The sequence below is a fragment of the Stenotrophomonas maltophilia group sp. RNC7 genome (assembly GCF_030910085.1).
GTDB classification, from domain to species: domain Bacteria; phylum Pseudomonadota; class Gammaproteobacteria; order Xanthomonadales; family Xanthomonadaceae; genus Stenotrophomonas; species Stenotrophomonas sepilia.
Window position 1 is genome coordinate 1 of sequence record NZ_JAVFVN010000291.1, and the last position, 55383, is coordinate 55383.

Consider the following 55383-nt stretch of genomic DNA (forward strand, 5'->3'; position numbering starts at 1 on the left):
GGGGGGGTGGGTTTTTGGGCGGGTGGTGGGCCCGATTGTGGTGGGTTTTTGGCGCGCGGGGGGGCGGGGCGCCGGCCCGGGCGCCCGAATGCATTTCCAACCGCCGGGGGGGGCGGGCCCCGCCGCTACCGGCTGAACCCACAGTCGCAGCGCGGATTTCGTACACTTCTGGGTCTTGTTCCCCACAGTCCAGGCCGATGCAACCCAACACCAAGCTGCCCAAGGTCGGTACCACGATCTTCACCGTGATGTCCCAGCTCGCCGCCGAACACGGCGCGGTCAACCTGGGCCAGGGTTTCCCGGACTTTTCAGCGCCGCAGCGCCTGATCGATGAGACGGCCAGGGCGATGGCCGCCGGGCTGAACCAGTACCCGCCGATGACCGGCGTAGCCCCGCTGCGCCAGGCCATCGCCCAGAAGGCGCTGGACTGCTACGGCGCGCAGGTGGATGCGGACAGCGAGATCACCGTCACCAGCGGCGGCACCGAGGCCATCTTCAACGCCATCCACGCCGTGGTGCGTGCGGGCGAGGAAGTGATCGTGCTCGACCCGGCCTACGACTGCTACGAGCCGGCGATCGACCTGGCCGGCGCCAAGGCGGTGCATGTGTCGCTCGATCCGCAGACTTTCGCCGTGGATTGGGATCGCGTGCGTGCAGCGATCTCCCCGCGCACCCGCATGTTGATCGTCAACACCCCGCACAATCCGTCCGGCGCGATGCTGTCGGCGCAGGACATGCAGGCGCTGGCCGAACTGCTGCGCGGCACGCAGATCTACCTGATTTCCGATGAAGTGTATGAGCACATCATCTACGACGGCCGTCGCCATGAGTCAGCGCTGCGCTACCCGGAACTGCGCGAGCGCGCGTTCGTGATCTCCAGCTTCGGCAAGACCTACCACTGCACCGGCTGGAAGATCGGCTATGCGATCGCCCCGCCGGCGCTGACCGCCGAGTTCCGCAAGGTGCACCAGTACAACACCTTCACCAGCTTCGGCCCGGCGCAGTACGGTTTCGCCGCGATGATCCGCGATGAGCCGGAACACCACCTGGAACTGGGCGCGTTCTACCAGGCCAAGCGCGACCGCTTCCGCGAGCAGCTGGCCAGCACCCGCCTGAAGGCGCTGCCGGTACCGGGCGGCTACTTCCAGCTGGTCGACTACTCGGCCATCAGTGACCTGCCGGACCATGAGTTCGTGAAGTGGCTGACCATCGAGAAGGGCGTGACCGCCATCCCGCTGTCGCCGTTCTATGAGACTCCGCCGGCCGGCCAGCGCCTGGTGCGCCTGTGCTTCGCCAAGAACGAAGCGACCATGGACGCGGCGATCGAACGCCTGCGCCTGCTGTGAGCGGAGGCATGGACATGCAGGACCTGCGCATTTCCCTCGTCCAGGGCGACACCCGCTGGCATGACCCGGCGGGCAACCGTGAGTACTACGGCGCGCTGCTGGCACCGCTGGCCGGCACCACCGACCTGGTGATCCTGCCGGAGACCTTCACCAGTGGCTTCTCCAACGAGGCCATTGCCCAGGCCGAAGGCATGGACGGCCCGACCGTGGCCTGGGTGCGCGAGCAGGCCAGGGCCTTGAACGCGGCGGTGATCGGCAGCGTGCAGCTGCGTGATGGCGAAGGCGTCTACAACCGCCTGCTGTTCGCCACGCCCGATGGCACGCTGGAGTACTACGACAAGCGCCACCTGTTCCGTTACGGCGGCGAGCACGAGCGTTATGCCGCCGGCCGTGAGCGCCTGAGCGTGGAATGGAAGGGCTGGCGGATCAATCCGCAGGTCTGCTACGACCTGCGCTTCCCGGTGTTCTGCCGCAACCGCTACAACGTCGAGCGTCCGCAGCAGCTGGACTTCGATCTGCAGATCTTCGTGGCCAACTGGCCGTCGGCGCGCGCCTATGCGTGGAAGACCCTGCTGCGCGCGCGCGCGATCGAGAACCTGTGTTTCGTGGCGGCGGTAAACCGCGTCGGCGTGGACGGCAACCAGCTGCACTACGCCGGCGACAGCGCGGTGATCGACTTCCTCGGCCAGCCGCAGGTGGAGATCCGCGAACGCGAACAGGTGGTGACCACCACCATCTCGGCCGATGCCCTGGCCGCACATCGCGCGCGCTTCCCGGCGATGCTCGATGCCGATGCTTTCCACCTGGACGAACAGGCCTGAGCCACGGCCTGAACAACGCCGCACCAGCGCGCGCGCCTGCATCCAACGTGCACGCGCGCGCTGCTAGATTCGCCGTCAGTCCGACCGAACTGGAAGTCCTGCCATGAACAAGCCTTTCGCCGTGCTGCTGGCCCTGTCTGCTGCAACGCTGGCCCCGGCTGCGCACGCTGCCGGCAATCTCGATTGCCAGCTGCGCTACAACCTGTCCGGCTGGTCGCTGATCTACAAGACCGCCTCCGGCAACGGCACCGTCACCTGCAGCAATGGCGCCAGCATGCCGGTACGTATCGAAGTGAAGGGCGGCGGCCTGACCGTGGGCAAGTCGAAGATCACCAATGGTCGTGGCAGCTTCACTGGCGCCGTCAGTGTCAACGAACTGCTGGGCACCTACGCCTCAGTTGGCGCGCATGCGGGTGCCGTGAAGTCCAGCAACGCGCAGGTGATGACCAAGGGTGACATCTCGCTGGCCCTGTCCGGTACCGGCAAGGGCTGGGACCTGGGCGTGGACGGCGCCGCCTTCACCATCAGCCGGCGCTGAGGCGCGCCGGCTCGGCAGTTCCCCAGCTGATGCGGATGTAGTGCTGTTCGGAGTCGCTCAACAGCCGTTCGACATCGAAACCATTTTTCAGCAATTGTGCGACCGCGTCTTCGACGAGCTGCTTGCTGGCCATTACATGGCTGAAGCCGAACACAATGTAGCGACGGCCATTTTCCGAGCCGGCCTGGATGGCGTTGTCGAGGTCGCGGTAGAACAGTTCGATCGGGCGCTTGGCGGCGTCAGCATTGGCGCGGGCCTGTTCGGCGGTGATGGTGATCATGGGCATCTGCCTTGGTTAGGACAGCGCGCACGATAGCCAGCGAATCAAAGCCGTTCCCGGAAGCCGCGCACAGTGCGCTCCATTTGCAGCAATTCCTAGGTCGCAGCGGGACGCCGCCGTTGCAGCCACAAGGCCAGCAGGCCACACACGATAACGGTCGGTGCCAGCATCTGCACTGCACCGACCAGCGCCATTGCCGCACCGATCAACAGGTAGTAGAGCAGGCCGAACAGCGCGCCTGCGCTGCCGAGACAGTGTGGATAGCTGCGCAGGGCCTGGCCGAGCACATTGGGAATGGCCAGGCCAAAACCCGTCACTACCGGCACCATCGCCACGACCAGGGCAGGGTGATCATGCAGCAGTGCCGCCAGCAAGCCTCCCGTCAGGACCAGTCGTGCGGCGATGCGGATGCGCGTGGTTGTGGCAACGCCTGCACGCAGCAGGCGGCCATTGCCCCATGCGCCCAGTGCCGAGCCCAGTGCCAGCACTGCGCCGCTGGCGCCGAACCAGACGGCTGGCCAGTGCAGACGCGCAAACACGAAGGGGCCGAGTACATACCAGCTGTACATCGCCACGTTGAACGCCGTCACCAGCAGCGCCTGTGACCAGATCCAGCGATCGCGCAGCAGTTGCCGCAGCAGCGGCAGCATGGGTGTGTGCGGGATATGTGCAGGGCGGCTTTCACGCAGGCCCGCCAGGCATGCGACTGCCAGCAGGGCAGCGATCAGCAGCAGGCCGGACTGTACGCCGACGTAGCCATGGGCGGCGACCAGCAGCGTGCCCAGTGCAAGGCCGATGGCCGGACTCAGGGCCAGGGCCATGCCGATCCAGGAGAATGCCTGCGCCAACGCCGGCCCCTGCAGATGGTCGCGCAGCACGGTCTGGGTGACCACCGAAGCGGCGGCGGCGCCGACCGCGGCCAGCGCTTGGGCCAGCAACACCGGGCCGAAGCTGCCAGCCAGCAGGCCGCCCAGTGCAGCCGCGGCAAAGACGCCGAGGCCACAGAGAAGGGCTGGGAGACGACCGATACGATCAGCCAGGCGCCCCCACAGCAGCACGCCTGCAGCGAAGCCGAACAGATACAGGCTCATGGCCTGGCTGGCGGTACCCGGCGGCAGGGCGAAGCGTTTGGCCAGATCGGCCAGGGCCGGGCTGTACAGGGTCTGCGCCAGCTGGGGAAACATCAGCAGCGCGATGGTGAGCAACAACAGGCGACGCGACATGCGGGCGCTCCACGAACAGGGCCGCGCATTGTGGTCGCGCCTGCAATGGCGCACTCTCTCCATCCTGTCATTGGATATATGAAATCGGACATGGCCTGGTTGCAGCCGGACACGCCCTTCGACGCTGATGCCTGGAGCGCTCCGGTGCTGGGGATCGCGGCGTCACTGGCGGATCACGATTCGGGTTGGCACCAGCATGCACGTGCGCAGCTGCTCTACACCCGGCAGGGCTGTACGCGCCTGACCTACGGTGATCGCATCAGCCTGCTGCCGCCTGCGCGCGCGGCGTGGATTCCGGGCGGGCTGCGCCATCGCGCGCAGATGCGCCAGGCGGTCGACTACCGTTCGTTGTACTTCGACGCCACCCTGTCGGCCCAGCTGCCCCGGCAACCGGCGATCATCGGCGTAGGTCCGCTGCTGCAGGCCTTGCTGGAGCCGATCGCGCAGGCACCATTCGACCATGACTGGCAATTGCCGCGCGCACACCATCAACTGGCGTTGTGCGTGCTGGAAATCGCCGCTGCACCGGTGGCGCCGATGGACCTGCCTTTGCCGCGTGATCCACGCATTGCACGTTGCCTGCCGCTGGCCGAACAGCTGCCGCCCGAACTGGGCGAGTTGGCCGAGCGCGCGGGTCTGAGCGTGCGCACCATTGGCCGGCTGATGCAACGTGATACCGGCATGGGCTATCAGGCCTGGCGCCAACAATGGCGCCTGATGCGGGCCATGGAGCTGCTGCTGCTCGGGCATCGCGTCGCGCATGTGGCGCAGGACACTGGCTTCTCCGCCGAGAGCCCGTTCATCGCCTTCTTCCGCAGCATGGCCGGCACCACGCCCGCCGCTTTCCGGCGCCACGCAAAAGGGGACGGAGGGGATTAAGTCGTTTTCGCCCCTTCGAGACATGGCGTGGCGAAAACGACTTAATCCCCTCCGTCCCCTTTTTAAAGAAAAACCCCGGCCTGGGCCGGGGTTTCTCATTTCAGCGTGGCCTGTGATCAGCCGCCGCGTGGGCCGCTACGGCGCGGGCCGCCCGGGCCGCGGTTGCCGCCGGGACCACGGTTGCCACCCGGACCGCCGGGGCCGCGATTGCCACCCGGCCCACGGTTGCCACCGCCCGGGCCGCGACCGCCCGGACGGGCGCCCTGTGCCGGCTTCGGGCTGCCATACGGGTTGAAACCCGGGGTTGCATGGTCGGACGGGAAGCTCGGGGCGTTGCCCGGATGACCGTACGGGTGCTTGTTGCCCTGGCCCTGCGAGCGGTTGCCGGCACCGGCCGGACGACCCTGGCCGCCTGCGCCGCCACGGCCTTCACCACCGAAACCGCCACGGCCCTGGCCGCCGGCGGCGCCCGGGCCCTTCGGCTTGCCGTACGGACGGCCCTGGCCGCCTGCACCCGGACCACGGGCACCCGGGCGTGCGCCCGGACCGGCGTTGCGATGGCCGCTCGGGCCGGTGCTCACGCCGTCCGGCACGTACCAGGTACGGAACGCGGCCGGGTTGCCTTCCGGCAGCGAGCGATCATTCTTCGGCGGGCGCTGCTTGAACGGCTTCTGCGACTGCTTGGCCGCCGCTTCACCGCTGACCGTCAGGCCGCCCTTGAAGCCGCCACCCTTGCCGCCGCGACCACGGCCGCGGTCTTCGCGGACGTTGTCGAAACGGCGCAGCTCGCGGCCTTCGTCGGCGGTGTTGTGGCCGTTGACGTAGGCGTTGCCACGGCCACCTTCGCGCACGCGCACGGTGGTCTTGGCGGCGCGGCGCTGGCCGATCACCGGCTGCAGCGTCAGTGCCGACGGTGCGCCTTCTTCCAGCTTCAGCTGGGCGCGCAGCGCTTCCACCTGAGCGGTGCCCAGTTCCACCGAATGGCCACGGGCCAGTTCGCGCGGCAGGCTCACCTTGCCATAGCGGGTGCGCTTCAGGCGGCTGACCTGGCAGCCCTGCGATTCCCACAGGCGGCGCACTTCGCGGTTGCGGCCTTCCTTCACCACGACGCGGAACCAGTCGTGGGAATCGGTGCCGCCGATGCGTTCGATCTCATCAAACTTGGCCGGACCGTCTTCCAGTGCGACGCCACGGCTGAGGCGGTCGACGATGGCGTCGGAGACCTTTTCCTCGCCTTCCGGTGCACGCACGCGCACCACGTACTCGCGCTCGACCTCGAACGACGGGTGCATCATGGCGTTGGCCAGCTCACCGTCGGTGGTGGCCAGCAGCAGGCCGGTGGTGTTGATGTCCAGGCGGCCGATTGCGATCCAGCGCGCGCCCTTCAGCGGCGGCAGCGACTCGAACACGGTCGGGCGGCCTTCGGGATCTTCGCGGGTGGTCACCTGGCCTTCCGGCTTGTTGTAGACCAGCACGCGCGACGGCTCGGCCAGGGCAGTGGCGACGAAGCCACGGCCATCCAGTTCGATCCTGTCGCCGCTCTTGACCGACATGCCGGTCTGCGCGACTTCACCGTTGACCTTGACCAGGCCTTCGGCGATGCGCTGTTCCAGCGCGCGGCGCGAGCCGAGGCCGGCCTGGGCCAGCACCTTGTGCAGGCGCTCTTCCAGCTTGAACTGTTCGGAGGTGGCTTCGCGCTTCAGCGAGAGCTTGTTACGGGGGGTGTCACTCATCAGTTTTGCTCCGGCCGACGGTTTCGAGGTCGGCCTCTGGTTCGGAATCGGCTTGGTCAACAGCCACGGTCGTCATCGCGACGGCGTTGTCTTCGCGTTCGTTCACTGGCACCGCGCGCTCGCCCGGCGCGGAATCGGGGTGCCCATCATCGAGGGGCGAAGGTGCTTGCTCATCGGAGGCCGATGCAGGGGCTGCATTGGCGGAATCGGGGGTATCACCGCCGGCCAGGCCGGCGTCATCGTTCGCGGCAACGCCATCGGCGCCGGCCGAGATGTCCGGGCCCTCGGCACCGGCCACGGCCGGTGCATCACGGTCCAGGGCCAGCTGCGGTTCCAGCTCACCCAGGTCCTTCAGTTCCGACAGCGGCGGCAGTTCGTCCAGCCGCTTCAGCCCGAAGTAGTCCAGGAAGCCCTTGGTGGTGCCGAACAGCGCTGGCTTGCCGGGCACGTCGCGGTGGCCGACCACGCGGATCCATTCGCGTTCTTCCAGCGCCTGGATGATATTGCTGCTGACCGCCACGCCGCGCACCTGCTCGATCTCGCCGCGGGTGATCGGCTGCCGGTAGGCGATCAGCGCCAGGGTTTCCAGGGTGGCACGGGTGTAGCGGGTCTTGCGTTCGGTCCACAGCCGGCTGATCCAGCCATGTACTTCGCTGGTGACCTGGTAGCGGAAGCCGGAGGCGACCTCGACCAGTTCCACGCCACGACCTTCGCAGGCCTCGCGCAGGCGCTCCAGCGCACGTTCGATGCTGCCCGGCGGTGCCGGTTCCTCTTCCGGGAACAGGTCCTTCAGCTGGGCCAGGGTGAGTGGCTGGCTGGAGGCCAGCAGGGCACCCTCGACAATGCGGTCGATCAGCGATTGATCCATCGGCAGTCAGCGCTCACTCGTTGGCATTGGCGGCGTCGTTGTCGTCGAACTCGCTGCTGAACTGCAGCGGCGCGTTGGTGTTTCCAGCGGCCAGCGACTTCACGTAGATCGGCGCCAGCGGTTCTTCCTGGACGATGTCCAGCAACTGTTCCTTGGCCAGTTCCAGCACCGCCAGGAACGTGACCAGCACGCCCAGCTTGCCTTCTTCGGCGGTGAACAGCCCTTCAAAGCGATAGAACTTGCCGTCTTCCAGGCGTCCCAGTACTTCGCCCATGCGTTGCCGCACGCTCAGTGCTTCGCGCTTGATGGCGTGGCCGCTGAACAGCTCGGCGCGCTTGAGCACGTCGTGCAGGGCCAGCAGCATTTCCTTCAGGTCCACCGGCGGCGGCAGCTTCACCGTGGCGCGTTCGGGCATGAAGGCATGCGCCACCGTGGTGTCGCGGTCCTGGCGGGGCAGGGCGTCGATGTCCTCGGCGGCCTGCTTGAAACGTTCGTACTCCTGCAGCCGGCGCACCAGCTCGGCGCGCGGGTCGGCCTCATCGCCTTCCTCGCTGACCGGGCGCGGCAGCAGCATCCGCGACTTCACCTCGGCCAGGATCGCGGCCATCACCAGGTACTCGGCCGCCAGCTCGAAGCGCAGCTCGCGCATCACGGTGATGTATTCCACGTACTGCCGGGTGATTTCGGCCACGGGAATGTCCAGCACATCCAGGTTCTGGCGGCGGATCAGGTACAGCAGCAGGTCCAGCGGGCCTTCGAAGGCGTCCAGGATGACTTCCAGCGCGTCCGGCGGGATGTACAGGTCCTGCGGGATCTGCAGGACCGGTTGCCCATGCACCACGGCCAGCGGCATTTCCTGCTGCTGGGGGGCGGGCGGCCGGGTTGGCGGGTTCGCGTCGAGCGCGAGTTCGGAAGTCATCTAATGGACATCAGGATTGCAACGGACCAGTCGCGGCACCGGGTTCGCCGGGCCAACGCCACGGAGCCCCAGGGCACCAGACACGCCGGGATCGGCGCGATTCCACACATATCAAACAGCAGGACGCGCCGCAGTAAACGGCAGCGACAGAACTACGGGGAGGTCGTCTACGTGGCCCGGCCAGGTGGTCCGGTTTGAAGCAGCGGATCTGTCGCCGGGGGCTGCGTGGCCGCAGAATCCGACGGGCTGCTGCATCCAGCCACGTGCAATGGAGTCTAGGGTAAGCCTTTGCTGCGCCAGTGTCCAGCCGGACCGGGGCAGGGGCTGCATTGGCTAGAATCGGCGGACCCGACAACGCAAGCGAGGAAATGCCGGTGTGGTATGTGATCGAAGGGTATGACGGCCAGGATGTGCTGGCGCAGCGGCTGCAGGCGCGGCCGGAGCATCTGGCGCGGCTGCATGCGCTGCGCGACGCGGGACGCTTGCTGCTGGCCGGGCCGTGCCCGGCGGTGGACAGTGAAGACCCGGGCCCGGCCGGTTTCAGCGGTTCGGTGGTGATCGCGCAGTTCGAGTCGCTGCCGCAGGCCCAGGCCTGGGCCGATGCCGACCCGTACGTGGCTGCAGGCGTCTACACCCGCGTGCAGGTCCGCCCGTTCCGCAAGGTGCTGCCGTGAACGCGGAACGGATCGAGCGGATCCGTGATGCGCTGCAGCAGGCGCTGGCGCCGAGCGTGCTGGAGATCGAGGACGACAGCCATCGTCACGCCGGCCATGCCGGTGCGCGCGACGGGCGCGGCCATTTCAACGTGCATGTGGTCAGTGAGCGCTTCGCAGGGCTGGCTCCATTGGCCCGACATCGCGCGGTCTATGCCGCGCTGGGGTCGATGATGGAGACCGATATCCACGCGCTGTCCATCCGCGCACAGACCCCGTCAGAACAGGGCTGAGTCCTTGTCCCGCACTGTCCTGGCCGGTCCCTGCGGGCCTGGCCACGGACAGATTTTCATGTCCATTTCGGGACATTCGCCTAACGGACTGTTTACAAGCCTGGATGGAAACGCTTACATTCCGCGCCAATGCTGGTAGGTCCAAGCCGTGGAGGGCGGCTTCGTGAACAAGGCAGCTATCACAATCAAAGACGTCGCACGCGAAGCCCGGGTCTCCGTGGCCACGGTTTCCCGCGCGCTCAACGGGCATGAAAATGTCGCCGAACCGGTCCGCCAGCTTGTGCTGGAGGTGGCCGCACGGCTGCGTTACACCCCGCACGCCGCCGCCCGCAGCCTGAGCAGCCGCCGCACCAATACGGTGGGCGTGGTGCTGCCTGACCTGTACGGCGAGTTCTTCTCCGAGCTGATGCGCGGCATTGACGGGGTGGCCCGCAACCGCCGCCAGCACCTGCTGGTGTCCAGCTACCACGGTGACCAGGAACAGCAGGGCGCCGCCCTGCGTGCCATGCGCGGCCGCGTCGACGGCCTGCTGGTGCTTTCGCCCTATGCCGAGAGTCCGGGCTTCCTGACCGACAACCTGCCGCAGTCGTTGCCGACGGTGTTGATCAACACCTATCTGCCCGGGCAGGACCACCCGGTGCTGAGCATCGACGACCACGCCGGCGCGATGGCGATGACCCGCCACCTGCTGGATGCCGGCCACCGCCGCATTGCCTTCATTTCTGGTCCGGACCTCAACTTCGACGCGCGCGAGCGCCTGCGCGGCTTCCGTGACGCGCTGGCGGCTTCTGGCGGTGGCGCCGAAGGCATCGAGTTGCCCGGTGATTTCGACGAAGCTTCCGGCCATCGTGCCGGTCAGGAGTTGCTGGCAGCCGGAGCGCTGCCCGATGCCGTATTCGCCGCCAACGACATGATGGCCCTGGGCTGCCTGTATGCGTTCACGCAGGCAGGGGTCCGTGTGCCGGCCGATGTGGCCCTGGCGGGTTTCGATGACATTCCACTGGCGCGTTTCGTCCACCCGTCGCTGACCACCATGCAGGTCAGCATCGCCGAGCTCGGCGACCGGGCCATGACGCGCCTGATGCAGTTGATGGACGGCACCTCCACGGATGGGGCAGGGGACAAGCAGACCCTGGTTCCCCGCTTGATTGTTCGCGATTCCACCACTCCGCCATCCGGCCGTTGAAGCCAGAGGCGTTTCTTCTTTTTTTTGACTGATCGCAGGGACCGCGCAAGCGGTTACCGCCACCCGGAGATTGAGTTGATGATGCATACCACCTTCCGCATGCCGGCGCGCCGGCTGCTGAGCACCGCTCTGGTCAGCTGCCTGATGCTGGCTGCCGCCCCGAACGCCATGGCGCAGTCGGCCAACGCCAGCCTGCGCGGCCAGGTTGCCGGTGCCCAGGCCGGCACCGAAGTGACCGCCACCAACGTGGCCACCGGTACCGTCCGCCGTGGCACCATCCGCGCCGACGGCAGCTACTCGCTGATGGGCCTTGATCCGGGCACGTACAACGTGGTCGCCAACGGCCAGACCCAGAAGGTCACCGTCACCGTGGCTTCGACCGCGACGCTGAACTTCGCTGGCGCAGCCAGCAGCACCCCGGGCTCGACCGCGGCCACCAACCTGGACACCGTCAACGTTGTTGCGCCGACCCTGCTGCAGGAAGTGCGCACCTCCGAAGTTGGCAAGACCGTCAGCCTGCAGCAGATCCAGACCACCCCGCAGGTGTCGCGCAACTTCCTGGAGTTCGCTGACGCGGTGCCGGGCCTGATCTTCACCCGCGATGCCAAGGGCAACACCTCGCTGCGCGGCGGCGCCACCAATGCAGATGGCACCAACGTCTACATCGACGGCGTGGGCCAGAAGAGCTACGTCAAGGGTGGCGGCGTGGCCGGCCAGTCCGGCAGCGCCGGTAACCCGTTCCCGCAGCTGGCCATCGGCGAATACAAGGTCATCAGCGGCAATTACAAGGCAGAGTATGGCCAGGTGTCGAGCGCCGCAGTGACGGCTGCGACCAAGTCCGGTACCAATGAGTTCAAGGGTGAGGCGTTCTACCGCTACACCGATGAAGACATGCGTGCCAAGACCCCGGCCGAGCGCCAGGGCGGCAAGGAGAAGATGGTCTCGGCCGAGAAGGAATACGGCTTCGCCCTGGGCGGCCCGATCATCCAGGACAAGGCGCACTTCTTCGTGACCTACGAAGCCAAGCGCTTCGACCTGCCGGTCACCATCGCGCCGGATGGCGCGGTCACCGGCGCTGCCGGCCTGCTGCCGCCGGCCGGTGCCGCCGGCCTCGGCCCGGCCAGCCAGCCGTTCCAGCAGGATCTGATCTTCGGCAAGATCGACTTCGAGCCGACCGACAACGACCGCATCGAGCTGACCTTCCAGGACCGCGACGAAACCCAGTCGCAGTTCAGTGGCCAGACCTCGCCGGAAGCCGGCCGTGAAGTGGTCAACACCGACCGTCGTTATGCCCTGCGCTGGAACCACAGTGGTGAGCGCTACTACAACGAGTTGATGGTCACCCACGAAGACTCGTTCAACAACCCGACCCCGCTGACGCTGGCCAACGGCATCACCTACACCGCACCGGACGGCCCCGAAGACCGCACGATCGTGAAGATCGGTGGCGCCTCGGCACTGGATTCGCAGGTGAAGGGCCAGAAGGGCTGGTCGATCGAAGACAACCTGACCCTGGATGGCATCCAGTGGGCCGGTGACCACACCATCAAGATGGGCGTGAAGTACAAGGCGATCGATCTGTACGCATCCGATGCGGCGCAGATCAATCCGACCTTCACCTACTCGCTGGGCGATCCGGACTTCCCCGATTCCATTCCGTACAAGGCGCAGTTCGTCAAGCCGGTGACCGGCGTGACCGGCGTGTCCGGTGAAGTGCGTTCGAAGTCCAAGCAGTACGGCGTGTTCATCCAGGACGACTGGCAGGTCAACGATCACCTGCAGCTGAACATCGGCCTGCGCTGGGACTACGAAAAGACCCCGTCCTATCTGGACTTCGTGACCCCGCAGCAGGTGGTCGACGCCATCTATTCGCAGGATCCGCGCGCCCCCGCTGGCCAGACCTATGCCGATTCGCTGGCACTGGGCGGCCTGGACATCAGCGACTACATCAGCAACGGCCACAACCGCAAGGCGTTCAAGGACGCCTGGCAGCCGCGCCTGGGCTTCTCGTATGACATCAACGCCGACGAGCAGCACGTGATCCACGGTGGTGCCGGCCGTTCCTACGACCGTGACCTGTTCGACAACCTGCAGCTGGAAACCACCAAGCTGGCCCTGCCGCAGCCGACCATCTACTTCCGCAATCCGGCCACCGGCGCCTGCATCAACGGCCAGGCCGCCTGCTATGACTGGAACCCGAACCTGCTCAACGGGATCGGCAACCTGCAGGCCCTGGTCGGCGCGACCAGCAATGCCGGCCTGGAAGTGGACCTGCTGAACAACAAGCTGAAGGCGCCGTACTCGGATCAGTTCAGCCTGGGCATGAGCAACCAGATCGGCGACTGGCTGACCGACGCCACCATTGCTCGCACCCTGAGCTACGACGGCTTCGCCTTCACCCTGGGCAACCGCTACCCGACCGGCCAGTTCTTCGATGATCCGCGCCTGTGTGGTGGCACCTCCCCGGGCCTGAGCCAGGCCTGGAGCTGCAACGTGCCGGGCTTCGGCAGCCTGATCATCGGCCAGCAGGGCATCAAGACCCGTGCCACCCAGGTCCTGTTGTCGGCACAGAAGCCGTTCACCAAGGAAAGCGGCTGGGGCACCTCGATCGCCTACACCTGGACCACCGCGCGCCACAACCGCGACATCAACGAGAAGTATGCGTTCGATCGCGGCCTGATCGGTGACTACCCGACCATCCGCTCCAACGGCGCACCGCGCCACCGCCTGGTGGTGACCGGTTCGTACGCGGGCTTCTGGGGCATCACCTTCGGCGGCAAGATCACCCTGGCCACCCCGACCGCCGTCAACGACTGGTACCCGGTGATGCAGGCCAGCGGCTACACCCTGCCGACCCCGCAGGCGGCCGTGCCCAACGCAACCGGCAAGTTCCTGGTGGGTGGCAAGATCTTCGGCTACCGTTCGGTCGACCTGCAGGCGACGAAGACGTTCAAGCTGGCGGGCAACACCGAGCTGTACGCCCGTCTGGACATCATCAACGTGTTCAACTTCGACAACTTCTCCACCTACAACTACGTCAAGACCAACGGCAAGCTGCAGGCCAGCTACAACGAGACCGGCGACATCATCGGCACTCCGCGCCAGGTGAAGGCCGAGGTGGGCTTCCGCTTCTAAGCGGCGCCGCCTGCTGCTGTATCCGATGCCGCCGGTCCGCCGGCGGCATCGATTGTGTGAGAACGGCAATGGCCGGCCCCGTGCCGGTCCATTGCCCACGCCGCTGCCGGGCAGGGGGGGGCAGCGGCGTGGGCAATGATCGCGGTGTCAAACCACGTTTTTCGTGGTTTTTTAAGAGCGCATCTTGTAAACGATTTCAGATCATTGGACGGTATGCTTTCCCATCGATCAGACCACCGGAGGAACCGCGCCATGCAGGCACGCCATCTGTTGTCCGCCGCAATGCTGTGCTTGGCGGTGGCCGCCTGCCAGCCGGCCCAGCAGGAACCTGCCAAGCCGCGCCCGCCGGTGATCCTGATCGAGGCCGATGCACCGCCGCGGCCGATGAAGCCGGAGTTGCCGCCGCTGTTCGATGACATCGAGCGCCGCACCTTCCAGTTCTTCTGGGACACCACCAACGAGATCAATGGTCTGACCCCGGATCGCTATCCGTCGCGGCCATTCGCCAGCATCGCGTCGGTGGGTTTCGCGCTGACCGCGTATCCGATCGGCATCGAGAACGGTTGGGTCAGCCGCAACCAGGCGATCGACCGGACCCTGACCACGCTGAAGTTCTTCCGCGACGTGCCGATGGGCCAGCAGCGCACCGGCAAGGCGGGCTACAAGGGTTTCTACTATCACTTCCTGGACATGCAGGAAGGCCGTCGCTACGACAGCTGGGTCGAACTGTCCTCGGTGGATACCGCACTGCTGATGATGGGCGTGCTGTTCGCGCAGTCGTACTACGACGGTGACGATCCGCGCGAAAAGGAAATCCGCCAGATCGCCGATACCTTGTACAAGAAGGTCGACTGGCCGTGGCTGCAGCAGCGTGCACCGCTGATCTCGATGGGCTGGTTCCCGGAGAGCGGCTTCATCGACCACGACTGGATGGGCTACAACGAGGCGATGATGGTCTACATCCTCGCCCTGGGCTCGCCCACGCACCCGGTCAGCCCGGACGCGTGGACGGTGTGGACGCGCACCTATGACAACGACTGGGGTGTCTACCAGGGCCAGGAATACCTGTCCTTCGGCCCGCTGTTCGGCCACCAGTACAGCCACGTCTGGATCGATTTCCGCGATATCCAGGACGCGTACATGCGCGAGCGCGGCAGCACCTATTTCCTCAACAGCCGCTCGGCCGCGCTGGCCCAGCGCGAGTACGCCATCGCCAACCCGATGCAGTGGAAGGACTATGGCGAGAACGTGTGGGGCCTGACCGCCAGCGATGGCCCGCAGAACACCACGCAGGAGTACCGCGGCGAACAGCGCCAGTTCCGCCACTACTCCTCGCGCGGCGCCGGCCTGCGCGAGAACTTCGATGACGGCACCATTGCCCCGACTGCGGCAATCGCCTCGGTGGTGTTCGCGCCCGAGCAGGTGATCCCGGCCACGCTGGAAATGCACAAACGCTACGGCGACTACATCTATTCCAGCTACGGCTTCCTGGATTCGTTCAATCCCAGCTTCAACTACGACATCCCGATCAAGACCGGTCGCCTGGTGCCGGATCGCGGCTGGGTCGCCAGCGACTACATCGCCATCGACCAGGGGCCGATCCTGACCATGATCGCCAACTACCGCAACGACTTCGTCTGGGAAGTGATGAAGAAGAATCCGTACATCCGCAAGGGCCTGGAGCGGGCCGGATTCAGCGGTGGCTGGCTGGCGCCGGAAGGGTCGTTCCAGCCGCTGGAACTGCAGAAGGACGAAAAGGCCGCGGCAGCACGCGCGGTGGGTATCGCCGAATCACGCGCGGCTGCCGCGCAGGAACAGAAGAACAATGCCAACCGCACCACAGGCCAGGGCAAGTAACCCGATGCCGAACTGGATCGACCGCCTGCGCCGCTGGGCGCTGCCTGCCCTGGCCGCCCTGGCCGTGGCCGGCTGCGCCCGCACCGAACCGGGCACCACCACCGTGCGCTTCTGGGCGATGGGCCGCGAAGCCGAGGTGGTCAGCGAGCTGATCCACGAGTTCGAGGCCGAGAATCCCGGCATCAAGGTGGATGTGCAGAACATCCCGTGGACCGCCGCGCACGAAAAGCTGCTGACCGCGTTCGCCGCCGATGGCCTGCCGGACGTGTGCCAGCTCGGCAACACCTGGGTGCCGGAGTTCGCCGAACTCGATGCATTGACCCCGCTGCAGCCGTTCGTGCAGCGCTCCACTGTGGTCGATCCGAAAGATTACTTCCAGGGCATCTGGGATACCAACGTGATCCACGGTGAGCTGGTCGGCGTGCCGTGGTACGTCGATACGCGCCTGATCTACTACCGCAAGGACCTGCTGGCCAAGGCCGGCTACGACCACCCGCCGCGTACCTGGGCCGAGTGGGACGAGCAGATGGCGGCGATCAAGCGCATGCAGGGTCCGAACCGCTACGCGGTGCTGATGCCGATCAACGAGTTCGAGCAGCAGCTGTCGCTGGCCCTGCAGCAGCCCGACCCGCTGCTGCGCGACGACGATACCCGTGGCAATTTCGCCAGCCCGGGATTCCGCCGCACGCTGTCCTTCTACGCCAACATGTTCGAGCAGGGCTGGGCGCCGAAGATGTCCGAGACGCAGATCTCCAACGTCTGGGATGAATTCTTCCGCGGCTTCAACGTGTTCTACATCTCCGGCCCCTGGAACATCCGCGAGTTCAAGAAACTGCAGCCGAAGGAACTGGAAGGACAGTGGGGCACCGCTGCGCTGCCGGGGCCCGACGGTCCGGGCGCGGGCATCGCCGGTGGCACCAGCCTGGTGATCTTCCGCAAGTCGCAGCAGAAGGAGGCGTCCTGGAAGCTGATCGAATTCCTGTCGCGCCCGCAGATCCAGGCACGCTTCCATTCGATCATCGGCGACCTGCCGCCACGCCGCAGCGCCTGGAACGCGCCGTCGCTGGCCAACGACCCGCTGGCCGCCGCGTTCCGCGATCAGCTGGAGCGGGTCAAGCCGACGCCGAAGGTGCTCGAATGGGAGCGCATCGTGCAGGAAATGCGCATTGTCACCGAGAAGGTGGTGCGCGGTGGCCTGCCGCAGGACAAGGCCGTGGCCGAACTGGACCAGCGCGTGGACAAGGTGCTGGCCAAGCGCCGCTGGATGCATGAACAACAACGCCTGCAGGAGCGCGCGCCGTCGCCGCAATCGAGCAGCGCAGTGGCCGCCGGGAGCGCGCAATGAAACGTACTTCGCTGGCCGGCTGGATCTTCGCCGGCCCCTCGCTGATCGTGCTGGGCGTGTTCTTCGGCCTGCCGGTCGCCTCGGCGCTGGCGCTGAGCGTGACCGACTTCGACCTCTATGCACTGGCCGACAGCAGCAACCTGCGCTTCGTCGGCCTGGGCAACTACATCGACCTGCTGCAGACGCCGATGTTCTGGAAGTCGCTGTGGAATACCACCTACTTCGTGCTGATCGGCGTACCGTTGTCGATCGGTGTGTCGCTGGGCGCGGCCATGCTGCTCAACGCACCGGCCGCCCGCTTCAAGGCCCTGTTCCGTACGGCACTGTTCGCGCCGGTGGTGACCACGCTGGTGGCGGTGGCGGTGATCTGGCGCTACCTGTTCCATACCAGCTATGGACTGGTGAACTACGGGCTGGGCCACCTGGGCATCAGTCCGATCGACTGGCTGGGTGATCCCAACTGGGCGATGCCGACCATCATGCTGTTCGCGGTGTGGAAGAACTTCGGCTACAACATGGTGATCTTCCTCGCCGGCCTGCAGGCGATCCCGCATGACCTGTACGAAGCCGCGCGCATCGACGGCGCTTCGCGCTGGAAGCAGTTCCTGCACATCACCCTGCCGATGCTCGGCCCGGTACTGCTGGTGGTCGGCGTGATCACCGTGTCCGGCTATTTCCAGCTGTTCGCCGAGCCGTATGTCATGACCCGCGGCGATCCGCTGCAGAGCACCGTCAGCGTGCTGTATTTCATGTTCGAGGAAGGCTTCAAGTGGTGGAACCTGGGGCGCGCCTCCGCGGTGGCGTTCCTGCTGTTCCTGATCATCCTGGCGGTGACCACCGTGATGCTGCGTTTCGGCCGCAAGAGGCAGTTGGTATGAGTCGTGAAATCGGCCAGTCGCGCTGGTATCCGTGGATGATCAATGGTGCGTTGCTGGTGCTGGCCCTGGTCAGCCTTGCACCGCTGCTGTGGATGCTCTCGGTCTCGTTCATGCCGCAGGGCGAGGCCAGTCATTTCCCGCCGCCACTGCTGCCTTCGAGCATCACCACGCACAACTACCACGAGCTGTTCGCGCGCACCGGCATGGGCGGCAACTTCGCCAACAGCCTGCTGGTGTCGCTGGCTATCACGCTGGGTTCGCTGCTGCTCAACACCATGGCCGGCTACGCCTTCGCCAAGCTCAACTTCGTTGGCCGCGAGCGCCTGTTCCAGGTGCTGATGGCAGCGCTGGTGATCCCGGCGCAGGTGGCGATGCTGCCGCTGTTCCTGCTGATGAAGCAGCTGGGCCTGGTCAACAGCTTTGGCGGCGTGATCGTGCCAGCGCTGGCCAGCGTGTTCGGCATCTTCCTGGTGCGCCAGTACGCGCGTTCGATCCCGGACGAGCTGCTTGAAGCGGCCCGCATAGACGGCGCGGGTGAGCTGCGCATCTTCTTCCAGATCGTGCTGCCGATGCTCAAGCCGGTACTGGTGACCCTGGCGATCTTCACCTTCATGGGTGCATGGAACGATTTCATGTGGCCGCTGATCGTGTTGACCGACCAGGAGCACTACACTTTGCCGGTGGCGCTGGCCACCCTCTCGCGCGAGCACATCATGGACGTGGAAATGATGATGGCTGGCGCGGTGGTCACCGTGGTTCCGGTGCTGGCACTGTTCCTGGTGCTGCAGCGGTACTACATCCAAGGTCTGTTGCTGGGGAGCGTCAAGGGATGAAGCGAGCGATCGCCGTTGGACTGGGCCTGTTGTGGACTTCCCTGGCGATCGCCGCACCACCGGCACTGCCGGCGCCGAAGGTACTGGACGATTTCGACGACATCGGCGCCTGGAAGCTGGTGCTGTCAGACCAGATCAGCGGTTCGCTGCGGCCGGTGAGCGGTGCCGGTGGCGGCCGCGCGCTGTGCCTGGACTACGATTTCCACAAGGTGTCGGGCTACGTCGGCATCCGCCGCGCGCTGGGTATCGAGTACCCGGCCAACTACCGCTTCGGCTTCCAGCTGCGGGGAGATTCGCCGGGCAACGACCTGCAGTTCAAGCTGATCGATGCCAGCGGCGATAATGTCTGGTGGGTCAACCGTCCGGGCTACAGCTTCCCCAAGGCGTGGACGCCGGTCGAATACCGCCGTCGCCAGATCGACAAGGCATGGGGGCCATCGCCGGAGAAGGAGATGGCGCGCAGCGCTGCGGTCGAGTTCACGATCTACAGCAAGGTCGGCGGCCGCGGCACGGTGTGCTTCGACAAGCTGACCCTGCAGGGCCTGCCGCCGCAGGATGATTCGGCGCTGGTGCCATCGGTGATCGCCGACACCGCCACCGCGCTGCAGGACCGGATGATTGACGGAAAGAGCGATACGTTCTGGATCAGTGGCGGGGTCAAGCAGCAGACCATCAGCCTGGACCTGCACAAGAGCCGCGAGATCGGCGGTGCGGTGATTGACTGGCTGCCGAACCTGGAAGCCAATCGCTACACCGTGCGTACGTCCGAGGATGGCCGGGACTGGCGCACCGTGCGCGAGGTGACCGGCGGTGCGGGCGGCCGCGACTGGCTGGCGCTGCCGGATACCGACGCGCGCTACGTGCGCTTCGATCTGCACGATGGCCCGAACTGGCGCTATGGCATCCGTGACATCACGCTCAAGCCGCTGGCGTTCGCGGCCACGCCGAACGCATTCCTGTCCTCGGTGGCGGCCGACCTGCCGCGCGGCTTGCTGCCGCGTGCATATGTGGGCGAACAGCCGTACTGGACGCTGCTCGGCCTCGATGGCGGCCAGGAGCAGGCACTGATCAGCGAGGACGGTGCGCTGGAACCGGCCAAGGGCAGTTTCAGCATCGAGCCGTTCATCCGCGTGGACGGCAAGTTGCTGGACTGGTCGACGGTGGCCATCACCCAGTCGCTGCAGGATCGCTACCTGCCCATCGCCAATGTCGACTGGGTGCATGAGAAGGCCGGCCTGGCGGTAACCAGCTTCGTGCAGGGCACGCCGGAGCGCGCGCAGCTGATCGGCCGCTACCGGTTGAGCAATCCGGACAAGGTGGCGCACGAGTACACCCTGGCGCTGGCGATCCGGCCGTGGCAGGTGAACCCGCCGACCCAGTTCCTCAATACCGTCGGCGGCTTCAGTCGCATCGATGCGCTGGATGTGGGCGAACAGCTGGTGCGCATCAACGGTGAGCCGCGCATCTATCCGTTGCAGGTGCCGGATGCGCGCTTCGCCAGCACGTTCGATGGCAAGCTCGACGCGATGCATCTGGCCTCCGGGAAATACCCGGCCAGCACGGCGGTGAAGGACAGCACCGGCATGGCGTCCGGTGCGCTGCTGTATACGATCAAGCTGGAGCCTGGCCAGAGCCGAGAAGTGGCGGTGGTGTTGCCACAGACCGGAGGCTGGGCGCCGCAGGCGCTGGATGTGGCCAAGGCGCAGGCACAGGTCGCAGAGCAGTGGCGGCAGAAGCTGGGGGTGGTCTCGTTGCAGGTACCGGCTGCGGGCCAGGCACTGGTCGATACCCTGCGCACCGCCGTGGCGCACATGCTGATCTCGCGGGTCGGCCCGCGCCTGCAGCCGGGCACGCGCTCGTACGCACGCAGCTGGATCCGCGATGGCGCGATGATTTCCGAAGGCCTGCTGCGCATGGGCCGCAGCGACGCGGTACGTGACTACATCAACTGGTATGCGCCGTTCCAGTTCGAGAACGGCAAGGTGCCGTGCTGTGTCGATGCGCGCGGCAGCGACCCGGTGCCGGAGAATGACAGCCACGGCGAACTGATCTACAGCATCGCCGAGTACGGGCGTTACACCGGCGACAGCACCTTTGCCGAGCTGATGTGGCCGCACGTGCAGGGCGCTTACAGCTACATGGAGCAGCTGCGTGCCAGCGAGCGTACCGAAGAGAACCGTGCGCGCAACCCGGCCTTCTACGGGATGATGCCGGCCTCGATCAGCCACGAAGGCTATTCGGCCAAGCCGATGCATTCGTATTGGGACAATTTCTGGGCGTTGCGCGGCTACAAGGATGCGGCATCGCTGGCGGCCCAGCTGGGCAAGGTCGAAGCCATGCAGATTGCCGAATCGCGTGACCAGTTCCGTGATGACCTGCAGGCCTCGCTGCTGTCGGCGATGCAGCAGCACAACATCGATTACCTGCCGGGCTCGGCCGAGCTGGGCGATTTCGATGCGACCTCGACCACCATTGCGCTGGCTCCGGGCGGTGAACAGGGGCGCCTTCCGCAGCAGGCGCTCGATGCCACTTTCGAGCGCTACTGGAAGGAATTCGTGGCCCGTCGGGACGGCAAGCGCGAGTGGAAGGACTACACGCCCTACGAGTGGCGCAACGTGGCCGCCTTCGTCCGCCTTGGCTGGCGCGATCGCGCCTGGCAGGCGACTGAGTTCTTCTTCAAGGACCGTGCGCCGCAGGCCTGGAACCAGTGGGCCGAAGTGGTCTCGCGCACGCCGCGCAAGCCGTTCTTCGTCGGTGACCTGCCGCATGCCTGGGTCGCCTCGGACTTCGTGCGCTCGGCCCTGGACATGTTCGCCTACAGCCGTGACATGGACGATGCGCTGGTGTTGGCCGCCGGCATTCCGACCGCCTGGCTGCAGGGCGAGGGCATCGCTGTGCAGGGCCTGCGCACGCCGCAGGGCCAGCTCAACTACCGCCTGCAGCGCAGCGACAAGCAGCTGGTGCTGGAGGTGCAGCCGGGTCTGGTGCCACCGGTCGGTGGCGTGGTCTTGCCGTGGCCGTACGCCGGTGATCCGGGCGAGGCGACCATCAACGGCGAAGCGGCCGAATGGACCGACAGGGAACTGCACGTGCACCAGCTGCCGGCGCGGGTCGAGATCGATGTACCGGGCGCGGTGCGCCGCGCCGAACGCAAGGGGCAGTAACGATGAAGCAGCAGGGGGGAAGGGTGCGCACGGCCGTGCGTGCCTTGGGACTGGCCATTGCATTGGCATTGCCGGGTGCCGTGATGGCAGCCGTGCCAACCGCCGCGGCAGCGGCTGACATCGCCAGCGCACCAGGCATGAGCATGGTGACCTTCAACCTGCATCACGACCGCGAGGACTGGCCGAGCCGCCGCCGCACCATCCTGGCCGAGCTCAAGCGCCTGCAGCCGGATGCGGTTGCCCTGCAGGAGGTGATCCAGCGCCGCAACGTGCGCAACCAGGCGCAGTGGCTGGCCAGCCAACTCGGCTACAAGTACGTATTCGTGTCCACCGATCCGGTGGGTGCGCCGAAACGTTACGGCAATGCGCTGCTGACCCGGCGGCCGATCCTCGCCCAGGGTGAGCACCTGCTACAGCCGCTGGACGACTACCGGACGGTCGCCCATCTGCGCATCGATGTGGACGGCAAGGCGGTCAACGTCTATGCCACCCACTTCAACGAGCGCAGCGACGAAAATGGCCAGCGCATCCGTCGCACCCAGGTCGAGGACCTGCAGCGCTTCATCGCCAGCACCTCGGCCGGCGCACCGGTGGTGATCGCGGGCGACTTCAACGCGCTGGTCGATGCCAGTGACCTGAGCGAGCTGCGCAGCCATTACGGTGACAGCTACGGCAGCGTGCACGTCAACACCGACCTGGCCGGGGTCAGTACGCTGAACAGGCGCTACTACCCGGTGGCCTCGCGGATCGACCACATCTTCTTCCAGCAGGACGCGATGGTCGCACGTGAGGCCAAGCTCCTGTTCGACCAGCCCGATGACAGCGGTCGCTGGGCCTCGGACCATTATGGCGTGTGGACCCGCCTGCAATTCGCTCCGGCGCACTGATGTCCTGGTAGGTGCCACCCTTGGTTGGCACGGACGTGTCCGCGTTCGCTCCAACAACGGCGCCGACCAGGGTTGGCCTCTACCAGAGCGCTGCACGCGCCCGGCGCAAAAACAGAAACGGCGGGGATCATCGATCCCCGCCGTTTTTTCACGCGATCAAAGCGCGATCAGTTCGCCGGCGGCGTGCGCTTGGCGCCTTCTTCGTCTTCTTCGTCGGCCTTGGCTTCGGCCGCCTGGGCTGCCGCATCGGCGTGGCCATCGGCGACCGGATCGATCGACGGTGTCACCACTGCATCGGCGACCGGGGCAGCGGCTTCCACCGGTGCAGCTTCAACTGCCACCGGAGCGACCGGCTGTTCGGCCACCGGCGCGGTCTCGACGACCGGCTTGGCTTCAACCACCGGAGCAGCGTCAACGATCTCCGGCTTGGCTTCTACCACCGGAGCGGTTTCGGTAGCGGCCGGCTTGGCTTCAGCCACCGGTGCAGCCTCGACTGCCGCCGGCTTCGCTTCGATCGCCTGAGCGACTTCAGCCACCGGGGCTGCTTCCACCGCGACCGGCTTTGCTTCGACCGCCGGTGCGGCAACAGCCACCGGTTGCGCCGGGGTTGCTGCGTCGATGGCATCGAGCATGCTGGTCTGCACCGGCGAGGACACCGGCTCTGCCTTGGCTGCGGCTTCAACCGCCGCCGGCACTTCGGCGGTGATCGGTGCGGCAGTCTCGACCACGGCGCTGCTCACCACCGCCACCGGTGCGGCGACAGCAGCGGCGGCAGTACGGACCGGCTTCTCGGCTTCGACAGCAACCGGTTCGGCTTCGTCATCGAAATCGAATTCCGGCTGCGCACGGGTCGGCTGTGCGGCGGCGACCGGAGTGGCCGGGGCGGCACTGTCGACGTTCGGCTCGACGCCCTCGGCGTCATCACCCTCGTCACCCTCGTCCTGGTCATCGCCCAGGCCGTCACCACCGGCAGCGTTCTCGGCGCCACCGCGACGACGACGACGGCCGCCACGACGGCCGCGACGGCGGCGGGTTGCACCTTCGCCAGCCTGCTCGCCATGGGCGTCGGCTGCAGTCTCTTCACCGGCAACCGCAACCACCTCGGCCTCGCCGGCAGCGGTCTCGACCGGTACTGCGTCCACCGGAGCGGCGGCCACCGGGGCAACCGGGGCGACCGGTGCAGTGGCTTCCTGCGCGGTCACCACGTTGGCGGCGACGGCGTTGGCGGCCACAGCTGCTGCCGCGGTCACACCTTCAACCGGGGCTTCGGCGACGTTGCGCTGCGGCTTCTCGGCCGGCTTGTCACCATCCTGCTGCTGGCGCGGCTGCTTGGGCTGCTTCAGCTTCGGCTGGTTCTGGCCCTGGCCCTGCTGCTCGTTGCGCGGCTTGTTCTGCTGCTGCTGGCCATCCTTCTGCTGCGGCTCTTTCTGCCTGCCCTGCTGCGGCTGCTGCTGGGCATTGCCGTTGTTGCCGTTGCGGCCGTCCTTGTTGCGCTGCTCAGAACGGTCCTTGCGGTTGCCGCCATCCTTCTGCTGCTGCGCGTTGCCGTTGCCACCGTTGCCACGGTTTTCGTCGCGACGGTCCTTGCGATCCTTGTTGCGATCCTTGTTGCGGTCCTTGCGACCACCGTCCTGCTGCTGGCGCGGAGCCGGGGCGGCCGGAGCCGGCGCCGGTGCCGGCTCGCCACCGAACACGCGCTTGAGCCAACCGATCACGCCGCCGCTCGAAGCCGGCGCCACGGGCGCTGCCACGACCGGAGCCGGAGCGGCTGCAGCCGGAGCCGCTTCCTCGCGCACCGGGGCGGGAGAGGTGTGCTTGACCTGGGTCACTGCCGGCGGCGGGATGTTCAGCTGGCCCTTGGTCAGGGCGTGCACCGGCAGCTTGCGCGGGGTGCCGCGCTGGTAGCTGGGCTTGCTGCTCTCTTCACCGAGCTCGTTCTCACGCAGGCGGGTGACCGCATAGTGCGGGGTGTGCAGCTGCTCGTCGGCGACGATCACGATCGGCGCTTCGTGGCGCTGCTCGATCTCGCGCAGGGCGCTGCGCTTCTCGTTCAACAGGTAGTTGGCGATCTCCACCGGCGCCTGGACCAGCACCTGCCCGGTGTTCTCCTTCATCGCGTGCTCTTCGGCGACGCGGATGATCGACAGCGACAGCGACTCGACGCTGCGCATGCGGCCGTGGCCGTCGCAACGCGGGCAGACGATCTGGCTGGATTCGCCCAGGCTCGGGCGCAGGCGCTGGCGGCTCATTTCCAGCAGGCCGAAGCGCGAGATGCGGCCGACCTGCACGCGGGCACGGTCGTACTTCAGCGCGTTGGCCAGGCGATTCTCGACCTCGCGCTGGTGCTTGTTGGAGGCCATGTCGATGAAGTCGATCACCACCAGGCCGCCCAGGTCGCGCAGGCGCAGCTGGCGGGCCACTTCCTCGGCCGCTTCCAGGTTGGTCTGGAACGCGGTGTCCTCGATGTCGCTGCCCTTGGTGGCGCGCGAGGAGTTCACGTCGACTGCGGTCAGTGCTTCGGTCTGGTCGACCACGATCGAGCCACCCGACGGCAGGCGCACGTTGCGCTCGTAGGCACCTTCGATCTGCGACTCGATCTGGAAGCGGTTGAACAGCGGGATGTCGTCCTTGTAGTGCTTGAGCTTGCGCAGGGTCTGCGGCATCACCTGCTGCATGAACTCGCGGGCGTGCTCGTACATCTCCTCGGTGTCCACCAGGATCTCGCCGATGTCGGCGCGCAGGTAGTCACGCAGGGCGCGCACGATCAGGCGCGATTCCTGGTAGATCAGGAACGGTGCCGGCTTGCTCAGTGCGGCTTCGGCGATGGCGCGCCAGACGTTGAGCAGGTAGTCCAGGTCCCACTGCAGCTCTTCCGCATCGCGACCGACGCCGGCAGTACGGATGATCACTCCCATGTCGTCGGGAATGTTCAGCTTGTCCAGGGCCTCCTTCAGCGCGGCACGGTCTTCGCCCTCGATGCGGCGGGACACGCCGCCGGCGCTGGGCGAGTTCGGCATCAGCACCATGTAGCGGCCGGCCAGCGAGATGAACGTGGTCAGGGCGGCGCCCTTGTTGCCACGCTCTTCCTTGTCGACCTGGACAACGATCTCCTGGCCTTCCTTCAGCAGCTCGCGGATGCCGGCCTTGTTGTGGTCGACACCGGCCTGGAAGTAGTCGCGGGAGATTTCCTTCAGCGGCAGGAAGCCATGGCGGCCACCGCCGTACTCGACGAAGGCGGCTTCCAGCGAGGGCTCGATGCGGAAGATCCGGCCCTTGTAGATGTTGGACTTCTTCTGTTCCTTCGACGGCTGTTCGATGTCGATGTCATACAACGACTGGCCATCCACGATGGCAACACGCAGCTCTTCAGCCTGCGTGGCGTTGATCAGCATTCGCTTCATTGTTGCGTTCCTCGCAAGCGGCTACCGCGCGGAACGCCATGGGGTTTCGCCTCTGGACACGGCTCGCCGCCCATTCGCGCAAGCGCGGGGAGGGCGGCTTGGGTTTCCAGCGCTACGACACCACGGCAGGCCGCGGGAGCGCTTCACTCTTATGGGTTTTGGGTGTTGCAGGGCCGCAGGCAGCTGTCAGCCAGGCTGGAGCGCCACGCGGGACATGTTCAGCACGGTTGCGTGTCAGGCATCCGGCGATGGCCGGGAAGGCCGGTGAGCCGCTAACATGGCCGCCCCGCGGGCGGTGGTCGCGCACTGTGCCGGATTCGTCGGAAGCTGGGCTTCTGGCCCTGAGTAACTTCCAACGAAATCAATCCCTTATCTCGCCCCCCGAGTGTAACAGAATAAACAGCCTGATGACCGCCCAAGACCCGACCAAACCCGCTGGCGACAAGCCTTCCGTGCGCATGATCACCGTTCCCGCCGACCGCGCCGGCCAGCGCCTGGACAACTTCCTGCTCGGCCAGCTGAAGGGAGCCCCGCGCAGCCTGGTGTACAAGCTGGTGCGCAGCGGGCAGGTTCGGGTGAACGGCGGCCGCGCCAAGGCCGAGCGCAAGCTGGAGGCGGGCGATGAGGTGCGTGTGCCGCCGGTCCGTCTCAGCGAGGAAGGAGACAAGGCCGCCCCGCCAGAGGCGTTCATGCGGCGCCTGGAGCAGGCCATCGTCTTCGAGGACGCCCGGCTGCTGGCCCTGAACAAGCCCTCCGGCGTGGCCAGCCATGGCGGCAGCGGCATCAGCTTCGGTGCCATCGAGACCCTGCGCGCGTTGCGCCCGGGACAGACACTGGAGTTGGTCCATCGGCTGGATCGCGACACCTCGGGCCTGCTGATCGTGGCCAAGAAGCGTTCGGCGCTGAGCGAACTGCAGGCGCTGTTGCGTGAAGACCACGGCGCCGGCATCCGCAAGCGCTACCTGACCCTGCTGGCCGGCCGCATGCCGGACGGCGTGATGACCGTCGACGCGCCGCTGCACGTGGGCCTGCGCCAGGGCGGCGAGCGCCATGTACAGGTCAATGCCATCGGCAAGGAATCGATCAGTCACTTCCGGGTGCTGGAGCGCCGCGGCGGCCAGTCGTACTGCGAGGTGCGCATCGAAACCGGCCGCACCCATCAGATCCGCGTGCATGCCCAGCATCTGGGCCATCCGGTGGCCGGTGACGACAAATACGGCGATCCTGCGGTCAACAAGCGGCTTCGTGAGCAGATCGGGCTGAAGCGCCTGTTCCTGCACGCGGCCTCGCTGGAGTTTGCACTGGACGACGGCAAGAGCCCGTATGTGCTGAACGCGCCGCTGGCGGATGAGCTGGTCGAGGCGCTGGACCGCCTGCGCTGACGGCGGTTCGGCGCCGCCGGGTGCTCGGTCGGCGCCGTCGCTTCCCTACGGAGAGTGGGCTTGTCACTTTCTTTGCTCGTGCAAAGAAAGTAACCAAAGAAACACGCCGCCATCCGCGAGCAGGCGCCGCGCGCCGGTGCCCTGCGCTCCTCGGTCCGCCGAGGGACGGCGCGGAACGCGCTGCGCTCAGACACCCGCGCCTCTTCGCCCTCGCCGGACCTGCGGTGCTCGGCTCGCTACAAGGCGGACCCGGACATCCGCAGCGTAGGCCCATACCCGCCCGTGACCTCTCGATACTGTGGGACGTACCAGCCGCGAGGGGGCTCAGCCCGTCGGCCGCAAACCCCTCACCATTTGAACAGCACCAGGCTGATCGCCAGCGTGCCCATGCCCGCCACCAGCCCATAAACGGTCTCGTGACCCTTGGCATAGCGCTTGGCGGCCGGCAGCAGCTCATCCAGCGCCAGGAACACCATCACGCCGGCAATCAGCCCGAACACCCAGCCGAAGGTGGCGTGCGACAGCGACCCGGACAGCAACCAGTAGCCGAGCGCGGCGCCCACCGGCTCGGCCAGGCCCGACAGCAGGCTGGCGCTGAACGCATAGGCCTTGTTCTGGGTGGCGAAGTACACCGGCACCGCGATCGCGATGCCCTCGGGGATGTTGTGGATGGCAATCGCAAAGGCCAGTGGCATGCCCACCGACGGGCTTTCCAGCGTGGCGAAGAAGGTCGCCAGCCCTTCCGGGAAATTGTGCGCGGTGATCGCGACCGAGGTCAGCAGCGCGACCCGCTTCAGGTACTCGCGGCTGTTTTCGCGGAACGCGGGATCCTGCTTGTCCAGGCTGTCATGCGGGTTGGGAATGAAGTGGTCGATCAGCACGATCACGATCACGCCCAGCAGGAACGCCAGGGTGCCGTAGGTGAAGCCGGTGCGCTCGCCATGGGCCAGTGCGAACGAAGCAATGGACTTGTTGAGGATTTCCGACAGCGACACATAGACCATCGCGCCGCCGGCGAAGGCCAGGCCGAACGCCAGCAGGCGCGGGCTGGGGCGGCGCGAGAACAGCACCAGCAGGCTGCCGATCGCAGTGGCGAGGCCGGCCGCGAGGGTGACCGCCAGCGCAATCCAGATGTTTTCGGGGGGAATCTGCAGCATCTACCGACGCAGTCCTGGTCAACAGACAACCGCCCCGGACAGGGCCGGGGCGGCGAGGGCGAGGCGGGCGCCGGCTGGCCTCGTCGGGTGCGTGCGATCAGCCGCCGCGACGCAGGCGCTCTTCAATGGCGAAGCATTGGTCCGGCTTCGGCTGCGGCGGGTTGAAGCTGACCGGCACCTGGATGGTGGCCGGCACCGGCTGGCCATTGCGTGTCGCGGCCTTGAACTGCCAGCCCTGCACGGCGGTTTTGGCCAGTTCGTCCAGCTGCGGGTTGCCCGCGCCAGTCAGCAGGGCGACCTCGCTCGGCTTGCCGTCGGTGCCGATGGTCACCTTGAACGTACTGGTGCCGCCCACGCCCATGCAGGCCAGTTCAAGCGGGTACTGCGGCGGCGGCGTCTTCACCGCTGCGACTTCGGTCGGCGGTGGCGGCGGTGGTGCCGGCGGTTCGGACGAGCCGCAGCCGGCCAGGCCGGTCGCAGCGATCAGGGACAGGCTCAGCAAGCGTACGTTCATGGCAGTTGCTCCGTCAGGGCCGAAGTCTTTGCCGCGCAGATGAAGTCGTTCTCGCTCAGACCGCCCACGTCGTGGGTAGAAAAGCGCACGACCGCGCGGTCGTAGTGCACGCCCAGGTCCGGATGGTGGTCCTCGCGATGGGCAATCCAGGCCAGCGCGTTCACGAAGGCCATGGTGGCGTAGTAATCCTTGAAGCGGAAGGTGCGCGTCAGGGCCTGCCCGCCCTCGCTCAGTTCCCAGCCGGGAACCTGCGGCAGCAGTTCGGCCAGGCGGGCTTCGCCGAGCTTGTGGTCGCTGCCTTTGCGTGGCACGCAACGGGCCTGGGCCAGTGGAATCAGGTCGGCCATGGGAATCTCCACCTCGTGTTGACTGAACAATGCGCCGGACGGTGTATAAACCGAATGAGCGGCTGACGCTTACTTGGCTAGAATAGCCTGATGATCCAGATCTCCGACACTGCCCAGACCCATTTCCGCAAGCTGATCGAACGCGAGGGCGTGCCTGGCATGGGCGTGCGCCTGAGCGCGGTCGACCCCGGTACCCCGCGCGCCGACGCCCGGCTGGAATTCGCCGAACCCGCCGACCTGCTGGGCGACGAGTGGGCGGTGGACTGCGATGGCTTCACCCTCTATGTCGATGCCGGCAGCGTTGGCTGGCTCGACGGTGCCGAGATCGACATCGTCGCCGGCACCGCCGGTGCCCAGCAGCTGACCATCAAGGCGCCGCACATCAAGGGTGAAGCGCCCGGTGATGCGGCCTCGCTGGTCGAGCGCGTGCACTGGGTGGTGGAGAACGAAGTCAATCCGCAGCTGGCCTCGCATGGCGGCAAGGTGGCCGTGCAGGAAGTCTCGGCCGACGGCGTGGTGCTGCTGCGCTTCGGTGGTGGCTGCCAGGGCTGCGGCATGGCCGACGTGACGCTCAAGCAGGGCATCGAAAAGACCCTGATGGGCCGCGTGCCGGGCGTGACCGCCGTGCGCGACGCGACCGACCACGACAGCGGCCACGCGCCGTACATCCCGCGCGACAACGTCGCCTGATCGCTGACGCGTGCCTCTGACCCGGGCCGAGCAACTCATCGATCTGCTGCTGGCGCGCCAGCAGCCCCGCGCCGTCCTTGAGAAGACCACGCGCCTGCCTTATGGCTGGGCGTTGTGGCTGCGCTCGCTGGGGCCGCTGCCGCGGCCGTTGCATGCCAGCGAAGTGATTGCGGTATTGCTGCCGCGTCCGCGTCCGCTGCCCGGCCGGCCAGGCCAATCGCCGCAGTTGTCACCGTGTCAGGCGTTGCGCCGTCTGTTCTGGCAGGACTGGGACGCTGCGCCGCGCGACCAGCGCTGGATGCGCTGGACCTCGGCGCTGATCAGCGCACTGCTGCACCTGCTGTTCTTCATGCTCCTGCTGTGGGTGGCGGTGATCCGCACCACTGCGCCAGACGAAGAGGGCGCCGAGGGCGAGCGCGTGCAGGTGGAGTTCGTCGGCCGCGCGACCCAGGAAGGCGGGGGTGATCAGCCCGGCGCCGAAGTCGCTGCGGCCGCTGCGGCAGGTCGGGTTGCGACGGGGCAGCAGGCGGACGCCGCCACAGCTCCTGCCCCGCGTCCGGCGGCTGCCGAAGCCGCCGCATCTTCCCCTGCATCCGCGCCGACCGCCAGTGTTCCTCCTCCTCCGCCAGCCGAAGCCGAGCCGGCGCCGGTTGCCGCGCCGCCGCCTTCACCGGTCCAGGCCACCGAGGTGGCGCAGGCCAGCACGGATTTCGTGGTGCCGCCGGTCAGCGTGCCGCGAACCGAAGTCAGCGTCGTACCACGTGACAGCACGCCCGCTGTGCGCGAGCGCAGCGTGCAGCCGGTGCAGGCGCCGCCGACGCCAAGCCAGATGCGCAGCCCGGAACTGGCCGTGCGCACGCCGCAGGTGCGTGACATCCAGGTGCGCGAACGCGAAGTCAGCATCGTCGAAGCGCCCGTCGCGCCCAAACCGCTGCGCAGCCCTGAAATGCAGGTGCGCGTGCCACAGCAGGACGTGCAGGTGCGTGAACGTGAAGTGCAGGCCGTGGCCGATCCGCAGGTGCGGATGGCGGCGGTGGCCGGGCGTGAGCCCGCCGTACGCGCGCCCACCGGTCGTGATGTACAGGTGCGGGAGCGTGAAGTGGCCCCGGCACCGGCGGCGGCACCGGCATCCTCCAGTGGCAGTGCCTCCGTGACGCCTGCGGCTGCGGCGCAAGGCAGCGCGGCGCAGACGAGCAGCAGCACGCGTCCGTCGGCCTCCGGCAGCACACCGGCAAACGCCGGAGCGCGCCCGGCGCCCAATCCAGGCAACTGGGCCACGCCTGCCAAGGGCGACGACTGGGGTTCCTCCAGCCGTAACCGTGACGGTGCCAGCAGTGGCGCCCGCCAGGCCAGCAGTGCCGGCAAGGGCAATGGCCTGTTCAATGCCGATGGCAGCGTGCGCGTGCCAGGCCAGGACGGCGATGGCCATGCCGAGCGCGGTGCGCCCGGTGGCGCCAACGACGGCTGGAGCAAGGAGCGCATCGCGCAATCGGGCACATGGCTGAAACGTCCGCCGTACGACTACACGCCGACGTCGTTCGACAAGTACTGGGTGCCACAGGAATCGCTGCTGGCCGAATGGGTGCGCAAGGGCGTCAAGGCGATGGAGATTCCGTTGCCGGGCACCAACTCGAAGATCTCCTGCGTCATTTCGATCCTGCAGGCCGGTGGCGGCTGCGGCCTGACCAACCCCAACATGCAGGACCAGCCGGCCGTGGCACGACCACCGCCGGACATCCCGTTCAAGAAGGAACTGCAGGAAGACAACGGGAGCCGCTAGGACGGCGCATCCACGCATGGCGTGGATCTACTGTGCATCCAGCTGCGCCGGGTAGATCCACGCCATGCGTGGATGATCCATGGGGGGGCACGCCCATGCCGACCAAGGTCAGCCTCTATCAGGGCGTTGCCCTTACGCGCTCTGCGACAGGAACACCCAGAACGGGACGTCGCGGCCGACCCAATCGCGGCTGGCTTCATCCATCACGTCCAGCAGGGTGTCGAAGTCCCTCTGTGCGGCGGCGCGCAGCGCGTCCACATCGCACAGGAACAGCGCGTAGCCGTTGGCCGGCAGCCATTGCAGATCACGCAGGTTGTCCGACAGTGCATCCCAGTTGCCGCCGAAACCGGCCGGGAAATCCAGTTGCGCGGCGAGCCGGGCGAGGAGGGTGCGCTTGTCCGTCACGCCCTCCAGATCGATGCGGATCACCTTGAGGCTGGCATCGCGCATCGCTGCGGCCAGTGCGCCGATGTCATCGCTGTCGATGGCATAGACGCCGGCATTGTTGATGTCATGCAGGCCGAGGCCGAAATCATCGTGGCTCATCACTGCGCTCCCTGGGCCGGTACGGTGAAGCTGCGGAACGATTCGTAGTGGTCGTCGGTGTAGTACCACGCCTCCGGCGGATCGCCGCCGGTGACGATGCGGCGCGTGCCACGCGTGCGTGCACCGGGGGTGTCGACGGTGTACTCGCGGTAGTAGCCACGCGGACGTTGCGGCAGCTGCTGCTCGCGGTTGCCGAAGGTGGTGCCGTCCTGGCGGTGCGGGAATGGACCGCCTCGCTGGATCAGGGCAATGGTCTGGCGTGCTTCGGTGGGCAGGAACGCGGGCAGGCCGTTGTCCCGTCCGGGCGTGGCCGTGGCAGGGGCCCGTGCGGTCGGTGTTCCCTGCAGGTCCGGTGCGAACTGTGGCGCCGGCGGCCGCTGCAGGAAATGGTTGGCGACCAGGCCGAGCAGCAGCAGGGCGATGGCGGTGATCAGCAGCCGGGGGTTGCGCATGGGCAGGGGCGGGCGAGGGTGGTACACGCACTGTAGCGCCTGCGCGCTGCATGGCGCATGAGGAGGGCGCCGCGTCACTGCTGCGTAACAATTGCCGTCGTGCTCACTGGCAGGACGCAATTTCCTTTACATCCCCCTTGGTAATCTGCGGGTCTGTCCCCATCATTCACGGCGCACCGCCCGACATCGTCGGGTGCCCTCGCAATCAGGAGATGCATCATGGCCTACACCCTGCCCAAGCTGTCCTACGCCTACGACGCGCTGGAGCCGCATATCGATGCGGCGACGATGGAAATCCATCACACCAAGCATCACCAGACCTACATCAACAACGTCAACGCGGCGCTGGAAGGCACCGAATACGCTGACCTGCCGGTCGAAGAGCTGGTGAAGAAGCTCAAGTCGTTGCCGGAGAACCTGCAGGGTCCGGTGCGCAACAACGGTGGTGGCCATGCCAACCACTCGCTGTTCTGGACCGTGATGGCCCCGAACGCAGGTGGCAACCCGGTGGGTGACGTGGCCAAGGCCATCGACAAGGACCTGGGCGGTTTCGACAAGTTCAAGGATGCCTTCACCAAGGCGGCGCTGACCCGTTTCGGCAGCGGCTGGGCGTGGCTGAGCGTGACCCCGGACAAGAAGGTGGTGGTCGAGAGCACCGGCAACCAGGACAGCCCGCTGATGGAAGGCAACACCCCCATCCTCGGCCTGGACGTGTGGGAACACGCGTACTACCTGAAGTACCAGAACCGCCGCCCGGAATACATCGGCGCGTTCTTCAACGTCATCGACTGGAATGAAGTCGAGCGCCGTTACCAGGAAGCGATCGCCTGATCGCGGTGACGGGATGAGTGGAAAGGCCGGGGGAGACCCCGGCCTTTTCTGTTGCAGGATCCCGGCACGACCTATTCCGCCGTGGCCGTAGCGTCCTGCAGGCGCAGGGTTGCCAACACGCCCAGGCGCAGTCCGGGCAGGTCGCCGTCGGCGGGCAGCAGGATCGGCTGCTGGCGGATGCCGCCGAAGTGCTTGACCTGGAACAGCACGTCCAAGCCGTGGCCACTGGCGCCGCCGCCACTGGCCGCAGGCGGCTCGGGGCGGCCGCCGGGATTGCGCCGTGCCGGCTGGAAGCCGGGCGTGCTCCGCACCAGCTCCACCGTGCTGGCCGAAAAGTCGCCCGCGATCAGGCTGGGCATGCCTTCGGCGGTGGCGCCGATCCAGGTCATCAGGTCGCTGGTCTGGTGTTGGCGGGCAGTGGCCTCGTCCGGGTCCGGGCGCAGCCGCGCCACATAGATGTTGACCAGCGCCTCGCCCAGCTTCAGGCGCATCATGCCGGCCGCACTGAAGGTGCCGGGAGGATGCAGCAGGGTCACGCCGTCCTCGCTCACCGGCAGCCGGGTAAGCATGGCATTGCCATGGCGCAGTGGCTGGCTGGGTGGGTCGGCGGTGACGAAGTCGCAGCTGTAGCGCAGCCGGCTGGCCAGCCAGCAGGCCGGGTTGCGGCCTTGCTGCTGCAGCACCTGCTGCACCGAGATCACGTCCGGCTGCAGGTCAGTCAGCAGTTGTGCGACCTGCTCGCGGCGCTGCTTCCATTGCGCGTCATCGCGGCTGGGCAGCTCCAGCGCGGCGACCGTCAGCTGCCGAGGTTCGCTCTCACTGGCAACGGCGGCCGGCGCCTGTGGTCGTGCCTGCGCCTGCAATGCCAGCAACAGCGCAAGGCAGCTGAGCAGGAGGCGGGCGGGGGCGAGGGGGCACATAACGATAAGTTTACGCTTTTGTCGTGGAGGTGCCGTGACTTCCGGCAGGGCCTGCACTGCCTGCCATGGATTGGCACCGTTGTCATGCAGCCCTGCAGCGTGCTTCGCAGGTCCTGGTTCCGGTAACCTTGCGCCTTTCGCTTTGCAGGAATGCCTTACAGGATGAGCCACGACGCAGTCGCCCCCATCGCCGGCCAAGGAAAGATGCCGCGCCAGATTCCGTACATCATCGGCAATGAGGCCTGCGAACGGTTCAGTTTCTACGGGATGCGCAACATCCTGGTGCAGTTCCTGATCACCTCGCTGCTGCTGCAGGAAATCACTGCGGAAGGCCGTGCCGGTGAAGCCAAGGACATCATGCACAGCTTCATGATCGGCGTGTATTTCTTCCCGCTGCTCGGTGGCTGGCTGGCCGACAGGTTCTTCGGCAAATACCACACCATCCTCTGGTTCAGCCTGGTCTACTGCGCCGGCCACCTGTGCCTGGCGCTGTTCGAGAACAGCCGCGAGGGCTTCTTCCTCGGCCTGGGCCTGATCGCGCTGGGTGCCGGTGGCATCAAGCCGCTGGTGGCCTCGTTCATGGGCGACCAGTTCGACCAGAGCAACAAGCACCTGGCCAAGATCGTCTTCGACGCCTTCTACTGGATCATCAACTTCGGCTCGCTGTTCGCCTCGCTGCTGATCCCGCTGGCACTGAAGAACTGGGGTCCGCAGTGGGCGTTCGGTATCCCGGGCATCCTGATGTTCATTGCTACCTTCGTGTTCTGGCTGGGCCGCAAGCGCTACGTGCTGGTGCCGCTGCCGCCGAAGGATCCGCATTCATTCGCCAACGTGGTGCGTACCGCGCTGACCACGCGCGTGGCCGGCCAGGGCCGTCCGGGCCTGGTGATCGCCGTGCTCGGCCTGGCGCTGGCGGCGGCCTCGTTCGGCCTGGTCGGCTCGCTGGGCATCGTGATCTGCCTGTGCCTGGCGCTGGTGGCCATCCTCGCCGGCATCGGTGGCGGTACCTGGTTGCAGCTGGACCGCGCCCGTGGCCAGCATCCGGCCGAAGCCGTGGAAGGCGTGCGCTCGGTGCTGCGCGTGCTGGTGATCTTCGCGCTGACCACGCCGTTCTTCTCGCTGTTCGACCAGAAGGCCTCGACCTGGGTCCTGCAGGGCCAGCAGATGCAGATGCCGAGCTGGTTCACCGCCTCGCAGATGCAGGCGCTGAACCCGCTGCTGGTGATGATCCTGATTCCGTTCAACAACCTGGTGCTGTACCCGGCCCTGCGCCGCTTCGGCTTTGAGCCGACCGCGCTGCGCCGCATGACCGCCGGCATCGCCTTCAGCGGCCTGGCCTGGATCGTGGTCGGCGGCATCCAGGTGGTGATGGACGGCGGCAACGCCATGTCGATCTTCTGGCAGATGCTGCCGTATGCGCTGCTGACCTTCGGTGAGGTGCTGGTCTCGGCCACCGGCCTGGAGTTCGCCTACAGCCAGGCGCCGCAGGCGATGAAGGGCGTGGTGATGAGCTTCTGGAACCTGACCACCACCATCGGCAACCTGTGGGTGCTGCTGTCGAACGCTGCCGTGCGCAACGATGCCGTGACCCACAGGATTGCCAGTACGGGCCTGAGCGAAGCGGCGTTCCTGATGTTCTTCTTCGCCGGTTTCGCCTTCGTCGCGGCGTTGGCCTTCGGTTGGTACGCGAAACGCTATCGTATGGTCGATAACTACCGTAGCGCCTGAGCCTGACATGACCCCTGTCAATCTGCTGTTGATCGCCATCACCGCCATCCTGTCGTGGATGGCGTTCAACAACCGCAAGCTGGCCGATCGCCTGATCCTGTGGCCGCCGGCCGTCGACCGCCATCGCCAGTACGACCGGCTGGTGACCTATGGCTTCATCCACGCCGACTGGTCGCACCTGATCTTCAACATGATCACCCTGTTCTTCTTCGGGGGATTCATCGAGAGTGTGATGGTGCAGCTGACCGGCAGCTACCTGACCTACCCGGCGTTCTACATCGGCGCGCTGCTGGTCTCGATCCTGCCCAGCTACCTGAAGAACCAGAAGAATCCGAACTACCTCAGCCTCGGGGCATCCGGTGCGGTGTCGGCGGTGCTGTTCGCCTTCATCCTGATCAAGCCGTGGTCGATCATCCTGGTGTTCTTCATCCCGGCACCGGCGATCATCTATGCCGCGTTCTACGTCGGCTACAGCATCTGGATGGACAAGCGCGGCGGCGACCGCATCAACCACAGCGCGCACCTGGCAGGTGCGGCGTTCGGCGTGATTTTCATGCTGGCCATGCAGCCGAGCATCTTCAACCACTTCCTGCGCGAACTCTCCAACCCGACCTTCCGCCTGGGCGGCTGAAGCGTGCCGGGGTCGGATCCTGTGGATCCGGCCCCGGCGTATCCGGTTTCAGGCCTGGGTCGTGTGGCCGTAGGTATCCAGCAGGCGGGCGAACACTTCCTCGCCGATGCGCTGGAAATCCTGATCCTCGGTCTGCCCTTCCACCGCCAGTTGCAGCAGGCCCTCCAGCAGGGCGCGGTCGGTATCGGAATGGGAATTGCTGGCGTGCATGGGAGCCTCCACGGTGGTGCGCATGGTCAACGGTCGCAAGGGTCGTGCCAGCCTGGCCGTACCCCTCCATAGGCGATAGCGGCCGGCCCGCCTCCAGCTTGAGGGCGAAAACTGACGTGAATGGACTGGACTTGCCCCTGTTCAGGCTTCACGCGATCATGGCGCCCGGCTGCGCACCATCCACGCAGTCGCCGCAGGAGACAGTTCCATGGCTTCGGTCACGCCCCCCGGTCTGGCCTACGAGGTCGAACACGACCTGGCCAACCACCGCTTCACCGCCCGTGTGCGAGGACAGCTGGCGGTGCTGGACTACCAGATCAAGCGCAAGCGCATGGTGATCACCCACACCGAGGTGCCCGAGCCGATCGCCGGCCGTGGCATCGCCGGTGAGCTGACCCGCGTGGCACTGCGTTTCGCCCGCGAGCAGAAGTACAAGGTGGTGCCGGCATGTTCCTACGCCGAGGCTTTCCTGCAGCGGCACGAGGAGTACCACGACCTGCTCGTTGGCTGAGTGCCAGCGGGCCACGCTTCAGCCATGGCAGGCGATGATGTACAAACATGAACAGGGGATCCCGATGAAGATTGGAAACAACCGGCCATTGCACGGCAGCGTGCTGGCCGGCGTGGTGGGCGTGCTGTTGCTGGCCGGTTGCCAGCGTGAAAGCGAGCCGGCACCGGCGACCGACGCGGCGCCCGCCGCCGAAGCCACCGCCGCCGGCGAGACGCCGGCCACGGAAGCGCCGCTGGACCTGCGCGACGTGATCGAAAACAACGAGCGTGAGGTGGTGGGCATCAGCTACCCGGCGGGTATCGACCGCTACCCCGGCCTGGCGCGCGCGCTGCAGGACTATGCCACCAGCGCACGCAGCGACCTGCAGCAGGCGCTGGACGGGCTGGGCAACGACAAGCCGACCATGCCCTACGAGCTGTCGTTGAGCTTCGAGAAGCTGCTGGAAACGCCGCAGCTGGTGGTGGTCAGTGCTGATGGCAGCCGCTATACCGGCGGCGCCCATGGCGAACCGCTGGTGGCGCGCTTCGTGTGGCTGCCGCAGCAGCAGCAGATGCTCAGCGCCGACAAGCTGGTGGCCGATGCCAAGGGCTGGAAGGTGATCAGTGAGTTCGTCGCCGACCAGCTGCGCGAACGCGTGGCCACCCGCCTCAGCGGCGAGGACATGGACCCGGCCCAGCTGCAGGAAGCGCTGCGCAACGCATCGCGCATGATCGCCGACGGTACTGGCCCGCAGGCCGACAATTTCAGCCAGTTCCAGCCACTGACCGACGACAAGGGGCAGATCACCGCGCTGCGCTTTGTTTTCCCTCCGTACCAGGTGGGTCCATACTCGGACGGCACCCAGACCGCCGATGTACCGGCGGCGGTGCTGTTGCCGCACGTGGCCAAGGACTACGTGGAGCTGTTCGCACGCGGTTGACCGCAGTCGAGGAGGTGACGTGGATACAGGGTTGCAGGAGCGGGTCGCCGGCCTGCTCCACGAAGCCGGGGTCCGCATCGGCGGTACCCAGCCACAGGACATCCAGGTGCATGACCCGCGCTTCTTCGCGCGGGTCATGGGCCAAGGCTCGCTCGGCCTGGGCGAGAGCTACATGGAAGGGTGGTGGGATGCGAACGTTCTGGATGAATTCCTCGCCCACCTGATGCAGGCGCACCTGGATGAACGGGTGCACGGCTGGCGCGAAGTGGCCGATGCGCTGAAGGCGCGCCTGTTCAACCTGCAGGCGGGGCAGGGCAGCTACGAGGTCGGGCGCCGTCATTACGACCTGGGCAACGATCTCTACCAGGCCATGCTGGGCCAGCGCCTGGTCTACAGCTGCGGCTATTGGCGCAACGCCGATGATCTCGACGCCGCACAGGAAGCCAAGCTCGACCTGGTCTGCCGAAAGCTGGGCCTGCGCCCGGGCCAGCGCGTGCTGGACATTGGCTGCGGTTGGGGCGAAGCGCTGAAGTTCGCCGCTGAGCGCTACGGTGTGAGTGGCGTCGGCGTGACGATTTCGCAGGAGCAGGCCGAGTTCGCGCGGAACCTGTGCGCGGGCCTGCCGATCGAGATCCGATTGCAGGACTACCGCGAGCTGGACGAACCGTTCGATGCGATTTTCTCGATCGGCATGTTCGAGCACGTCGGTGACAAGAACTACGCGGGCTTCTTCGAGGTGGCCAAGCGTTGCCTGTCGCCGCGCGGCCTGCTGCTGTTGCACACCATCGGCACCAACATCTCCCGGCATCGCACCGATCCGTGGATCGCGCGCTACATCTTTCCCAACTCGATGCTGCCGTCGGCGGCGCAGATCACCCGGGCGTTCGAAGGCCGTTTCGTGCTGGAAGACTGGCACAACTTCGGCACCGACTACGACCTGACCCTGCAGGCATGGCGGCGCAACGTGGAAGCAGCGTGGCCACGGCTGGATGCGCGCTATGACGAGCACTTCCGCCGCATGTGGCGCTTCTACCTGGCCGGGTCGATGGCCACCTTCCGCTGCCGGCACGCGCAGCTGTGGCAGCTGGTGCTATCGCCGGAAGGCGTGCCGGGCGGATACGTGGCGCCACGATGAAGCCAGCGCGGGGTCGGAGAACCCGGGGTCAGATCCCTTTTCACAGAAAAGGGCTCTGACCCCAACCACAACAAAAAAACCGCCCGGTCTCCCGGGCGGCTTTCGTTTCACGCTAGCGCGCAGGCGATCAGTTGCCGGCGCCGGTCAGGCCACGCTTTTCCAGCAGCGGTTCGATCTGCGGCTCGTGGCCGGCGAAATCGCGGAACAGCTGCATCGCGTCGACGCTGCCGCCCTTGGACAGCAGGGTGGCGCGGAAGTGGTCGCCGTTCTTGCGGCTCAGGCCGCCATTGTCCTTGAACCACTTCTGGGTGTTGGCGTCGAGCACTTCCGACCAGATGTAGGCGTAGTAGCCGGCCGAATAGCCGCCCATGATGTGGCTGAAGTACGGGGTCTTGTAACGCGGCGGAACCGGCGCGTAGTAGATGCCGTCCTTCTCCAGCGCGGCGCGCTCGAAGGCCATCACGTCCTTGGCCGCCGGCACCTGGTCGGCGCCGATCTGGTGCCAGCGCTGGTCAAGCATGGCCGCACCCAGGTACTCGGTGGTGGCGAAGCCCTGATTGAACTTGGCCGCCGCCAGCACCTTGTCCAGCAGCGCCTGCGGCATCGCCGAACCGTTCTGGTAGTGCTTGGCGTAGTTCTTCAGGATGACCGGGTTGTCAGCCCACATCTCGTTGACCTGCGAGGGGAACTCGACGAAGTCACGCGGCACCGAGGTACCCGAGAAGTACGGGTACTTCACGTTGGAGAACATGCCGTGCAGGGCGTGGCCGAACTCGTGGAAGGTGGTGTTCACCTCATCCCAGGTCAGCAGGGTCGGCTGGCCGGCCGGCGGCTTCGGGATGTTCAGGTGGTTGGCGACCACCGGCTTGAAGCCGGTCAGCTTGGACTGCGAGACGTAGGAGTTCATCCATGCGCCACCGCGCTTGGAGGCGCGTGCATACGGGTCGAAGATGAAGATCGCCAGCTGGCTGCCGTCGGCATCGAACACGTCGTAGACGGTGACGTCATCGTGATAGACCGGCAGGTCGGTGCGCTGCTTGAAGGTCAGGCCGAATTCCAGGTTGGCGGCATGGAACACGCCGTTCTCCAGCACGTTCTTCATTTCGAAGTACGGCTTCAGCTGCGACTCGTCGAAGTTGTACTTGGCCTGGCGCACCTTCTCGCTGTAGAAGGCCCAGTCCCACGGTTCCAGCTTGAACGTCGGCTTGCCGGCCGCCTTCTGTTCCTGGTCGATCATCGCCTGCAGGTCGGCAGCTTCGCGCTTGGCGTTGGCCACGGCGGCCGGAGCCAGCTTGCCCAGCATCGCGTTGACCGCTTCCGGCGTCTTGGCGGTCTGGTTGGTCAGGTTGTAGGCGGCGAAGTTCGGGAAGCCCATCAGCTTGGCCTTGTCGGCACGCAGCTGCATGATGCGCGAAACCAGCGCGGTGTTGTCGAACTCACCGCCGCGGCTGCCGCGGCTGACCGACGCTTCGTAGATCTTCTGGCGCAGGGCGCGGTTGGCCAGGTTGGTCAGCGGCGGCTGGCCGGTGGTGTTGAGCAGGGTGATCACGTACTTGCCGTCCTGTCCGCGGGCCTTGGCAGCTTCGGCGGCGGCGGCGATCTGCTCCTTGGACAGGCCGTCCAGCTCCTTGACGTCGTCGACGGTGATCGCCGAAGCGTTCACTTCCGACTGCACGTTCTGGCTGAACCTGGTCCCCAGGTTGGCCAGCTCGGCGTTCATCTCCTTCAGCTTGGCCTTGTCGGCGTCGGACAGCTTGGCGCCTGCGCGCACGTAGTTGTCGTAGTACTTCTCGACCAGGCGCACGCCTTCGGCGTCCAGGCCCAGCTGGCCGCGGGTGTCGTACAGCGCCTGGATGCGGGCGAACAGCTTGCCGTTCAGCGCGATCGCATCGCTGTGCGCGGCGAACTTCGCCGAGTAGTCGGCCTGCAGCTTCTTGCGGGTGTCATTGGTATCGGCGCCGACCAGGCTGAAGAACACGGTGGTCGCGCGGTCGAGGATGTCACCGCTCTTTTCCAGGGCGATGATGGTGTTGTCGAAGGTCGGCTTGGCCTTGTTGTTGGCGATCGCTTCCACTTCCTTCAGCTGCTGCGCCATGCCGGCGTCGAAGGCCGGGGCGAAGTCGCTGTCCTTGATCCTGTCGAACTGCGGATAATGCAGGGGCAGCGGGCTTTCGGCGAAGAACGGATTGGCCTGCTGGGCATGGGTGCTGGCAGCCGGGGTGGCGGCGCCGGCCGAGAAGGCGGGCAGGGCAAGGCCGAGGGACATGGCCACGGCAAGGGCAAGGCGGGTGGTCAAGGCAGGAACTCCGGTAAGGCAAACAAGGGCCCGAGGGTAACCCGGCCGGCGGCGCCCGCACTTGTGTCAAAAGGCATGTTGCCGGGTCCGGGCGCGGGTACCATGCATTTACCGCCCACGGCCCGCCACCATGACCACCGCCTACGATTTCAGCTTCCGTGACCTCGACGGCCATCCACAGGCGCTGGCCCGTTATCAGGGCCACCCGTTGCTGCTGGTGAACGTCGCCAGCCGCTGTGGGTTCACCCCGCAGTACACCGGGCTGGAACAGCTGTGGCAGGACTACCGCGAACGCGGCCTGGTAGTGATCGGCTTCCCGTGCAACCAGTTCGGCGCGCAGGAGCCGGGGGACGCGGTGCAGATCCGCCAGTTCTGTTCGCTGGATTACCCGGTCAGCTTTCCGCTGTCGGAGAAGATCGAGGTCAACGGCGAGGGCGCTGATCCGTTGTGGGCCTGGATGACGCACGAAAAGCGTGGCCTGCTCGGCAGTGCCCGCATCAAGTGGAATTTCAGCAAGTTCCTGGTCGATCGCCAGGGGCAGGTGGTGTCGCGGCATGCGCCCACCACCCGGCCGGAGCAGTTGCGCAGCGCGATCGAAGCGCTGCTGTAGAGCCGAGCCCACGCTCGGCTGCTTTTCCGGCTGACTCCGAGAGCGCGCGCCGCGCGCAAGCCGAGCGCGGGCTCGGCTCTACAGATGCGATGGGTTATTTCTCGACGAACGCGCGTTCGAACACGTAGTGGCCCGGTTGGCCGATGCGCGGCGAAACCTGGAAACCCCGGGCATCGAGCACGGTGCGAAGGTCGGCCAGCATCTGCGGGCTGCCGCAGATCATCGCGCGGTCGTTTTCCGGGCTCAGTTCCGGCAGGCCGAGGGTGCGCTGCATCTCGCCGCTCTCCATCAGCTGGGTCAGGCGGCCCTGGTTGGCGAACGGCTCGCGGGTGACGGCCGGGTAGTACAGCAGCTTGTCGCCGATCATTTCGCCGAGGAACTCGTGCTCACGCAGTTCCTTCTCGAAGTAATCGCGATAGGCCAGGTCCTTCTCGTAGCGCACGCCGTGGCAGAGGATCACCTTCTCGAAGCGCTCGTAGGTTTCCGGGTCCTTGATGACCGACAGCCACGGCGCCAGGCCGGTGCCGGTGCCCAGCAGGTACAGGTTCCTGCCGGGATGCAGGTCGCTGATCAGCAGGGTGCCGGTGGGCTTCTTGCCGACCAGTACCTTGTCGCCCGGCTTGATGTGCTGCAGGCGCGAGGTCAGCGGGCCGTCCTGCACCTTGATGCTGAAGAACTCCAGCTGTTCTTCCCAGTTGGCACTGGCAATGGAATAGGCGCGCAGCAGCGGTCGCGCCTCGGTTTCCAGGCCGATCATCACGAACTGGCCGTTCTCGAAGCGGAAACCGCTGTCGCGGGTGGTGGTGAAGCTGAAGTAGGCATCGGTCCAGTGACGGACCTCAAGCACCGTTTCGGCGCCGAAAGCGGAGGACATGGGCGTATCTATCGAAAGTCGTCGGGGGTGATTCTATCTCAAATGAGACAAGTTCTCATTGGGCGGAACGAGAGGCGTTCTCAGCGGTAACCCGCCGCCTGCAGCTCGAACAGCTCGGCATAGCGGCCGCCCTGCGCCATCAGCTGCGCATGGGTGCCGCTGGCCTCGATCCGGCCATCGGCCAGCACCAGGATGCGGTCGGCCATGCGTACCGAGGAAAAGCGGTGGGAAATCAGTACTGCGGTGCGATTATCCGCCAGTTCCCTGAACCGCTGGAACACCTCGAACTCACTGCGGGCATCCAGCGCTGCCGTTGGCTCATCCAGGATCATCACCTGCGCATTGCGCATCCATGCGCGGGCAATGGCGATCTTCTGCCATTGGCCACCGGACAGGTCCACGCCCTGCTTGAAGCGGCGGCCGATCTGCTGGTCGTAGCCGCCGGGCAGGTCGTCGATGACTTCCTCGGCCATGCCGCGTCGCGCCGCGTCAGCGATGCGTGCCTGGTCGTCCATCGCCTCGACCTGGCCGACGCCGATGTTCTCGCCGGCGCTGAGGTTGTAGCGCACGAAGTCCTGGAAGATCACCCCGAGGTTGGCGCGCAGGTCATCCAGGTCGTAATCGCGCAGGTCGCGGCCGTCGAGCAGGATGCGGCCTTCGTCCGGCTCGTACAGCCGTGCCAGCAGTTTTACCAGGGTGGTCTTGCCGGCACCGTTCTCGCCGACCAGGGCCAGCACTTCGCCGGCGTGCAGCTGGAAATCCAGATGGCGCACCGCCCACTGTTCGGCATCGGGGTAGCGGAAGCCGACGTTCTCGAATACGAAGCCCTGGCGGATCGGTTGCGACACGCGCACGGCCCCATCGCGCGAGTGGATTTCCGGCTGGATCTGGAAGAACGAGAACAGGTCATCCAGGTACAGCGCCTGGCTGGCCACCTGCGAGAAGCCGATCAGCAGGCCTTCCAGCAGCTGGCGCAGGCGCAGGAAGCTGCCGGCGAGGAAGGTCAGGTCGCCGATCGAGAAGTCCCCGCGCACCGTGCGCCATGCGATGTAGGCGTAGGCGGTGTAATACCCCAGCGTGCCCAGCGCAGCCAGCAGCGTGCCCCAGAACGCGCGGCGCCGTGCCAGGGCGCGGTTGGCCTGGAACAATGCCACCGACAGGCGCCGGTAGCGCTCCACCAGGAAGCGGTGCAGGTTGTAGATCTTCACTTCCTTGGCCGTTTCCACGCTGGCGCCCAGCTGGCGCAGGTAGTCGAGCTGGCGGCGCTCGGGCGTCCACTGGAAGTTGAGGCTGTAGCCGGCCGCGTTGAAGTGCGATTCGCCAATGAAGGCCGGCACCAGTGCCAGCGCCAGCAGCAGGATCAGCCACGGCGCGTAGACCAGCAGGCCGACGGCGAGGCTGGCCACGGTGATCGCGTCCTGCACCTGGCCGAACAGCTGGCTCATCAGGTTCATCCTGCCCATGGTCTGGCGGCGCGCACGGTCCAGCTTGTCCTGCAGGTCCGGGTCTTCGAAATCCTCCAGGTCCAGCGTCGCGGCGTGTTCCATCAGGCGGATGCTGGTGGCGTTGGCGAACAGTTCGGAAAGCAGAGCGTCGGCGTAGCTGACCAGTCGGCCGAGCAGGTCCGAGGCGATGGCCAGGCCGAATTCCAGTGCCAGCAGGCCCAGCAGTGGATTGAGCAGGCCGCTGGACAGCGCCTCGCCCAGCGGCGGGAAGCCGGCATCGTGCTGGCTCAGGTGCAGGGCGCTGTCGATGATCAGCTTGCCGACGTACAGCATCGCCACCGGCAGCAGGGCACGGATCAGGCGCAGCCCCAGGCTGGCCAGGGTGAGCGCCGGACTGGTCTTCCAGACCATGCGCAGGAAAGGGGGCAGATTGCGCATCGCCCTGAAGCGCTGGCGCAGGCTGGGTTTCTTCGCGGCGGCAGCGCCAGCGGTGGCGGAAGCAGGCATGCGCGTATTGTGCGCGCCTGCTACGTGCAGAGGGGGTCAGTGCAGCCGTGTGGCCGGCACCGGGGTCAGATCCCTTTGCCACACAAAGGGATCTGACCCTCCCGCATCCACGCATGGCGTGGATCTACCGTGTCGACCGAGGTCGACACCTACCAGCAGCTCCAGTGAACTATCGAAGGCGGGGTGGGTCAGGTCGCAGGGGCGTGAGCCGCATGGATGCGGCGACCGAGCTTACATGGACGTACTTGCAGCGTCCCCTGTGACCTGACCCACCCTGCCAACCCGCAGAAGAGCCAGCTTTTGCCGTTGCTCCAGCTGTTGCTCTGGCCTCTGCGGGTGCCGGGCGGCAGCCCGGCCAACAGGACCCTTTTACGGCAGCGGCGGCAGCAGCCCCGCACCCAGCCGGTTCCAGGCATTGATCACCGCAATGCCCATGCTCAGGTCACTGATGCCCTTCGCATCGAAGTGCGGCGCCAATGCATCGAACGCCGCCTGCGACGGCGCACCCTCGGTCAGCCGGGTCAGCGCCTCGGCCCAGCCCAGTGCCGCGCGTTCGCGCGCGTCGAAGAAGCGGCTTTCGTGCCAGGCGGGCAGGGTGTCCAGCTTGCGCGGCTCGATGCCGCCCTTACGCAGCGCCGTGCCGTGCATGTCCATGCAGTAGCCGCAGCCGTTGAGCTGCGACACGCGCAGGAACACCAGTTCCATCAGGGTCGGGTCGATCGAGCTGTCATGCACCGCCTGGCTGGTGGCCAGCAGGCCCTTGAAGGCCTCGGCGGCCAGACGGGTGTAGGGGACGCGGGGGGAGGTGTGATCGGACATCGTGGGCTCCACGGCGGCCACGATGGCCGCCTTCATCACAAGGACGCCGCAGCGTTGCGGTGCGTGACAACCTTCGGCAATTTTTCTGGATTCAGCACGCTGTACACGTTGGCGATGCGGCCATCGACCACTTCGATGGTGGTGACCGAGTGCAGGCGGTCGCTCTGGAAGCGCAGGATCGCCGGTTCGCCGTTGACGTAGCCCAGCTGCGCCGGATGCACCGCGCCGCGGCGGGCGATGGCCCAGAACAGGCGGCCGATGCGCTCGGCGCCCAGCAGCGGGCGGATCGCGGCGGTAACCACGCCGCCGCCGTCGGAGACCAGTTGCGCGTTGGCGTGCAGCAGGGCCTGGATCGCCTCGCTGTCGCCGCGCTGCGAGGCATCCATGAAGCGCTTCAGCAACTGCCGGTGCTGGATGGCATCGGCGTTGAAGCGCGGCCGTCCGGCCTGCAGGCGCTGCCGGGCGCGGTGCACCAGCTGCCGGCAGTTGGCCTCGCTGTGACCGATCAGCTCGGCGATCTCGCGATAGTCGTGGTCGAAGGCCTCCTTCAGCAGGAAGGCGGCGCGTTCTTCGGGGCCGAGTTGTTCGAGCAAGGTCAGGAAGGCCACCGAGACATCGTCGGCCAGCGCATGCAGCTGGGCCGGACCGGGCGCCGGGTCCGGCTCCAGGGTGACCGCCAGCGGTTCGGCCAGCCATGGGCCGACATAGTGCGCGCGCTCGCGCTTGGCCGCTCGCAGGCGGTCCAGGCCGAGCCGGGTGGTGGTGGTGACCAGCCAGGCCTCTGCATCGCGGACGCTGGCAGGATCGGCGCCGGACCAGCGCAGCCAGGCGTCCTGGACCACGTCTTCGGCGTCGGCGCGGCTGCCGAGCAGGCGGTAGGCCAGCGCCATCAGGCGCGGGCGGTGGGTCTGGAAAACGGTTTCGGCGTTCATGTGGGCAAGGACGCCGTAGTGGCGCGTGGCGTGACAGAGCGTCGGGGGAATCTTGCCGGCCAGCGGCCAGCACGACCACCCCGGGGCCGGGGGAGGGGGTAAAATGGGCGGATTACCCCCGCCAGCCTCGAGCAAGCGAGCAAGCCGTGACATCGATCAAGCAGGAAGACCTCATCCAGTCCATCGCCGACGCGCTGCAGTACATCTCGTACTACCACCCGGTCGACTACATCAAGAACCTCGCCGCCGCGTACGAGCGCGAGGAGTCGCCGGCCGCGAAGGAAGCGATGGCCCAGATCCTGATCAATTCGCGGATGTGCGCCGAAGGCCACCGTCCGATCTGCCAGGACACCGGCATCGTCACCGTGTTCCTGGAAATCGGCATGGACGTGCGTTGGGATGACGCCACCATGGGCGTGGAAGACATGGCCAATGAGGGCGTTCGCCGCGCCTACATGCATCCGGACAACAAGCTGCGCGCCTCGGTGCTGGCTGATCCGGCCGGCAAGCGGATCAATACCAAGGACAACACCCCGGGCGTGGTCAACGTCAAGGTGGTGCCGGGCAACAAGGTCGACGTCATCGTTGCCGCCAAGGGCGGTGGTTCGGAAGCGAAGACCAAGTTCGCCATGCTCAACCCGTCCGACTCCATCGTCGACTGGGTGCTGAAGACCGTGCCGACCATGGGCGCCGGCTGGTGCCCGCCGGGCATGCTCGGCATCGGCATCGGTGGCACCGCCGAGAAGGCGATGCTGCTGGCCAAGGAGGCGCTGATGGAACCGATCGACATCACCGAGCTGCAGGCCCGTGGTGCCTCCAACCGCATCGAGGAGCTGCGCCTGGAGCTGTATGAGAAGGTCAATGCGCTGGGCATCGGCGCGCAGGGCCTGGGCGGCCTGACCACTGTGCTGGACATCAAGATCAACGACTATCCGACCCATGCGGCCAACCTGCCGGTGGCGATGATCCCGAACTGCGCCGCCACCCGCCATGCGCACTTCACCCTGGATGGTAGTGGCCCGGTAATGCTGGACCCGCCGTCGCTGGAAGACTGGCCGAAGCTGACCTATGACGCGTCCAAGGGCACCCGGGTGGACCTGGACACGATCACCCCGGAAGATGTGGCCAGCTGGAAGCCGGGCCAGACCCTGCTGCTCAACGGCAAGCTGCTGACCGGCCGCGATGCCGCGCACAAGCGCATGGTCGACATGCTCAACAAGGGCGAGGAACTGCCGGTCGACCTGAAGGGCCGCTTCATCTATTACGTCGGCCCGGTCGATCCGGTGCGCGACGAAGTGGTGGGCCCGGCCGGCCCGACCACGGCGACCCGCATGGACAAGTTCACCGAGCAGGTACTGGCACAGACCGGCCTGCTGGGCATGGTCGGCAAGGCCGAGCGCGGCCCGGCCGCCATCGAGGCGATCAGGAAGCACAAGTCGGCCTACCTGATGGCCGTTGGTGGTTCGGCCTACCTCGTGTCCAAGGCCATCAAGGCGGCCAAGGTGGTTGGTTTCGCCGACCTGGGCATGGAGGCGATCTACGAGTTCACCGTGCAGGACATGCCCGTGACCGTGGCGGTGGATTCCACCGGCGAATCGGTGCACAAGACCGGCCCGCGCGAATGGCAGGCCCGCATCGGCAAGATTCCGGTGGTTGTGGAGTAAGCCTTCCATCCCGGACCAGACAACGGCGCTCCTGTGGCGCCGTTGTTGTATGGGCAAAAATATTGATGTTCCGGTAGCGGTTGTTCTGCTACGGTCGGAACACCCTCGCACAGGACGTGTCCATGGCCCTGCATCGATTCATCGTGGTAGGCGTGCTGCTGGCCCTGGCCGGTTGCAGCACCCCGGCGTCGTACGAAGGCGCGGATTTCCCCGCATCGGCGCAATGCCGCGTGCAGTGCCAGGCCGGCTATCGCAGCTGCATGGCGCAGAATGACTCCCTCGGCAGCCGCCAGAGCAACTGCGAGCAGCAGGTGGTGCCGGCGCCGGACAAGCGCTGCAAGGACGTGGACAATCCGGACCTGCGCCGAGCCTGCGAACTGAAGACGCACGACTGCGCGATGCGCGCGCCGATGATGTCCTGTGGCGAGCGCCGGGATTCCTGCATGAGCAGCTGCGGCTGAGCAACGATCGTGCGCGTGGGCGCATAATCGGCTGATCCACCTGCACAGGATCTTCCGCATGAGCACCACGCTGTATGGTTCGACCAGTACCGCCGCGCTGGTCGTGCACTGGCTGCTGATCGAGCTCGGCATCGAGCATGAACTGGTGCTGCTGGATTTCGACGCGCGCGAGCACAAGTCGGCGCAGTACCTGGCGCTCAATCCGGCCGGTGTGGTGCCGACACTGTTGATCGATGGCCTGGTACTGACCGAAGCGGCGGCCATCGCCCTGTACCTGGCCGATCGCCACCCGGAGGCCGGCCTGCTCCCGGTGCCGGGCACGCCGCAGCGAGGCGATGCCTACCGCTGGATGTTCTGGTGTGCCAATACGCTGCAGCCGGCCTATCGGGCCTGGTTCTATCCGCATGAAATGGCCGGCGAGGCGAACGTCGAGGCCAGCCGCGAGAGGGCGCGTCAGCGGCTCGAAGCGGCCTGGCAGCACGTTGCCGCTCACCTGCAGGCGCACGGCCCGTACCTGCTGGGCGCCACGCCCTGCGTGGTCGACTACATGCTGGTGATGCTGATGCGCTGGTCGCGCAACATGCCCAGGCCCAGCGACACCTGGCCAGTGCTGAAGGCGCATGCCACCTCGATGAAGGCGCGCCCGGCGTTCGCCGAGGTCTACCGCCGCGAAGGCATCACCGACTGGCGGTAACCAAAAAAGGGGACGGAGGGAATTAAGTCGTTTGTGCACATACGACTTAATTCCCTCCGTCCCCTTTTTCGGGTTACAGGATCTCCAGCACTGTTTCCGGTGGGCGGCACAGCCGCGTGCCCTTGGCCGTGCGCACCACGGGGCGATTGATCAAACGGGGGTGTTCGCTCATCGCCGCCAGCAGCGTGGCGTCGTCGGCGCCGTCCAGGCCCAGTTCGGCGAACAGCGCCTCCTTGCTGCGTACCAGTTCCTGTGCGTGCAGCCGGGATTCGGCCAGTACCTGGCGCAGCGTGGCTGCGTCCGGCGGGTTGCCCAGGTAGTCGATCACCACCGGCTCGAAGCCCGCATCGCGGATCAGCTTCAGTGCGCCGCGCGAGTTGCTGCAGGCCGGGTTGTGCCAGATCGTCACGTCCATCAGAACCACTCCAGCAGAGACACGCCCACACCCACATAGGTGGCCTTGTGGTTGTAGTCGATCAGGCTTTCGCCGTAGCCGTCGAAGACCTGCACATGGCCACGCAGCAGGTTGCTGATGGGGAAGCCGTAGTCCAGCTGCAGCGCACCGTGCGAACGGCTTCCGGTGCGCAGTGAATGGCGCGCCATCAGCGAGACCTCATGCCCATTGCGGTTCCAGGTCAGGGTGGCGTCGCCGCGACCCATGTAATCCTCGATGTCCGGATTGTTGTCTTCGCTGCGGCTTTCGGGAATGCGGTACCAGGGACGCAGCACCAGCGCCCAGTTCTCGCGGTCCAGGCCGATGTTGAGCATGACCCGGTTCCAGCTGCGTGACAGCGGGTCGGCGCGGCCATTGGACTGGTGGTTCAGCGCGATACCGGTCATGCGCCCGCGCCAGCCACCGATCGAGTAGCCGTTGCGGAACACCATCATCACTTCCGGCTCGTAATTGGTTTCGCGGAACGGGCGCGAATCCTCGCTGTTGTAGGCCTGCCAGCGCGAACTCTGGGTGTAGCCGGCCCAGATGTCGCCGTTGTCGCCGAACAGGTTCTCGACGATCTTGGTCTTGAAGCTGATCTGGAACTTCAGCTCGGCACTGTCGAGTACCTGCGGGGTGGTCACGCTGTTGGCCGGGTTCGGCGAGTGCGGCATGGTGTTGCGATCGCTGGTCCAGAAGGCGGGCAGCAGGTACACCGGCTTGTAGGCGCGCAGTTGGAACGGCCCCAGCTTGGAGTCCTCGGCCAGTTCCCAGCGGCTGTCCAGCAGCGAACCGCGGCCGGCGTTGGCCAGCGCGCTGTCCGGCGTTGCCGGGCGGAACAGGTCGCTCACCCGCTCGCGCAGCTTTTCCTCGCCCTGGCTCACGCGCGCGGTCTGCCGTTCTTCGCGGCGGGCCTGCGCAGCCGCTTCAGCGGCAGCATCAGCGGCGGCGGTAGCCTCCGGGGTATGCCCGAACAGGCGGTCATAGCAGGCCAGCCGGGCCGCGTCGGTGGTAATTGCCGCGCAGGCGGCCGGTGAGGCATCGGCGGTAGGCGCGAACTCCTGCGCAGCCAGCGGTGCACTGGCCAGGGCAAGCGCCAGCGGCGCCAGACGGGGAAACAGCGTGGGGAGGGTCATTGCAGCAGGCCCTTCGATGAATTCGGGAATCACACAGTGTGGCGGCTGTGCCGGATCGCGGCCAGCCCCACGGTTTATGCAGGGTCACAGCGTGCGCGTGGCGTGAAGGCCAGGTGGCTCAGAAGAACCAGGCGAACGCGAACAGGCCCAGCATCGCGATCACAACCGCCAGTTTCAGTGCCAGGCCAAGCAGGATGCCGAGCCAGGTGGCCAGGCCGACCTTGGTCGAGCGGCCGAGTTCGCGGGTGTGCCAGTACTCGCCGAGCAGGGCACCGACCAGCGGACCCGCGAACAGGCCGATGGGCATGAAGAACAGGCCGACGATGCTGCCGACGAAGGTTCCCCACAGCGCCTTGCGGCTGGCGCCGACACGCTGCGCGCCGACAACCGTGGCCAGCACGTCCACCAGCAGCGAAAGCAGGGTCAGTACCCCGAGCGCGACCAGGGTGGGCCAGCCGACGTGGGCGAAGCCGTCGGCCCAGGCGGCCAGCAGCAGTCCGATGAACACCAGCGGGATGCCCGGGAGGGCCGGCAGGATGATGCCGGCGATGCCTATCAGGACAAAAATGACCGCTAGCAGATACAAGATGAATGAGAGTCCCATGCTGTCCCGTATGGAGTCCGTTTTGGGGTTGACAGTGAAAGATTTTGCCAGTTGCTTTTTCGTTTTGGCCGGGTTAAGTTGCAGTCGCTGAGCTTGGCAAGGTCACCGTGGATCGTGGCCTGATGAAGCAAGATCTTCCCGATCCGCTGCATCGATGCACCTCGCTTCCCCCTTGCTTGTCAGCCGCCCACCAGGCGTTTCCAACAACAAGAGAGAGTCAAAGGGAGTTAGTGAGATGGCTGATCGCGAGACCGGTACCGTAAAGTGGTTCAATGATGCGAAGGGCTTCGGCTTCATCAGCCGCCAGAATGGCGAGGACGTGTTCGTGCACTTCCGCGCCATCGAGACCCAGGGCTTCAAGAGCCTCAAGGAAGGCCAGAGTGTGAGCTTTGAAGTCGTGCAGGGCCAGAAGGGCCTGCAGGCTGACAAGGTCCAGCCGATGTAACACCTGCCGTCCTCCGGCACGAAAAAGGCCCGCGCAAGCGGGCCTTTTTCTTGGCCTTTGGCCCGCTGCAGGTCAGCGCAGGATGACCTTGCCGTTGACCACGCGCACATAGGTGTTCTCACGGATGCCACCCAGGTCGCGCTGGTTGACCACGATGGTGCGGCCATCATCCATGCGCACGCTGATGTCGTAGGTATCGCTGGTCACATTCTTCTGGATCTGATTGCCGGCCAGGGCGCCACCGACCGCGCCTGCAGCGGCGGCAATGTTCTTGTTGCCACGGCTGCCACCGGTGTGGTCGGAGATTTCATGGCCGGCCACGGCGCCGACGATGCCGCCGAGGATCGCGCCGGTCGCACTGGGCGCGGTGCGGCCCGAGGGCACGGTGTTGATGCGGGTGACGATGCCACAGTCCGCGCAGCGGCCCTGGTTGTAGCCGCCGTTGTTGCCGTAGCCGCCGTTGTTGTAGCCGTTGTTGTAACCACCGCCACTGTAACCGGGCGAGGTGGCACAACCGGCCAGCGCGAGGGTAGCGATGGCGCTGGCGGCGATGAGCTGGATCTTCATGGGGCGTCTCCTGGCCGTGAAGGCGGGTATGTTGGGTGGTACTGCGTCATGCAGCAGGGTGGACGAATCCTCTCCCTTCGAACGTGAACAACGCGCCAACCAAGCACCTGATGCCCGGCTGCAGGATGAACGCGCCTCAGCGGAAATCCTGGTGGCAGGCCCGGCAATCGGCCTGCAGCGTTTCCACGAGCTGGGCCGAGGCCCTGCAGTCGCCTGGCGGTGCGGCCAGCGCCGTGTTGAGGTTGCCGCGAAGTCGGCTGGCGTGCTGCTGGAACTGCGTGCTGTCCTTCAGCCCGGGGAACGCCAGGTCCAGGTCATTGGACAACAGGCGTAGTGCCTGCAGCCGCGGCACGCTGTCGGCCAGGCTGCAGCGGTTCTGCTGCTGAGCCTGCTGCAGCAGCTGCGACTGCCGCTGCATCACCTGCATCAGGCTGTCCGGGAACGGGTCGCGACGCGCCTGCAGGGCGCGGCCCACCATTACCGTGGCGACCAAGCCGATCAGCAGGCCCAGGCACAGTACGAACAGGTAGCGATGGGCAGGGGACAGGCGGCGGGGCGGGCTGGCGTTCATGCGGGCTCTCCAGGCGTGCAACGGTGGGTTCGACGCCGACGTGCTTTGGGCGCTGGCACCTGCACGTTAAAATAGCCCGATGAACGAACAGGTCAAACAACGCTTCGCCGGCATCGAACGGCTGTATGGCGTGGGTGCGCTCGAGCGCCTGCAGGGCAGTCGCGTGGCGGTGGTCGGCATGGGCGGCGTCGGCTCGTGGGTGGTGGAGGCGCTGGCCCGTTCGGCGGTCGGTCATCTGACCCTGATCGATGCCGACGACATCTGCGTGTCCAACACCAACCGGCAGCTGCCGGCGATGGAAGGCAATTACGGGCGCAACAAGGCCGAGGCGATGGCCGAGCGCTGCCGTGCGATCAACCCGGGGATCGACGTCGACGCCGTGCAGGCATTCCTGACGATGTCCAACATGGCTGAGCTGCTGGACCGCGGGTTCGATCTGGTGATCGACGCCTGCGACAGCTTCCGGGTCAAGGTCGAGACGATCGCCTGGTGCCGTCGCCGCAAGCTGCCGCTGCTGACCGTCGGCGCTGCCGGTGGCCGCACCGACCCGACCCTGGTACGTATCCGCGATGTCTCGCGCACCGAGCACGACGCCATGCTGGCGCTGATCCGCAAGAAGCTGCGCAGCGAGTTCAACTTCCCGAAGAACGCCAAGCGCTATTTCGGCGTGCCGGCGGTGTATTCGCTGGAGAATGTGAAGTACCCGCAGGCCGATGGCAGCGTCTGCGGCATTCGTCCGAACCTGGGTGCCGATGCGGCGTTGAAGCTGGACTGCGGTGCCGGTCTGGGCGCGGCGACCCACATCACCGGCGCGTTCGCCTTTGCGGCGGTGGGCAAGGCGCTGGAGATGCTGCTGGAGCCGAAGAAGGCGAAAACCGAGGTGACCGAGGCCTACGCCGACGCGTGACGGTAGTGCCGGCCGCTGGCCGGCATCGGGTTCGTCGCGGTCGTTACAGCGTGCCGGCCAAGGTTGGCCCCCGCCTTTACGTTGCCGGCAGCGCGAACAGCCGCCGTGCATTCTCTGTCGTGGCCTGTGCCAGGGCCTCGAGCTCCATTCCGCGCAGCGCGGCCACGTGCCGGGCAATGGTTGCCAACCGTGCCGGTTCGTTGCGCTGGCCGCGGACCCCTGCGTCGGGCTGGTCGGGCGCGTCGGTTTCCAGCAGCAGCTGCTCCAGCGGCATCCCGCGTACCAGCCGTTGCAGGCGCTGCGCCCGCTCGTAGGTCAGCGGACCACCAAGACCCAGCAGGAAGCCGTGCCTGTGCAGTTGCGCGGCCTGTTCGGGGCTGCCGGAAAAACTGTGCACCACGCCGCGCAGGCCGCCGACGCGACGGA

Annotated in this window: 53 protein-coding genes (1 of these 53 only partly in view); 29 read left to right on the forward strand and 24 right to left on the reverse strand. The window is 66.4% G+C overall.

Features of this window, described 5'->3' with window-relative positions:
• Positions 1 to 197 precede the first annotated feature (197 nt).
• From RCF13_RS04215 to RCF13_RS04225, 3 genes are all read left to right on the forward strand, one after another.
• A complete protein-coding gene (locus RCF13_RS04215) occupies positions 198 to 1346 on the forward strand; it encodes a pyridoxal phosphate-dependent aminotransferase (protein ID WP_134969235.1) in 1149 nt (382 codons plus the stop codon).
• 14 nt (positions 1347 to 1360) lie between these two features.
• A complete protein-coding gene (locus RCF13_RS04220) occupies positions 1361 to 2167 on the forward strand; it encodes an amidohydrolase (RefSeq protein ID WP_231352207.1) in 807 nt (268 codons plus the stop codon).
• A gap of 103 nt (positions 2168 to 2270) precedes the next feature.
• Positions 2271 to 2705, forward strand: coding sequence for a hypothetical protein (locus RCF13_RS04225; protein WP_061478014.1), 435 nt, complete (start codon positions 2271 to 2273; stop codon positions 2703 to 2705).
• Here RCF13_RS04225 and RCF13_RS04230 read toward each other — a convergent pair.
• Together RCF13_RS04230 and RCF13_RS04235 are read right to left on the reverse strand one after the other, a co-directional pair.
• Positions 2692 to 2985, reverse strand: coding sequence for a hypothetical protein (locus RCF13_RS04230; RefSeq protein WP_134968451.1), 294 nt, complete (start codon positions 2983 to 2985; stop codon positions 2692 to 2694). The genes RCF13_RS04225 and RCF13_RS04230 overlap by 14 nt on opposite strands.
• Positions 2986 to 3080: 95 nt before the next feature.
• On the reverse strand, positions 3081 to 4208 hold the full coding sequence (locus tag RCF13_RS04235; protein WP_134968452.1) for an MFS transporter: 1128 nt from the start codon (positions 4206 to 4208) through the stop codon (positions 3081 to 3083).
• A 90-nt stretch (positions 4209 to 4298) separates the two neighbouring features.
• On the opposite strand from RCF13_RS04235, the gene RCF13_RS04240 reads away from it, so the two are divergent.
• A complete protein-coding gene (locus tag RCF13_RS04240) occupies positions 4299 to 5087 on the forward strand; it encodes a helix-turn-helix transcriptional regulator (RefSeq protein WP_134968453.1) in 789 nt (262 codons plus the stop codon).
• A gap of 116 nt (positions 5088 to 5203) precedes the next feature.
• Here the strand turns inward: RCF13_RS04240 and RCF13_RS04245 are convergent, their stop codons facing one another.
• The 3 genes from RCF13_RS04245 to RCF13_RS04255 are packed head-to-tail and all read right to left on the reverse strand — an operon-like array spanning position 5204 to position 8607.
• Positions 5204 to 6820, reverse strand: a complete 1617-nt coding sequence (locus RCF13_RS04245) for a pseudouridine synthase (RefSeq protein ID WP_231352206.1) — start codon at positions 6818 to 6820, stop codon at positions 5204 to 5206.
• Positions 6813 to 7688, reverse strand: coding sequence for an SMC-Scp complex subunit ScpB (scpB, locus tag RCF13_RS04250; RefSeq protein ID WP_134968726.1), 876 nt, complete (start codon positions 7686 to 7688; stop codon positions 6813 to 6815). Before scpB ends, RCF13_RS04245 begins: the two co-directional genes overlap by 8 nt.
• A 13-nt stretch (positions 7689 to 7701) precedes the next feature.
• Positions 7702 to 8607, reverse strand: coding sequence for a ScpA family protein (locus RCF13_RS04255; RefSeq protein ID WP_005417635.1), 906 nt, complete (start codon positions 8605 to 8607; stop codon positions 7702 to 7704).
• 374 nt (positions 8608 to 8981) lie between these two features.
• Here RCF13_RS04255 and RCF13_RS04260 point away from each other — a divergent pair, with 374 nt between their 5' ends.
• From RCF13_RS04260 to RCF13_RS04305, 10 genes are all read left to right on the forward strand, one after another.
• Entirely contained in the window at positions 8982 to 9281 is a 300-nt protein-coding gene (locus tag RCF13_RS04260; protein ID WP_005417634.1) for a YciI family protein, read from the forward strand.
• Positions 9278 to 9553 (forward strand): BolA family protein, encoded by a 276-nt coding sequence (locus RCF13_RS04265; RefSeq protein ID WP_134968725.1) that lies wholly within the window; start codon positions 9278 to 9280, stop codon positions 9551 to 9553. The genes RCF13_RS04260 and RCF13_RS04265 overlap by 4 nt, the downstream gene beginning before the upstream one ends.
• Before the next feature lie 148 nt (positions 9554 to 9701).
• Positions 9702 to 10739, forward strand: a complete 1038-nt coding sequence (locus RCF13_RS04270) for a LacI family DNA-binding transcriptional regulator (RefSeq protein ID WP_005417630.1) — start codon at positions 9702 to 9704, stop codon at positions 10737 to 10739.
• Between the two features lie 78 nt (positions 10740 to 10817).
• A complete protein-coding gene (locus RCF13_RS04275) occupies positions 10818 to 13874 on the forward strand; it encodes a TonB-dependent receptor (protein ID WP_134968724.1) in 3057 nt (1018 codons plus the stop codon).
• A 252-nt stretch (positions 13875 to 14126) separates the two neighbouring features.
• Positions 14127 to 15731: a glucoamylase family protein gene (locus RCF13_RS04280; RefSeq protein ID WP_231352205.1), complete on the forward strand. Its 1605-nt coding sequence runs from the start codon at positions 14127 to 14129 to the stop codon at positions 15729 to 15731.
• A gap of 4 nt (positions 15732 to 15735) precedes the next feature.
• Positions 15736 to 17076, forward strand: a complete 1341-nt coding sequence (locus RCF13_RS04285; protein WP_061478009.1) for a sugar ABC transporter substrate-binding protein — start codon at positions 15736 to 15738, stop codon at positions 17074 to 17076.
• Positions 17073 to 17954, forward strand: coding sequence for a sugar ABC transporter permease (locus RCF13_RS04290; protein ID WP_005410323.1), 882 nt, complete (start codon positions 17073 to 17075; stop codon positions 17952 to 17954). Before RCF13_RS04285 ends, RCF13_RS04290 begins: the two co-directional genes overlap by 4 nt.
• Positions 17951 to 18787: a carbohydrate ABC transporter permease gene (locus RCF13_RS04295; RefSeq protein ID WP_005417620.1), complete on the forward strand. Its 837-nt coding sequence runs from the start codon at positions 17951 to 17953 to the stop codon at positions 18785 to 18787. Before RCF13_RS04290 ends, RCF13_RS04295 begins: the two co-directional genes overlap by 4 nt.
• Positions 18784 to 21951: a discoidin domain-containing protein gene (locus RCF13_RS04300; RefSeq protein WP_134968723.1), complete on the forward strand. Its 3168-nt coding sequence runs from the start codon at positions 18784 to 18786 to the stop codon at positions 21949 to 21951. Before RCF13_RS04295 ends, RCF13_RS04300 begins: the two co-directional genes overlap by 4 nt.
• Positions 21952 to 21953: 2 nt before the next feature.
• Positions 21954 to 22838: an endonuclease/exonuclease/phosphatase family protein gene (locus RCF13_RS04305; RefSeq protein WP_134968722.1), complete on the forward strand. Its 885-nt coding sequence runs from the start codon at positions 21954 to 21956 to the stop codon at positions 22836 to 22838.
• Positions 22839 to 23005: 167 nt separating this feature from the next.
• On the opposite strand, the gene RCF13_RS04310 is transcribed toward RCF13_RS04305, so the two are convergent.
• Positions 23006 to 26239, reverse strand: coding sequence for an Rne/Rng family ribonuclease (locus RCF13_RS04310; protein WP_231352204.1), 3234 nt, complete (start codon positions 26237 to 26239; stop codon positions 23006 to 23008).
• Positions 26240 to 26646: 407 nt separating this feature from the next.
• On the opposite strand from RCF13_RS04310, the gene RCF13_RS04315 reads away from it, so the two are divergent.
• Positions 26647 to 27621 carry an RluA family pseudouridine synthase gene (locus RCF13_RS04315; RefSeq protein WP_061478005.1) on the forward strand — a complete coding sequence of 325 codons (975 nt, stop codon included), beginning with the start codon at positions 26647 to 26649 and terminating at the stop codon, positions 27619 to 27621.
• A 347-nt stretch (positions 27622 to 27968) separates the two neighbouring features.
• Here the strand turns inward: RCF13_RS04315 and zupT are convergent, their stop codons facing one another.
• From zupT to RCF13_RS04330, 3 genes are all read right to left on the reverse strand, one after another.
• Entirely contained in the window at positions 27969 to 28778 is an 810-nt protein-coding gene (zupT, locus tag RCF13_RS04320) for a zinc transporter ZupT (RefSeq protein WP_049417245.1), read from the reverse strand.
• 97 nt (positions 28779 to 28875) lie between these two features.
• Positions 28876 to 29292: an energy transducer TonB gene (locus tag RCF13_RS04325; protein ID WP_005417613.1), complete on the reverse strand. Its 417-nt coding sequence runs from the start codon at positions 29290 to 29292 to the stop codon at positions 28876 to 28878.
• The gene (locus RCF13_RS04330; protein WP_021203009.1) at positions 29289 to 29639 is read right to left on the reverse strand and encodes a 4a-hydroxytetrahydrobiopterin dehydratase; all 351 of its coding nucleotides are present in this window, start codon (positions 29637 to 29639) and stop codon (positions 29289 to 29291) included. Before RCF13_RS04330 ends, RCF13_RS04325 begins: the two co-directional genes overlap by 4 nt.
• A gap of 90 nt (positions 29640 to 29729) precedes the next feature.
• On the opposite strand from RCF13_RS04330, the gene RCF13_RS04335 reads away from it, so the two are divergent.
• A complete protein-coding gene (locus tag RCF13_RS04335; protein ID WP_308140899.1) occupies positions 29730 to 30329 on the forward strand; it encodes an NfuA family Fe-S biogenesis protein in 600 nt (199 codons plus the stop codon).
• Between the two features lie 10 nt (positions 30330 to 30339).
• On the forward strand, positions 30340 to 32109 hold the full coding sequence (locus RCF13_RS04340) for a hypothetical protein (protein WP_308140900.1): 1770 nt from the start codon (positions 30340 to 30342) through the stop codon (positions 32107 to 32109).
• A gap of 132 nt (positions 32110 to 32241) precedes the next feature.
• On the opposite strand, the gene RCF13_RS04345 is transcribed toward RCF13_RS04340, so the two are convergent.
• A complete protein-coding gene (locus RCF13_RS04345; RefSeq protein ID WP_061478001.1) occupies positions 32242 to 32655 on the reverse strand; it encodes a barstar family protein in 414 nt (137 codons plus the stop codon).
• Entirely contained in the window at positions 32655 to 33107 is a 453-nt protein-coding gene (locus RCF13_RS04350; protein ID WP_061478000.1) for a ribonuclease domain-containing protein, read from the reverse strand. The genes RCF13_RS04345 and RCF13_RS04350 overlap by 1 nt, the downstream gene beginning before the upstream one ends.
• A 219-nt stretch (positions 33108 to 33326) precedes the next feature.
• Here RCF13_RS04350 and RCF13_RS04355 point away from each other — a divergent pair, with 219 nt between their 5' ends.
• Entirely contained in the window at positions 33327 to 33938 is a 612-nt protein-coding gene (locus RCF13_RS04355; protein WP_005410310.1) for a superoxide dismutase, read from the forward strand.
• A gap of 71 nt (positions 33939 to 34009) precedes the next feature.
• Here RCF13_RS04355 and RCF13_RS04360 read toward each other — a convergent pair whose 3' ends face one another.
• Positions 34010 to 34858, reverse strand: coding sequence for an endonuclease/exonuclease/phosphatase family protein (locus tag RCF13_RS04360; protein ID WP_061477999.1), 849 nt, complete (start codon positions 34856 to 34858; stop codon positions 34010 to 34012).
• Positions 34859 to 35020: 162 nt separating this feature from the next.
• Between RCF13_RS04360 and RCF13_RS04365 the strand changes: the two genes are divergently transcribed.
• Together RCF13_RS04365 and RCF13_RS04370 are read left to right on the forward strand one after the other, a co-directional pair.
• Positions 35021 to 36586 (forward strand): oligopeptide:H+ symporter, encoded by a 1566-nt coding sequence (locus RCF13_RS04365; RefSeq protein ID WP_061477998.1) that lies wholly within the window; start codon positions 35021 to 35023, stop codon positions 36584 to 36586.
• A 7-nt stretch (positions 36587 to 36593) separates the two neighbouring features.
• Complete coding sequence (locus tag RCF13_RS04370) at positions 36594 to 37217, forward strand: rhomboid family intramembrane serine protease (protein ID WP_005417591.1); 624 nt, start codon at positions 36594 to 36596, stop codon at positions 37215 to 37217.
• A gap of 48 nt (positions 37218 to 37265) precedes the next feature.
• Here RCF13_RS04370 and RCF13_RS04375 read toward each other — a convergent pair whose 3' ends face one another.
• Complete coding sequence (locus RCF13_RS04375) at positions 37266 to 37427, reverse strand: hypothetical protein (protein WP_180883853.1); 162 nt, start codon at positions 37425 to 37427, stop codon at positions 37266 to 37268.
• A gap of 208 nt (positions 37428 to 37635) precedes the next feature.
• Here RCF13_RS04375 and RCF13_RS04380 point away from each other — a divergent pair, with 208 nt between their 5' ends.
• From RCF13_RS04380 to cfa, 3 genes are read left to right on the forward strand one after another with little or no spacing between them, the layout of a single operon-like run.
• Positions 37636 to 37938 carry a GNAT family N-acetyltransferase gene (locus tag RCF13_RS04380; RefSeq protein WP_005417588.1) on the forward strand — a complete coding sequence of 101 codons (303 nt, stop codon included), beginning with the start codon at positions 37636 to 37638 and terminating at the stop codon, positions 37936 to 37938.
• Between the two features lie 37 nt (positions 37939 to 37975).
• Complete coding sequence (locus RCF13_RS04385; protein WP_061477997.1) at positions 37976 to 38857, forward strand: DUF3298 and DUF4163 domain-containing protein; 882 nt, start codon at positions 37976 to 37978, stop codon at positions 38855 to 38857.
• Between the two features lie 19 nt (positions 38858 to 38876).
• Positions 38877 to 39992 carry a cyclopropane fatty acyl phospholipid synthase gene (gene cfa / locus RCF13_RS04390; protein ID WP_061477996.1) on the forward strand — a complete coding sequence of 372 codons (1116 nt, stop codon included), beginning with the start codon at positions 38877 to 38879 and terminating at the stop codon, positions 39990 to 39992.
• A 127-nt stretch (positions 39993 to 40119) separates the two neighbouring features.
• On the opposite strand, the gene RCF13_RS04395 is transcribed toward cfa, so the two are convergent.
• Positions 40120 to 42288 carry a M3 family metallopeptidase gene (locus RCF13_RS04395; protein ID WP_134969188.1) on the reverse strand — a complete coding sequence of 723 codons (2169 nt, stop codon included), beginning with the start codon at positions 42286 to 42288 and terminating at the stop codon, positions 40120 to 40122.
• 130 nt (positions 42289 to 42418) lie between these two features.
• On the opposite strand from RCF13_RS04395, the gene RCF13_RS04400 reads away from it, so the two are divergent.
• Positions 42419 to 42898 carry a glutathione peroxidase gene (locus RCF13_RS04400; RefSeq protein WP_134969187.1) on the forward strand — a complete coding sequence of 160 codons (480 nt, stop codon included), beginning with the start codon at positions 42419 to 42421 and terminating at the stop codon, positions 42896 to 42898.
• 94 nt (positions 42899 to 42992) lie between these two features.
• On the opposite strand, the gene RCF13_RS04405 is transcribed toward RCF13_RS04400, so the two are convergent.
• The 4 genes from RCF13_RS04405 to RCF13_RS04420 all read right to left on the reverse strand — a co-directional run bounded on the left by RCF13_RS04405 (position 42993) and on the right by RCF13_RS04420 (position 47475).
• A complete protein-coding gene (locus RCF13_RS04405) occupies positions 42993 to 43772 on the reverse strand; it encodes a ferredoxin--NADP reductase (RefSeq protein WP_049439380.1) in 780 nt (259 codons plus the stop codon).
• A gap of 80 nt (positions 43773 to 43852) precedes the next feature.
• The gene (locus RCF13_RS04410; RefSeq protein WP_134969186.1) at positions 43853 to 45724 is read right to left on the reverse strand and encodes an ABC transporter ATP-binding protein; all 1872 of its coding nucleotides are present in this window, start codon (positions 45722 to 45724) and stop codon (positions 43853 to 43855) included.
• A 369-nt stretch (positions 45725 to 46093) separates the two neighbouring features.
• Positions 46094 to 46543, reverse strand: a complete 450-nt coding sequence (locus RCF13_RS04415; RefSeq protein WP_061478100.1) for a carboxymuconolactone decarboxylase family protein — start codon at positions 46541 to 46543, stop codon at positions 46094 to 46096.
• 35 nt (positions 46544 to 46578) lie between these two features.
• Complete coding sequence (locus RCF13_RS04420; protein ID WP_231352202.1) at positions 46579 to 47475, reverse strand: RNA polymerase sigma-70 factor; 897 nt, start codon at positions 47473 to 47475, stop codon at positions 46579 to 46581.
• Between the two features lie 146 nt (positions 47476 to 47621).
• Between RCF13_RS04420 and RCF13_RS04425 the strand changes: the two genes are divergently transcribed.
• The 3 genes from RCF13_RS04425 to RCF13_RS04435 all read left to right on the forward strand — a co-directional run bounded on the left by RCF13_RS04425 (position 47622) and on the right by RCF13_RS04435 (position 50294).
• Positions 47622 to 49139, forward strand: coding sequence for a fumarate hydratase (locus RCF13_RS04425; protein ID WP_005417564.1), 1518 nt, complete (start codon positions 47622 to 47624; stop codon positions 49137 to 49139).
• Positions 49140 to 49261: 122 nt separating this feature from the next.
• Positions 49262 to 49600 (forward strand): hypothetical protein, encoded by a 339-nt coding sequence (locus RCF13_RS04430; RefSeq protein ID WP_005417563.1) that lies wholly within the window; start codon positions 49262 to 49264, stop codon positions 49598 to 49600.
• Between the two features lie 58 nt (positions 49601 to 49658).
• Positions 49659 to 50294, forward strand: a complete 636-nt coding sequence (locus RCF13_RS04435) for a glutathione S-transferase family protein (RefSeq protein WP_061477989.1) — start codon at positions 49659 to 49661, stop codon at positions 50292 to 50294.
• A 73-nt stretch (positions 50295 to 50367) separates the two neighbouring features.
• On the opposite strand, the gene arsC is transcribed toward RCF13_RS04435, so the two are convergent.
• From arsC to RCF13_RS04450, 3 genes are all read right to left on the reverse strand, one after another.
• Entirely contained in the window at positions 50368 to 50709 is a 342-nt protein-coding gene (gene arsC, locus RCF13_RS04440; RefSeq protein ID WP_061477988.1) for an arsenate reductase (glutaredoxin), read from the reverse strand.
• Positions 50709 to 51863 carry a phospholipase A gene (locus RCF13_RS04445; protein WP_061477987.1) on the reverse strand — a complete coding sequence of 385 codons (1155 nt, stop codon included), beginning with the start codon at positions 51861 to 51863 and terminating at the stop codon, positions 50709 to 50711. Before RCF13_RS04445 ends, arsC begins: the two co-directional genes overlap by 1 nt.
• Before the next feature lie 118 nt (positions 51864 to 51981).
• A complete protein-coding gene (locus RCF13_RS04450) occupies positions 51982 to 52467 on the reverse strand; it encodes a DUF456 domain-containing protein (protein ID WP_032958895.1) in 486 nt (161 codons plus the stop codon).
• 235 nt (positions 52468 to 52702) lie between these two features.
• Here RCF13_RS04450 and RCF13_RS04455 point away from each other — a divergent pair, with 235 nt between their 5' ends.
• Entirely contained in the window at positions 52703 to 52912 is a 210-nt protein-coding gene (locus RCF13_RS04455; RefSeq protein ID WP_005417546.1) for a cold-shock protein, read from the forward strand.
• A gap of 72 nt (positions 52913 to 52984) precedes the next feature.
• Here RCF13_RS04455 and RCF13_RS04460 read toward each other — a convergent pair whose 3' ends face one another.
• Together RCF13_RS04460 and RCF13_RS04465 are read right to left on the reverse strand one after the other, a co-directional pair.
• Positions 52985 to 53479 (reverse strand): glycine zipper 2TM domain-containing protein, encoded by a 495-nt coding sequence (locus tag RCF13_RS04460; protein ID WP_005417545.1) that lies wholly within the window; start codon positions 53477 to 53479, stop codon positions 52985 to 52987.
• 136 nt (positions 53480 to 53615) lie between these two features.
• Entirely contained in the window at positions 53616 to 54050 is a 435-nt protein-coding gene (locus RCF13_RS04465; RefSeq protein WP_134968882.1) for a cytochrome c, read from the reverse strand.
• 79 nt (positions 54051 to 54129) lie between these two features.
• On the opposite strand from RCF13_RS04465, the gene RCF13_RS04470 reads away from it, so the two are divergent.
• Positions 54130 to 54957, forward strand: coding sequence for a tRNA threonylcarbamoyladenosine dehydratase (locus RCF13_RS04470; protein WP_005417543.1), 828 nt, complete (start codon positions 54130 to 54132; stop codon positions 54955 to 54957).
• A gap of 76 nt (positions 54958 to 55033) precedes the next feature.
• Here RCF13_RS04470 and RCF13_RS04475 read toward each other — a convergent pair whose 3' ends face one another.
• A protein-coding gene (locus RCF13_RS04475) for a TatD family hydrolase (protein ID WP_134968881.1) crosses the window boundary here: on the reverse strand, positions 55034 to 55383 show its final stretch. The gene runs 424 nt beyond the window's last position; only the last 350 of its 774 coding nucleotides appear in the window; its start codon lies beyond the right edge, outside the window; it ends in the stop codon at positions 55034 to 55036.

What these genes read in the sequence shown, in the direction of transcription:
- scpB (WP_134968726.1), bottom strand. Translation starts at nt 7,688, where the DNA reads ATGGATCAATCGCTGATCGACCGCATTGTCGAGGGTGCCCTGCTGGCC.
- RCF13_RS04275 (WP_134968724.1), top strand. Translation starts at nt 10,818, where the DNA reads ATGATGCATACCACCTTCCGCATGCCGGCGCGCCGGCTGCTGAGCACC.
- RCF13_RS04240 (WP_134968453.1), top strand. Translation starts at nt 4,299, where the DNA reads ATGGCCTGGTTGCAGCCGGACACGCCCTTCGACGCTGATGCCTGGAGC.
- zupT (WP_049417245.1), bottom strand. Translation starts at nt 28,778, where the DNA reads ATGCTGCAGATTCCCCCCGAAAACATCTGGATTGCGCTGGCGGTCACC.
- RCF13_RS04315 (WP_061478005.1), top strand. Translation starts at nt 26,647, where the DNA reads ATGACCGCCCAAGACCCGACCAAACCCGCTGGCGACAAGCCTTCCGTG.
- RCF13_RS04310 (WP_231352204.1), bottom strand. Translation starts at nt 26,239, where the DNA reads ATGAAGCGAATGCTGATCAACGCCACGCAGGCTGAAGAGCTGCGTGTT.
- RCF13_RS04385 (WP_061477997.1), top strand. Translation starts at nt 37,976, where the DNA reads ATGTACAAACATGAACAGGGGATCCCGATGAAGATTGGAAACAACCGG.
- RCF13_RS04230 (WP_134968451.1), bottom strand. Translation starts at nt 2,985, where the DNA reads ATGATCACCATCACCGCCGAACAGGCCCGCGCCAATGCTGACGCCGCC.
- RCF13_RS04290 (WP_005410323.1), top strand. Translation starts at nt 17,073, where the DNA reads ATGAAACGTACTTCGCTGGCCGGCTGGATCTTCGCCGGCCCCTCGCTG.
- RCF13_RS04345 (WP_061478001.1), bottom strand. Translation starts at nt 32,655, where the DNA reads ATGAGCCACGATGATTTCGGCCTCGGCCTGCATGACATCAACAATGCC.
- RCF13_RS04445 (WP_061477987.1), bottom strand. Translation starts at nt 51,863, where the DNA reads ATGACCCTCCCCACGCTGTTTCCCCGTCTGGCGCCGCTGGCGCTTGCC.
- RCF13_RS04350 (WP_061478000.1), bottom strand. Translation starts at nt 33,107, where the DNA reads ATGCGCAACCCCCGGCTGCTGATCACCGCCATCGCCCTGCTGCTGCTC.
- RCF13_RS04335 (WP_308140899.1), top strand. Translation starts at nt 29,730, where the DNA reads ATGATCCAGATCTCCGACACTGCCCAGACCCATTTCCGCAAGCTGATC.
- RCF13_RS04295 (WP_005417620.1), top strand. Translation starts at nt 17,951, where the DNA reads ATGAGTCGTGAAATCGGCCAGTCGCGCTGGTATCCGTGGATGATCAAT.
- arsC (WP_061477988.1), bottom strand. Translation starts at nt 50,709, where the DNA reads ATGGACGTGACGATCTGGCACAACCCGGCCTGCAGCAACTCGCGCGGC.
- RCF13_RS04465 (WP_134968882.1), bottom strand. Translation starts at nt 54,050, where the DNA reads ATGAACGCCAGCCCGCCCCGCCGCCTGTCCCCTGCCCATCGCTACCTG.
- RCF13_RS04300 (WP_134968723.1), top strand. Translation starts at nt 18,784, where the DNA reads ATGAAGCGAGCGATCGCCGTTGGACTGGGCCTGTTGTGGACTTCCCTG.
- RCF13_RS04330 (WP_021203009.1), bottom strand. Translation starts at nt 29,639, where the DNA reads ATGGCCGACCTGATTCCACTGGCCCAGGCCCGTTGCGTGCCACGCAAA.
- RCF13_RS04245 (WP_231352206.1), bottom strand. Translation starts at nt 6,820, where the DNA reads ATGAGTGACACCCCCCGTAACAAGCTCTCGCTGAAGCGCGAAGCCACC.
- RCF13_RS04360 (WP_061477999.1), bottom strand. Translation starts at nt 34,858, where the DNA reads ATGTGCCCCCTCGCCCCCGCCCGCCTCCTGCTCAGCTGCCTTGCGCTG.
- RCF13_RS04375 (WP_180883853.1), bottom strand. Translation starts at nt 37,427, where the DNA reads ATGCACGCCAGCAATTCCCATTCCGATACCGACCGCGCCCTGCTGGAG.
- RCF13_RS04235 (WP_134968452.1), bottom strand. Translation starts at nt 4,208, where the DNA reads ATGTCGCGTCGCCTGTTGTTGCTCACCATCGCGCTGCTGATGTTTCCC.
- RCF13_RS04255 (WP_005417635.1), bottom strand. Translation starts at nt 8,607, where the DNA reads ATGACTTCCGAACTCGCGCTCGACGCGAACCCGCCAACCCGGCCGCCC.
- RCF13_RS04325 (WP_005417613.1), bottom strand. Translation starts at nt 29,292, where the DNA reads ATGAACGTACGCTTGCTGAGCCTGTCCCTGATCGCTGCGACCGGCCTG.
- RCF13_RS04215 (WP_134969235.1), top strand. Translation starts at nt 198, where the DNA reads ATGCAACCCAACACCAAGCTGCCCAAGGTCGGTACCACGATCTTCACC.
- RCF13_RS04370 (WP_005417591.1), top strand. Translation starts at nt 36,594, where the DNA reads ATGACCCCTGTCAATCTGCTGTTGATCGCCATCACCGCCATCCTGTCG.
- RCF13_RS04355 (WP_005410310.1), top strand. Translation starts at nt 33,327, where the DNA reads ATGGCCTACACCCTGCCCAAGCTGTCCTACGCCTACGACGCGCTGGAG.
- RCF13_RS04365 (WP_061477998.1), top strand. Translation starts at nt 35,021, where the DNA reads ATGAGCCACGACGCAGTCGCCCCCATCGCCGGCCAAGGAAAGATGCCG.
- RCF13_RS04430 (WP_005417563.1), top strand. Translation starts at nt 49,262, where the DNA reads ATGGCCCTGCATCGATTCATCGTGGTAGGCGTGCTGCTGGCCCTGGCC.
- RCF13_RS04470 (WP_005417543.1), top strand. Translation starts at nt 54,130, where the DNA reads ATGAACGAACAGGTCAAACAACGCTTCGCCGGCATCGAACGGCTGTAT.
- RCF13_RS04225 (WP_061478014.1), top strand. Translation starts at nt 2,271, where the DNA reads ATGAACAAGCCTTTCGCCGTGCTGCTGGCCCTGTCTGCTGCAACGCTG.
- RCF13_RS04285 (WP_061478009.1), top strand. Translation starts at nt 15,736, where the DNA reads ATGCCGAACTGGATCGACCGCCTGCGCCGCTGGGCGCTGCCTGCCCTG.
- RCF13_RS04280 (WP_231352205.1), top strand. Translation starts at nt 14,127, where the DNA reads ATGCAGGCACGCCATCTGTTGTCCGCCGCAATGCTGTGCTTGGCGGTG.
- RCF13_RS04450 (WP_032958895.1), bottom strand. Translation starts at nt 52,467, where the DNA reads ATGGGACTCTCATTCATCTTGTATCTGCTAGCGGTCATTTTTGTCCTG.
- RCF13_RS04410 (WP_134969186.1), bottom strand. Translation starts at nt 45,724, where the DNA reads ATGCCTGCTTCCGCCACCGCTGGCGCTGCCGCCGCGAAGAAACCCAGC.
- RCF13_RS04400 (WP_134969187.1), top strand. Translation starts at nt 42,419, where the DNA reads ATGACCACCGCCTACGATTTCAGCTTCCGTGACCTCGACGGCCATCCA.
- RCF13_RS04455 (WP_005417546.1), top strand. Translation starts at nt 52,703, where the DNA reads ATGGCTGATCGCGAGACCGGTACCGTAAAGTGGTTCAATGATGCGAAG.
- RCF13_RS04405 (WP_049439380.1), bottom strand. Translation starts at nt 43,772, where the DNA reads ATGTCCTCCGCTTTCGGCGCCGAAACGGTGCTTGAGGTCCGTCACTGG.
- RCF13_RS04435 (WP_061477989.1), top strand. Translation starts at nt 49,659, where the DNA reads ATGAGCACCACGCTGTATGGTTCGACCAGTACCGCCGCGCTGGTCGTG.
- RCF13_RS04415 (WP_061478100.1), bottom strand. Translation starts at nt 46,543, where the DNA reads ATGTCCGATCACACCTCCCCCCGCGTCCCCTACACCCGTCTGGCCGCC.
- RCF13_RS04220 (WP_231352207.1), top strand. Translation starts at nt 1,361, where the DNA reads ATGCAGGACCTGCGCATTTCCCTCGTCCAGGGCGACACCCGCTGGCAT.
- RCF13_RS04305 (WP_134968722.1), top strand. Translation starts at nt 21,954, where the DNA reads ATGAAGCAGCAGGGGGGAAGGGTGCGCACGGCCGTGCGTGCCTTGGGA.
- RCF13_RS04380 (WP_005417588.1), top strand. Translation starts at nt 37,636, where the DNA reads ATGGCTTCGGTCACGCCCCCCGGTCTGGCCTACGAGGTCGAACACGAC.
- RCF13_RS04460 (WP_005417545.1), bottom strand. Translation starts at nt 53,479, where the DNA reads ATGAAGATCCAGCTCATCGCCGCCAGCGCCATCGCTACCCTCGCGCTG.
- RCF13_RS04420 (WP_231352202.1), bottom strand. Translation starts at nt 47,475, where the DNA reads ATGAACGCCGAAACCGTTTTCCAGACCCACCGCCCGCGCCTGATGGCG.